At 60.0% G+C, this 49,990-nt stretch carries 46 protein-coding genes and 2 tRNA genes (1 of these 48 running past the window's edge); 24 read left to right on the plus strand and 24 right to left on the minus strand.

The genetic code is table 11. The annotated features are described in order from the left end of the window. From GNF76_RS09625 to GNF76_RS09650, 6 genes are all read right to left on the minus strand, one after another. Positions 1-92, minus strand: the beginning of a protein-coding gene (locus tag GNF76_RS09625; RefSeq protein ID WP_155582935.1) for a lipocalin family protein. The gene continues 478 nt to the left of window position 1, outside the view; the window shows 92 of its 570 coding nt (coding positions 1-92); the start codon lies at positions 90-92; the stop codon falls past the left edge of the window. Between the two features lie 30 nt (positions 93-122). Beyond that, the gene (locus GNF76_RS09630; RefSeq protein ID WP_155582936.1) at positions 123-377 is read right to left on the minus strand and encodes a hypothetical protein; all 255 of its coding nucleotides are present in this window, start codon (positions 375-377) and stop codon (positions 123-125) included. 144 nt (positions 378-521) lie between these two features. Next, positions 522-1,532: a class 1 fructose-bisphosphatase gene (locus tag GNF76_RS09635; protein WP_057437154.1), complete on the minus strand. Its 1,011-nt coding sequence runs from the start codon at positions 1,530-1,532 to the stop codon at positions 522-524. A gap of 109 nt (positions 1,533-1,641) precedes the next feature. Next, the gene (locus tag GNF76_RS09640) at positions 1,642-3,000 is read right to left on the minus strand and encodes a DUF3999 family protein (protein ID WP_178123257.1); all 1,359 of its coding nucleotides are present in this window, start codon (positions 2,998-3,000) and stop codon (positions 1,642-1,644) included. Further along, positions 3,000-6,584, minus strand: coding sequence for a DUF2339 domain-containing protein (locus GNF76_RS09645; protein WP_155582938.1), 3,585 nt, complete (start codon positions 6,582-6,584; stop codon positions 3,000-3,002). The genes GNF76_RS09640 and GNF76_RS09645 overlap by 1 nt, the downstream gene beginning before the upstream one ends. 205 nt (positions 6,585-6,789) lie before the next feature. Then, the gene (locus GNF76_RS09650) at positions 6,790-9,240 is read right to left on the minus strand and encodes a glycogen/starch/alpha-glucan phosphorylase (RefSeq protein WP_155582939.1); all 2,451 of its coding nucleotides are present in this window, start codon (positions 9,238-9,240) and stop codon (positions 6,790-6,792) included. 240 nt (positions 9,241-9,480) lie between these two features. Between GNF76_RS09650 and GNF76_RS09655 the strand changes: the two genes are divergently transcribed. Next, complete coding sequence (locus GNF76_RS09655) at positions 9,481-9,915, plus strand: YkgJ family cysteine cluster protein (RefSeq protein WP_155582940.1); 435 nt, start codon at positions 9,481-9,483, stop codon at positions 9,913-9,915. Between the two features lie 190 nt (positions 9,916-10,105). On the opposite strand, the gene typA is transcribed toward GNF76_RS09655, so the two are convergent. Next, positions 10,106-11,926, minus strand: coding sequence for a translational GTPase TypA (typA, locus tag GNF76_RS09660; protein ID WP_178123254.1), 1,821 nt, complete (start codon positions 11,924-11,926; stop codon positions 10,106-10,108). A gap of 139 nt (positions 11,927-12,065) precedes the next feature. Beyond that, positions 12,066-13,520 (minus strand): tRNA uracil 4-sulfurtransferase ThiI, encoded by a 1,455-nt coding sequence (gene thiI, locus GNF76_RS09665; RefSeq protein WP_155582942.1) that lies wholly within the window; start codon positions 13,518-13,520, stop codon positions 12,066-12,068. Positions 13,521-13,852: 332 nt separating this feature from the next. Between thiI and glnA the strand changes: the two genes are divergently transcribed. The 4 genes from glnA (at position 13,853) to ntrC (ending at position 18,835) form a co-directional block, all read left to right on the plus strand. Next, positions 13,853-15,259: a glutamate--ammonia ligase gene (gene glnA / locus GNF76_RS09670; RefSeq protein ID WP_155582943.1), complete on the plus strand. Its 1,407-nt coding sequence runs from the start codon at positions 13,853-13,855 to the stop codon at positions 15,257-15,259. A gap of 149 nt (positions 15,260-15,408) precedes the next feature. Further along, positions 15,409-15,945, plus strand: coding sequence for a chorismate mutase (locus GNF76_RS09675; protein WP_155582944.1), 537 nt, complete (start codon positions 15,409-15,411; stop codon positions 15,943-15,945). Between the two features lie 371 nt (positions 15,946-16,316). Continuing rightward, entirely contained in the window at positions 16,317-17,402 is a 1,086-nt protein-coding gene (gene glnL, locus GNF76_RS09680; RefSeq protein WP_155582945.1) for a nitrogen regulation protein NR(II), read from the plus strand. Next, entirely contained in the window at positions 17,399-18,835 is a 1,437-nt protein-coding gene (gene ntrC / locus GNF76_RS09685) for a nitrogen regulation protein NR(I) (RefSeq protein WP_155582946.1), read from the plus strand. The genes glnL and ntrC overlap by 4 nt, the downstream gene beginning before the upstream one ends. A gap of 467 nt (positions 18,836-19,302) precedes the next feature. On the opposite strand, the gene GNF76_RS09690 is transcribed toward ntrC, so the two are convergent. Continuing rightward, a complete protein-coding gene (locus GNF76_RS09690; RefSeq protein WP_155582947.1) occupies positions 19,303-19,743 on the minus strand; it encodes a hypothetical protein in 441 nt (146 codons plus the stop codon). On the opposite strand from GNF76_RS09690, the gene GNF76_RS09695 reads away from it, so the two are divergent. Beyond that, positions 19,742-20,197, plus strand: a complete 456-nt coding sequence (locus GNF76_RS09695; RefSeq protein WP_003218007.1) for a tRNA (cytidine(34)-2'-O)-methyltransferase — start codon at positions 19,742-19,744, stop codon at positions 20,195-20,197. The two genes, GNF76_RS09690 and GNF76_RS09695, sit on opposite strands and share 2 nt — an antisense overlap. A 155-nt stretch (positions 20,198-20,352) precedes the next feature. Here GNF76_RS09695 and secB read toward each other — a convergent pair whose 3' ends face one another. The 3 genes from secB to GNF76_RS09710 are packed head-to-tail and all read right to left on the minus strand — an operon-like array spanning position 20,353 to position 21,550. Continuing rightward, positions 20,353-20,838, minus strand: a complete 486-nt coding sequence (gene secB, locus GNF76_RS09700; protein WP_155582948.1) for a protein-export chaperone SecB — start codon at positions 20,836-20,838, stop codon at positions 20,353-20,355. A gap of 42 nt (positions 20,839-20,880) precedes the next feature. After that, a complete protein-coding gene (gene grxC, locus GNF76_RS09705; protein WP_155582949.1) occupies positions 20,881-21,135 on the minus strand; it encodes a glutaredoxin 3 in 255 nt (84 codons plus the stop codon). 1 nt (position 21,136) lies between these two features. Further along, positions 21,137-21,550, minus strand: a complete 414-nt coding sequence (locus GNF76_RS09710; protein WP_155582950.1) for a rhodanese-like domain-containing protein — start codon at positions 21,548-21,550, stop codon at positions 21,137-21,139. 151 nt (positions 21,551-21,701) lie between these two features. Between GNF76_RS09710 and gpmI the strand changes: the two genes are divergently transcribed. From gpmI to GNF76_RS09730, 4 genes are all read left to right on the plus strand, one after another. Continuing rightward, positions 21,702-23,228, plus strand: a complete 1,527-nt coding sequence (gpmI, locus tag GNF76_RS09715) for a 2,3-bisphosphoglycerate-independent phosphoglycerate mutase (protein WP_155582951.1) — start codon at positions 21,702-21,704, stop codon at positions 23,226-23,228. Between the two features lie 219 nt (positions 23,229-23,447). Then, complete coding sequence (locus GNF76_RS09720) at positions 23,448-24,734, plus strand: murein hydrolase activator EnvC family protein (RefSeq protein ID WP_155582952.1); 1,287 nt, start codon at positions 23,448-23,450, stop codon at positions 24,732-24,734. Positions 24,735-24,765: 31 nt separating this feature from the next. Next, positions 24,766-26,073: a S41 family peptidase gene (locus tag GNF76_RS09725; protein WP_155582953.1), complete on the plus strand. Its 1,308-nt coding sequence runs from the start codon at positions 24,766-24,768 to the stop codon at positions 26,071-26,073. A gap of 1 nt (position 26,074) precedes the next feature. After that, complete coding sequence (locus GNF76_RS09730) at positions 26,075-26,857, plus strand: divergent polysaccharide deacetylase family protein (protein ID WP_155582954.1); 783 nt, start codon at positions 26,075-26,077, stop codon at positions 26,855-26,857. 28 nt (positions 26,858-26,885) lie between these two features. Here GNF76_RS09730 and GNF76_RS09735 read toward each other — a convergent pair whose 3' ends face one another. The 7 genes from GNF76_RS09735 to GNF76_RS09765 all read right to left on the minus strand — a co-directional run bounded on the left by GNF76_RS09735 (position 26,886) and on the right by GNF76_RS09765 (position 32,613). Continuing rightward, a complete protein-coding gene (locus GNF76_RS09735; RefSeq protein WP_155582955.1) occupies positions 26,886-27,641 on the minus strand; it encodes a substrate-binding periplasmic protein in 756 nt (251 codons plus the stop codon). Positions 27,642-27,707: 66 nt separating this feature from the next. After that, positions 27,708-28,478, minus strand: a complete 771-nt coding sequence (gene hisF, locus GNF76_RS09740; RefSeq protein ID WP_003171107.1) for an imidazole glycerol phosphate synthase subunit HisF — start codon at positions 28,476-28,478, stop codon at positions 27,708-27,710. Between the two features lie 9 nt (positions 28,479-28,487). Then, positions 28,488-29,225, minus strand: a complete 738-nt coding sequence (gene hisA, locus GNF76_RS09745; RefSeq protein ID WP_010169075.1) for a 1-(5-phosphoribosyl)-5-[(5-phosphoribosylamino)methylideneamino]imidazole-4-carboxamide isomerase — start codon at positions 29,223-29,225, stop codon at positions 28,488-28,490. A gap of 39 nt (positions 29,226-29,264) precedes the next feature. After that, positions 29,265-29,522, minus strand: coding sequence for a DUF2164 domain-containing protein (locus GNF76_RS09750; protein ID WP_155582956.1), 258 nt, complete (start codon positions 29,520-29,522; stop codon positions 29,265-29,267). Then, entirely contained in the window at positions 29,522-30,160 is a 639-nt protein-coding gene (hisH, locus tag GNF76_RS09755) for an imidazole glycerol phosphate synthase subunit HisH (RefSeq protein WP_155582957.1), read from the minus strand. The genes GNF76_RS09750 and hisH overlap by 1 nt, the downstream gene beginning before the upstream one ends. Next, on the minus strand, positions 30,160-30,753 hold the full coding sequence (gene hisB, locus GNF76_RS09760) for an imidazoleglycerol-phosphate dehydratase HisB (RefSeq protein WP_003218037.1): 594 nt from the start codon (positions 30,751-30,753) through the stop codon (positions 30,160-30,162). The genes hisH and hisB overlap by 1 nt, the downstream gene beginning before the upstream one ends. 198 nt (positions 30,754-30,951) lie before the next feature. After that, the gene (locus GNF76_RS09765) at positions 30,952-32,613 is read right to left on the minus strand and encodes an OFA family MFS transporter (RefSeq protein ID WP_155582958.1); all 1,662 of its coding nucleotides are present in this window, start codon (positions 32,611-32,613) and stop codon (positions 30,952-30,954) included. Positions 32,614-32,908: 295 nt separating this feature from the next. On the opposite strand from GNF76_RS09765, the gene GNF76_RS09770 reads away from it, so the two are divergent. From GNF76_RS09770 to GNF76_RS09795, 6 genes are all read left to right on the plus strand, one after another. Next, a complete protein-coding gene (locus GNF76_RS09770) occupies positions 32,909-35,125 on the plus strand; it encodes an AsmA family protein (RefSeq protein WP_155582959.1) in 2,217 nt (738 codons plus the stop codon). Further along, a complete protein-coding gene (gene mutY, locus GNF76_RS09775; protein WP_155582960.1) occupies positions 35,122-36,189 on the plus strand; it encodes an A/G-specific adenine glycosylase in 1,068 nt (355 codons plus the stop codon). Before GNF76_RS09770 ends, mutY begins: the two co-directional genes overlap by 4 nt. Next, complete coding sequence (locus GNF76_RS09780) at positions 36,186-36,458, plus strand: oxidative damage protection protein (protein ID WP_155582961.1); 273 nt, start codon at positions 36,186-36,188, stop codon at positions 36,456-36,458. The genes mutY and GNF76_RS09780 overlap by 4 nt, the downstream gene beginning before the upstream one ends. A 103-nt stretch (positions 36,459-36,561) precedes the next feature. Then, positions 36,562-36,637, plus strand: a tRNA-Phe gene (locus GNF76_RS09785). A gap of 336 nt (positions 36,638-36,973) precedes the next feature. Then, complete coding sequence (locus GNF76_RS09790; protein WP_155582962.1) at positions 36,974-37,645, plus strand: hypothetical protein; 672 nt, start codon at positions 36,974-36,976, stop codon at positions 37,643-37,645. Positions 37,646-37,838: 193 nt separating this feature from the next. Continuing rightward, entirely contained in the window at positions 37,839-38,522 is a 684-nt protein-coding gene (locus GNF76_RS09795) for a DUF899 domain-containing protein (protein WP_155582963.1), read from the plus strand. On the opposite strand, the gene GNF76_RS09800 is transcribed toward GNF76_RS09795, so the two are convergent. Together GNF76_RS09800 and GNF76_RS09805 are read right to left on the minus strand one after the other, a co-directional pair. Then, entirely contained in the window at positions 38,523-40,163 is a 1,641-nt protein-coding gene (locus GNF76_RS09800) for an ArnT family glycosyltransferase (protein ID WP_155582964.1), read from the minus strand. An 86-nt stretch (positions 40,164-40,249) separates the two neighbouring features. Then, positions 40,250-41,215, minus strand: a complete 966-nt coding sequence (locus tag GNF76_RS09805; protein ID WP_155582965.1) for an arsenic resistance protein — start codon at positions 41,213-41,215, stop codon at positions 40,250-40,252. 173 nt (positions 41,216-41,388) lie between these two features. Between GNF76_RS09805 and GNF76_RS09810 the strand changes: the two genes are divergently transcribed. Together GNF76_RS09810 and GNF76_RS09815 are read left to right on the plus strand one after the other, a co-directional pair. Further along, complete coding sequence (locus GNF76_RS09810) at positions 41,389-42,309, plus strand: alpha/beta hydrolase family protein (RefSeq protein WP_155582966.1); 921 nt, start codon at positions 41,389-41,391, stop codon at positions 42,307-42,309. Between the two features lie 70 nt (positions 42,310-42,379). Further along, on the plus strand, positions 42,380-42,793 hold the full coding sequence (locus GNF76_RS09815; RefSeq protein WP_155582967.1) for a hypothetical protein: 414 nt from the start codon (positions 42,380-42,382) through the stop codon (positions 42,791-42,793). Positions 42,794-42,950: 157 nt separating this feature from the next. On the opposite strand, the gene gabP is transcribed toward GNF76_RS09815, so the two are convergent. Both gabP and GNF76_RS09825 read right to left on the minus strand, forming a co-directional pair. Then, on the minus strand, positions 42,951-44,342 hold the full coding sequence (gene gabP / locus GNF76_RS09820; protein WP_155582968.1) for a GABA permease: 1,392 nt from the start codon (positions 44,340-44,342) through the stop codon (positions 42,951-42,953). Positions 44,343-44,517: 175 nt separating this feature from the next. Beyond that, a complete protein-coding gene (locus GNF76_RS09825; protein WP_155582969.1) occupies positions 44,518-44,778 on the minus strand; it encodes a hypothetical protein in 261 nt (86 codons plus the stop codon). Between the two features lie 118 nt (positions 44,779-44,896). Between GNF76_RS09825 and GNF76_RS09830 the strand changes: the two genes are divergently transcribed. The 5 genes from GNF76_RS09830 to GNF76_RS09850 all read left to right on the plus strand — a co-directional run bounded on the left by GNF76_RS09830 (position 44,897) and on the right by GNF76_RS09850 (position 49,136). After that, complete coding sequence (locus GNF76_RS09830) at positions 44,897-45,670, plus strand: ABC transporter ATP-binding protein (RefSeq protein ID WP_017738342.1); 774 nt, start codon at positions 44,897-44,899, stop codon at positions 45,668-45,670. A gap of 13 nt (positions 45,671-45,683) precedes the next feature. After that, positions 45,684-46,436 carry an ABC transporter substrate-binding protein gene (locus tag GNF76_RS09835; RefSeq protein WP_155582970.1) on the plus strand — a complete coding sequence of 251 codons (753 nt, stop codon included), beginning with the start codon at positions 45,684-45,686 and terminating at the stop codon, positions 46,434-46,436. A gap of 72 nt (positions 46,437-46,508) precedes the next feature. Beyond that, complete coding sequence (locus tag GNF76_RS09840; protein WP_155582971.1) at positions 46,509-47,204, plus strand: ABC transporter permease; 696 nt, start codon at positions 46,509-46,511, stop codon at positions 47,202-47,204. A 38-nt stretch (positions 47,205-47,242) separates the two neighbouring features. Beyond that, positions 47,243-47,932 (plus strand): ABC transporter permease, encoded by a 690-nt coding sequence (locus GNF76_RS09845; RefSeq protein ID WP_155582986.1) that lies wholly within the window; start codon positions 47,243-47,245, stop codon positions 47,930-47,932. Next, positions 47,913-49,136: a methyltransferase gene (locus tag GNF76_RS09850; RefSeq protein WP_155582972.1), complete on the plus strand. Its 1,224-nt coding sequence runs from the start codon at positions 47,913-47,915 to the stop codon at positions 49,134-49,136. Before GNF76_RS09845 ends, GNF76_RS09850 begins: the two co-directional genes overlap by 20 nt. Before the next feature lie 162 nt (positions 49,137-49,298). Here the strand turns inward: GNF76_RS09850 and GNF76_RS09855 are convergent, their stop codons facing one another. After that, positions 49,299-49,544 carry a hypothetical protein gene (locus GNF76_RS09855; RefSeq protein ID WP_155582973.1) on the minus strand — a complete coding sequence of 82 codons (246 nt, stop codon included), beginning with the start codon at positions 49,542-49,544 and terminating at the stop codon, positions 49,299-49,301. Between the two features lie 193 nt (positions 49,545-49,737). Between GNF76_RS09855 and GNF76_RS09860 the strand changes: the two genes are divergently transcribed. Then, positions 49,738-49,813, plus strand: a tRNA-Thr gene (locus tag GNF76_RS09860). Positions 49,814-49,990 lie beyond the last annotated feature (177 nt).

Consider the following 49,990-nt stretch of genomic DNA (forward strand, 5'->3'; position numbering starts at 1 on the left):
CCAACAGTCTTGGGTTGCAGATCATCGCCAGAATGGCTGGCGCAGCCCGCCAAAAACAGGCTGGCGCAGAGGTAGAGAACAAAACGCATCATTGTTTTTCTCCCGCAGGCTTTCGCCCCGGTTTACTTCAGGCCTTGCCCGGAAAACATCAGAACTTTGTCACCGGCGTACTGCACGCTGATAAAGCTGTTTTTATCGCCCCAAGTGCAGCTGGACATACCCAGCGCGCCGGAACAATCAGTCGGCTTACCCAGCAACGACTCCACCTCGGCCTTGGGCATGCCTGCCGAAAGCTTCGTGTAATTTTCTTGGGTGACCTTGCTGCAAGCGGCTAACAGCACGCAAAACGACAACAGGGCAAGACGGCGTAACGACATGGAATAGCTCCTGGAGAGACAAAGCAGCCTGGGGGGTCTGCCAGAAGCTTAGAAGGGAAAAGGGGGGTCTGGTTCCCGACAAGCGAAAACAAAAAAGCCCCGAAAACGCTGAAACGTTTCGGGGCTTTGGCTTACCGCAACGACTTACGCCTTGTGATAACCCGTCACACGCGCAACTTCTTCCTTCGAACCCAGGAACACCGCGACACGCTGGTGCAGGCCTTCAGGCTGGATGTCGAGAATACGCTGGTGGCCGTCGGTGGACGCACCGCCCGCCTGCTCTACCAGGAATGACATCGGGTTGGCTTCGTACATCAGGCGCAGTTTGCCCGGCTTGGACGGCTCGCGGCTGTCACGTGGGTACATGAACAAACCACCACGGGTCAGGATGCGGTGTACGTCGGCAACCATCGCGGCGACCCAACGCATGTTGAAGTTTTTCTTCAGCGGGCCTTCTTCGCCTTCCATCAACTCGTTCACGTAGCGCTTGACCGGCTCTTCCCAGTGGCGCTGGTTGGACATGTTGATAGCGAATTCCTGGGTACTCGCAGGAATGGAAATGTCTTCGTGGGTCAGCACGAAGCTGCCCATTTCACGGTCCAGGGTAAAGCCTTTGACGCCATCGCCCAAGGTCAGCACCAGCATGGTCTGCGGGCCGTAGATGGCATAGCCGGCAGCGACCTGCTCGGTGCCTGGCTGCAGAAAGGCCTTTTCGTTCAAGGCTTCGTTCTGGCTCAGGTATTCGTTCGGGCAACGCAGTACCGAGAAGATGGTACCAACCGGCGCGTTGATGTCGATGTTCGAGGAACCGTCCAGCGGGTCGAAGACCAGCAGGTAGGCGCCTTTCGGGTATTTGCCCGGGATCTGGTAGGCATTGTCCATTTCTTCGGACGCCATGCCGGCCAGGTGACCGCCCCATTCGTTGGCTTCGAGAAGGATTTCGTTGGAAATCACGTCGAGCTTCTTCTGCACTTCGCCTTGCACGTTTTCAGTGCCCATGCTGCCCAGGACGCCGCCCAGCGCGCCTTTGGAGACGGCGTGGCTGATTTCCTTGCAAGCACGCGCCACCACTTCGATAAGGAAGCGCAGATCGGCAGGCGTGTTGTTGCTGCGGGTCTGCTCGATCAAATAGCGACTCAGGGTAACGCGGGACATGGAAGGCTCCGGAGAATGGGGGGGCTAAAAACCCGCGCAGTTTAACGCGAGTCGAGGCGTATTTCCTCCTATCAGAGGATTTAACTCCGATAGAGTTCATGAGACGCCGTTAAGGTTTGACCGGTGGCTTGCGCAGCAAACTGTAGGCCATCGCCCCCAGCGCCGCCACACCCAGCAGCAACACGGCCCACAAGCCGAGTTTTTTCCAGTTCGTGCCCGCAGGCGCTGGCGCTGGCACGGCGGGCGCACTGACCACCACCACCGGCCCTGCTACCTTGGCCTGCCCCAAACCGGCCAGGCGCTCGACGCTATAGTCGGGAATCAGCGTCGACAGCGGCAAGTTTGCCCCTTGCACCGACGGGTTGCCCAACGCCAGGGTAAACGGCGGCTCGCCGCGCGCCAGGAACACCAACTGCGTGGTGCGCACGGCAAAGCTCAAGGCCGGCGCCTCAACGCCCAAGCCACCACCGCGCTCATCCACGTCCAGCTTGAGCTGGGTCACCGTCTGACCCGACAACTGCAATTCATTCTGCACCACGTCCTGACCGTTCTGGGTCAGTCGGTAGAGCAAACCGCTGCTCAATGGCTGCCAGGCCTGATTGCTCTCCCGCCGCCCGGATAATGTCACCGGCGCCAGGCTGTTGGGCTGGCTCAAGTCGATACGCAGGCGTTCGACATTCAGCCCGGTGGGCAACTGCCAACTGTATTCCCCTGCCTTCAAGCGGCTACCCGCCAGCGGCTGCGACCACACGAGTGGCAACGGCAAGCTGTGGACGCTGGCACTCTCCAACTGGGCCGACGTCAGCACCGGCGCTGCCTGGCCTTTCCACAACAGGCGCACATAACGCGCCGACTGCCCCGGCAAGCCAACCTCATGCTGCTCGACCCGCTCATCGGCAAAGGACAACCGGGCGACCTGCCCGTCACCCCACGATCGCCAGTTTTGTAAATCGTCACTGGCCTCGATGCTGAAGCGCTGGAAGCCATCGCGCTCACTGGTCCAGTCGAGGATCAGTTGCTGCAACGGCGCCTTGATCGCGCTGGCATCCAGCAGCCAGCCACGCAGTACTTCTTCGCCCACTTCCAACTGACTCGCCGGCTGCACTTGCACCAACGTGCCATTAGCGCTGGATTGCACCCGCACGCTGGGCGCTGCTTCGCTGGCGTCAGCAGCAGCGTACAGCGGGAACCATTTGACGTTGGCTACGCTGCGACTTTCCGAAAGCTGCGCCGACTGCCGAGCCAACGCATAGGCCTGCGGCTCGCCAGCGGCATTGAACACCCGCACATCGCTCAGATCCGCCTGGCGAGCGCTCAATTGCACCGCCAGCGGCAGCTCCAGGCGATACCACGGGCCTTCGCCACTCACCGTCAGCGGCACCTGGGTGGTGAAGTCGGCGGGCGTTTCCTGGGCCCAGGCCGATAACGTTGTACACAGGCCCAACACCGCCACACTCAGCTTGCCAATCAAGAGGACGCTCCTTCAGTTTCAACCACCGGTTCAACGCGCTTGGGTGGCAGTGGCGCAAAATAGCCCACCACCAACAACAGCACGCCGACCCCGATAAACGACACGATCCGCGCCAGGCCACCACGGTTGCTCAGCTCGACAAAGAACAATTTCGCGACCACTACGGCAATCAGTGCCGCACCGATCAGCCACACCTCACGACGATGGCGCAGGTGGCCGCCGATCATCAGGCCCAGGGCAATCAGGGTCCAGACAATCGACAGGCCGGCCTGGACCAGCATCGACTCCAGCAACGCATCCAGCTGGAACGGCACGCCGCCCCAATGGTGCGCGGTACGCATCACCAACGCAGTGAAGAACACGAATAACGAAATACCCGCGACGCCCTGGGCAATCTGCTCACCCCGAACACCCATCTGCGGCGCCGCACTACGCGACCACAAATACACACCCAGCAACGCGAACAACAACCCCAGGTCCAGGGGATTGAGCAGCGGCAGATAAGGCAATGGCTCGGCCGTCCCATCGCTGAAAATGTTCGCCAGCCAGAACCAACCCAGCATCAACACCGCCAAAGGCAGCGCGACAAACACGCGGTACTCGCGCGGGTAGGCGGATACCGGCCATGGCCAACTGCGTGGTGCGGCCGCCAACACCAGGTACAGGCTCGGCAGAATCGCCCAACCCAGCCAGCGCCAGGCGTTGTACTGCTCCGACAGCAGCAACAGGCCGTAACGCAGCTCCAGCGCCAGCACGCCAATCAACAGCCAGCAGCCCAGAACATGGGCGGCGCTCAAGATTTTTTCCGGAATGATCAAGGCCAGGCGGCGCAAGGAGATGAAGTGCACGGCGAACACCGCGATCCAGGCCATCCAGGCGAAGTTCGCCGCCGGGTGATAACGCGAATCCCAAGCCCCCAGCAACACCACGCCTGCCGCCGGTATCAGCAGTGTGCACAGCAGCCCCAGCGACGCCCATTGCAGACGCAAGGCCAGTACCGCCCAGATCGCTACACTCACGGCGGCGACGGCCAACAACAAGGTGCCTTGCACCGCCTGCGGTGCAAAACGCAGCACTTCGCTGGTCAGCGCCAACGTCCACCAGGCCGCACCCCACACCAACAACAGATCGGACAACTGATGCAGTTTCAGCACTTCAAACACCGGCGACTGGCTCCCCCGTTGCAAGCGCCAAGCGCCCACCAACGCGGCCAGCCCCAACACCATCGGGGTCCAGAAACCACTATGCCCCAGCGGGCGCAAACCTTCGCTGGTCAGCGGCCCCAACAGGTCCGGTATTGCCAGCAGGAACGAGCAGCCGCCGATCACCTGCAGCAGCAACCCAAAGACAAAACTGACCCGCTGTTGCAGGTACAGGCTCAGCCAGATGATCAGCAAACCGCTGGCCGCCCACACGCCGCTCGCCATCTCCCAAGGCAGGACAAACAGCACCGCGAGGTTGATCAACACCAACCCGGCCAACAGCACCACCGACAGGCCGCGCAACAAACGCACATCGTTGCGCACCATCTCATCCCGTGCCGCCAGCAGCATGCCGCCAATCAAAGCCAGGCCAATCAATGAAGCCGTGAGCAAGCCGCTCCAGCCCGCACTGAATACTGCCCCCGAATCGCCGCTCGCGCCCTGTAAGCGCAGCAGGAACAACGCGCCGCCCAGCAACTGCACAGCAAACGCGGTGAACAGGAAGGTCCGCGAACCGATGCGCAGGCCGACCACCAAGGTCACCAGCCCCGCCAACGCCCAACTGATGGCCGTGCCGTGCGTCGACAGCAGTAACGGCGCGAGCAAATACAAGAAGCCCAGGCCGACACTGGCCAGTACCGGCAACCCTTGGCGCTCCCAGTCCGCAGCTTGCTCCAGCGGGGCTTTGCGTAATTGGTAGAAGCTGAACAGCAACGCGGCGCCCAACAGCAAGGCGCCCAGTGGCGCGCCGTCCAACAAGTTGCTCTCGCCCACGCGCAGCTCACTGAGAAACGCGATTGCCGAGCCCACCTGCAACAGCAAGCCAAAAGCGCGAGCCAACGGCCGTTGTTGGCGCAAGCCCAGCCAGAAGATCCCGGCACCTTCCACCGCCCAGGCGGCAGCGGTCCAGCGCGCGTCCAATCCCAGGGGAATGGCCAGGCTGGCGAAGATCACCCCCAGGGCCAGGCAGGTTTCCGCCAGCAACAAGGCGCGACCACCCTGGAGCAGGCGAGCCAGGCCCATGTAGATGATGCCCAGGCCCAACGCACTGAACGCAGCAGCAAATTCCAGGTGCTGCACCAGCGCGAACTGCAAGCCAAAACCTACCAGCGGCGGGCCGAACAGCATACTGCCGTCGACATAATCACCCTTGGCTGCCGACCAGCGCAGCAATGCACCACGGCTGTCGTCTTCAGGGGCGTCGGTCATCTCCAGCAGTTTTCGCCGGGCGAACAACAGGCCGATGGCCAGGTACATCAGGAAAAACAGCACCAGGAATGGCTCGGTACTCCAGAGCAGCTCCGGCGTATAGGAACGCATGCCCCAGGCGAAGCCGATGCCGAAGGTGCCGACAAAACCAATCAGGTTGAGCAGGCGCCAGGCCTTGAACCAGGCGATCCCCAGGATGCCGGCGTTCAGCAAGGCAAAGTAGCTGAACAGCGCCACATGACTGCCTGCACCGGTGGAGGTGAGTATCGGCGCAGCGAATCCGCCAAGGGCCGCAGCACACGCCAGGCCCAACGCGTTCTGGGTAATCGCCAGGATCGCCGAGAACACCGTGACCGCCACCAGCAAGCCGAGCGCGGCCCCAGGATCCAGCAACGGGTGCAGACGCATGGCCGCGAACACCGTCAGGTACAGCACGGCGACACCGGTGCCTTGCAGCATCAACCCGTAGTTACTGTTGCGCAGTCGCAACCACCAGCCCAGGCCCAGCAAGCCCACGGCACAGGCAGCCACGCCGGCGTAACGCAGTTCGATCGGAACGACCATGCCCTCAGTGGCATAGCGCAGCAGGAAGGCTAGGCCGAGGAACAACAGCACCACGCCCACCCGCAGCACGGTATTGCCGCCGAACAGCCAGTTGCGGGCGCCGCTGATGGCGCGTTCGATAAAGTTGGGGCCGCGTGGCACAACCGGCTCAGCCGGTCGCTCAGGCGCGCGCTCAACCGGCGCGGCACTCCAGATGTCTGCCGGCAGTGGGCGACTCGGTTCGGCCTCTATCGCGCAGAAGGCAGGTTCCAGATCGACGGGCAAATCCCAGACAAGCTCCGTGGGTGGCGCTGCCGCTGGGGTATCGGGAATGGGATCTTCGGTAAAAAAGGGTTCGAGGGATCCGGGGACTTCAACCGCAGCACTGGACACGACCGGCTCTGCACCGGGCCTTTCCAGCAATGCCAGGCGTTGTTCGACCACCTTCAAGGCATTCTTGGTCGACTCCAACTGGCGGCCCTGCTCATCCGTCTGCGAGACCAGCATCCAGAGACGAATCGCCTGACCAACCCCCAAGCCGAATAGCCCGCCGATGAGCGCATCACTGAACCTCTCATCGAGTGTCCAACCGAACAGCAACCCAATCAGCATGAAGATCCATTGCATGGTCGATATCCCTAAGCAGCCCAAGGCGGGCAAATGCAAAGCCTGTAGCCGCTGGCTGCGATAAGGCCGAAGGCCTTCAGCGATCTTCAGATCGTGCGAGCCCTTCGGGCTCGATCGCAGCCTGCGGCAGCGGCTACAGGTCCGCGCAGGTCAAACTGGTGCTTAGTATATCGACAAGGCCCGCTCCCACAATGGATCTTCAGCGCTAATCCAAGGCTTTCCAGATCTCCGTCGCGTACTCCCTGATCGTCCGGTCCGATGAGAACCAGCCCATGCGTGCCGTGTTGAGCACCGCCGAGCGCCACCACTCCTTGGAGTCATGCCAATGCGCTTCAACCCGTGCCTGGGCATCCCAGTAAGAGTCGAAATCGGCGCACACCAGGAAGCGGTCGTAGTCGATCAACGAATCGATCAGCCCGGCATAACGGCCCGGATCATCCGGCGAGAACACGCCGCCACGAATCGCTTGCAGCACATCGTTCAAACGATGGGAGGCGGCAATGTCCGGCCCGGCATTGAACTCGCCGGCGTGCTTGCGCGCTTCCACCTGCTGGGCGCTGAGGCCGAAGATAAACATGTGCTCAGCCCCCACGCGCTCGCACATCTCGACGTTGGCGCCATCCATCGTGCCAATGGTCAGCCCGCCGTTGAGGCCGAACTTCATGTTACTGGTGCCCGAGGCCTCGAAGCCGGCAGTGGAAATCTGCTCCGACAGGTCAGCCGCCGGAATGATGCTTTCCGCCAGGCTGACGTTGTAGTTGGGCAGAAACACCACTTTGAGCAAACCACGCACCGTCGGGTCGTTGTTTACGGTGCGGGCGATGTCGTTGGTCAGCTTGATGATCAGCTTGGCCTGGTGATAACTGGCCGCCGCCTTGCCGGCGAAGATCTTCACCCGAGGCACCCAATCGGTGCCCGGCTCCGCACGGATCGCCTGGTACAAGGCAACGGTGTGCAGCAGATTCAGCAGTTGGCGCTTGTACTCGTGGATCCGTTTGACCTGCACATCGAACATCGCCGCCGGATTGACCGAAATCCCCAGGCGCTCGTGAATGATGTCCGCCAGCGCCCTTTTACTGTGCAGGCGCTGTTCAGCGAAGGCTTTGCGGAACGCCTGCTTCTCGGCAAACGTTTCCAGCTCCACCAGACGCTGCTCGATGTTGTCGAGAATGTCCGGGCCCAGCGCTTCCACCAGCATCGCCGTGAGCTTGGGGTTAGCCTGGAACAACCAGCGGCGGAAGGTAATGCCGTTGGTCTTGTTGTTGATCCGCTCCGGGTAGAGCTTGTGCAGTTCGGAGAACACCGTACTGCGCATCAACTGGGTGTGCAGGCCGGACACGCCGTTGACACTGTGGGAGCCGAGGAACGCCAGGTTGCCCATGCGCACGCGGCGACCGTTGTCCTCTTCGATCAGTGATACCGCCCGCAGCACGTCAAAATCATGGATGCCCTTGGCCCGCAGGGAGTCGATGTGCTGGGCGTTGATCAGGTAGATGATCTGCATGTGCCGCGGCAGCATGCGTTCCATCAAGCCTACCGGCCAGGTTTCCAGGGCTTCGGGGAGCAAGGTGTGGTTGGTGTAGGACAATGTTTCGACGGTGACTTGCCACGCCGCATCCCAGGCGATGTCGTGCAGGTCCACCAGTTGGCGCATCAATTCGGCCACGGCAATGGACGGGTGGGTGTCGTTGAGCTGGATCGCCGCGTGCTCACCCAGGCTCAGCACCGAGCCGTGCATGTTTTTATGGCGGCGCAGCAAATCCTGTAAGGAAGCTGAGACGAAGAAGTATTCCTGGCGCAGACGCAATTCCTGCCCTGCTTCGGTGCTATCGGCCGGGTAAAGCACCCGAGAGATGCTTTCGGCCCGGGCCACTTCGGCCACGGCGCCCAGGTGATCACCGGCATTGAAACGCTCCAGGTGCAAATCTTCCACCGCCCGCGCACGCCACAGTCGCAAGGTGTTGACGCTGGCGCCGCGCCAGCCGACGACCGGCGTGTCGTAGGCCACCGCCCGTACGGTTTCATTGGGCGTCCAGACCTGGATCGACTTGCCGGCGGCGTCCAGCACCGTCTCCACCGCGCCACCAAAGCCGATCGGGTAAATCACTTCGGCCCGTTCGAACTCCCACGGGTTGCCGAAATCCAGCCAGCGTTCGGTCTGCTCCTGCTGCCAACCATCGACAATCGCCTGGCGGAACAAGCCGTGCTCATAGCGGATGCCATAGCCATGGCCGGCAATCCCCAAGGTCGACATGCTTTCCATGAAGCACGCCGCCAACCGCCCAAGGCCACCGTTGCCCAGGGCCGCATCGGGCTCCAGCAGGCGAATGCGCTCCAGGTCCACGCCCAGCTCGCTCAACGCCTCGCGCGCCACGTCCAGCAGCCCGAGGTTGCTCAAACTGTCAAAGAGCAGGCGGCCGATCAGGAATTCCAGGGAGAGGTAATAGACCCGCTTCTGTCCCTTGCGGTAGATATGCCGGGTATGGTCCATCCAGTGGTCGACCATATGGTCCCGCGCAGCCAGGGCAATAGCCTCGAACCAGTCATGATCGAACGCGTGATCGGGATCCTTGCCCACCGCGTAGGTGAGTTTGGTCAAGACGGCATCGCGAAATGCGGCTACCTCTGCTTCTCGTACAAGCGGTTCCTGAGACATCGGTGCGACCTCGGGCGAGATAGAAGAAGGGAAAGGCTAGAGCCTAGACGGTCTGACAAATGGCAACGCCAGCGGTTCGGCAGTTTTTTCAATCGTCCCCATTGCCTGGAAAAGGATGCAGGGGCCGTGCCCGTTTATTTCTCAAAGCCACCTTTGAGCTGAAACCTGCAAAATATTGTTCAAAAAACCACCAATCCCGGTATGATCCCGCGCCCGGATAACGCCCCTCTTGGAAACCTGATGAAGCCTCAACTGATCGCCGCCGCGGAACTCGACCGTCTCGAAACGTGGCAGAAGTACTCCAGCCACATGTGTGGCGGCTGCGTGTCCAGCTGCTGCACCTTGCCGGTCGAGGTGAAGATCAAGGACCTGATTCGGATCGGCATCGTCGATGAGTTCGAACGTGGCGACCCGCCGAAGAACATCGCCAAGCGGCTGCAGAAGGAAGGGATCGTCGAGCGCTTCAACTCAAAATCCGAGATCTTTACCCTGCAGCGCATGAGCAACAACGATTGCCTGTACCTGGATCGTAAGAGCCGTTTCTGCACTATTTATGACAAGCGCCCGGATACTTGCCGCAATCACCCCAAGATCGGGCCACGGCCGGGGTATTGCGCTTATAAGCCGAAGGAAGTGGTGCGCGAGACTAATTTGCGGACGCTCGATAAGTTTTAAGATTTTTATTGCCAGACAGGCCGCTATCGCAGGCAAGCCAGCTCCCACATTTTGAGCTGTGAACACATTCAAAGGTGGGAGCTGGCTTGCCTGCGAAAGGGCCTGCACAGCCACCGCACAAACCCCAGACAAACAAAAACGCCCCCGACCTTGCGGTCGGGGGCGTTTTTTTGCCAGCTAACTAAATGACTTAGTTACCGGACTTCTTCGCAGCGCGGGTACGCTCGCTTTCGCCCAGGATCTTCTTACGAAGACGGATGGACTTAGGAGTGACTTCACACAGTTCGTCTTCTTGTACGAATTCCAGAGCCTGCTCCAGCGTGAAGCGGATAGGCGGAACCAGAGCGATAGTTTCGTCTTTACCCGAAGCACGCATGTTGTCGAGCTTCTTGCCTTTGGTTGGGTTGACGCCCAGGTCGTTGTCGCGGCTGTTGATGCCGACGATTTGACCTTCGTACACGTCTTCACCGTGACCCAGGAACAGTTTGCCGCGAGCTTGCAGGGTTTCCAGCGAGTAAGTCAGAGCCTTACCGGTAGCCACCGAAACCAGCACGCCGTTCTGACGGCCGGACATGTCGCCGGACTTCATCACGTCGTAACGGTCGAAGATCGAGGTCAGGATGCCTGCACCGGAGGTCAGGGTCAGGAACTCGTTACGGAAACCGATCAAGCCACGAGCCGGGATGTTGTACTCAAGGCGCACACGGCCCTTGCCATCCGGAACCATGTTGGTCAGGTCGCCTTTACGGATACCGATCTGTTCCATGATCGAACCTTGCGATTCTTCTGGCAGGTCGATGGTCACGTTTTCGTACGGTTCGTGCTTCACGCCGTCAACCATACGGATGATCACTTCCGGACGACCAACACCCATTTCGAAGCCTTCGCGACGCATGGTTTCGATCAGTACCGAGAGGTGCAGCTCACCACGGCCGGAGACTTTGAACTTGTCAGCGGTGTCGCCTTCTTCAACGCGCAAGGCAACGTTGTAGAGCAGTTCTTTATCCAGACGCTCTTTGATGTTACGGCTGGTGACGAACTTGCCTTCACGGCCGCAGAACGGCGAGTCGTTAACCTGGAAGGTCATCGAAACGGTTGGTTCATCAACGGTCAGCGGCTTCATCGCTTCAACGTTCTGTGGGTCGCACAGGGTGTCGGAGATGAACAGCGACTCGAAGCCGCTGATGCAGACGATGTCGCCGGCAGCTGCTTCTTCAACGTCTACACGGTGCAGACCGTGGTGACCCATCAGCTTCAGGATACGGCCGTTACGGCGCTTGCCGTCGGCATCGATCGCCACAACCTGGGTGTTCGGCTTGACGCGACCACGAGCGATACGGCCAACGCCGATAATGCCCAGGAAGCTGTTGTAGTCCAGTGCGGAGATTTGCATCTGGAACGGACCATCGCGGTCGACTTTCGGCGCAGGTACGTTGTCGACGATCGACTGGTACAGCGGGGTCATGTCTTCAGCCATGTCGGTGTGGTCCAGACCGGCAATACCGTTCAGGGCCGAGGCGTAGACGACTTTGAAGTCCAGCTGTTCTTCGGTAGCACCCAGGTTGTCGAACAGGTCGAAGATCTGGTCCAGAACCCAGTCCGGACGTGCGCCTGGACGGTCAACCTTGTTGATAACCACGATTGGACGCAGGCCGGCTTCGAAAGCCTTCTTGGTCACGAAACGGGTTTGCGGCATAGGGCCGTCTTGAGCGTCAACCAGCAGCAGAACGGAGTCAACCATCGACATTACACGTTCAACTTCACCGCCGAAGTCGGCGTGGCCCGGGGTATCCACGATGTTGATGTGGTAGCCGTTCCAGTTGATGGCGGTGTTTTTCGCCAGAATGGTAATACCGCGCTCTTTCTCCTGGTCGTTGGAGTCCATCACGCGCTCGTCGTTGAGCTCGTTGCGCTCCAGGGTGCCGGATTGACGCAAGAGTTTGTCTACCAGGGTGGTCTTACCATGGTCAACGTGAGCAATGATGGCGATGTTACGTAGATTTTCGATCACTTGTGTATCTCGATCAGAGGATTCGGTGTGCTGACAGGTCGTGGCAGCGATTAACAGTAGAGTCAGGCCTTGCCGTTACAGCTTGACGGCAGAGTCGGGGGGCCGGTGACGCAGGCCACAGGCAAACAGCCCCGGGCTCTTAGCTCGGTCGATAAACGCGCACATTGGCATGCCCCTCACTGAGCAAATGGTGGGCATGCAGGCGACTCATCACGCCTTTGTCGCAATACAACAGGTACTGACGGCTGTCATCCAGTTCCTTGAAACGTGCGTTCAATGCATAGAACGGCAACGTTTGTACGTCGATGCCAGTGATGTCCAGCGGCTCATCTTCAGCGGCATCCGGGTGACGGATATCGATGACGATCTGGCCGGCCAGCGCTTCACTGACTTCTTCGATCTGCAAATCCTGGCCCAGTTCGTCGATCACGCGATCGATTGGCACCAGCTTGGCGTTCTCGAGCGCACGCTCCAGAATCGCCATGTCGAACTGTTGTTCTTCGTACTCCACGCGGTGACGCTTGGCGTGGGTCTTGGGGTTCACCGAAATGACCCCGCAGTATTCAGGCATGTGCTTGGCGAAGTCGGCGGTACCGATCTCGTTCGCCAGGTCGATGATGTCCTGTTTGTGGCTGGCGATCAGCGGGCGCAAGACCAGCTTCTCGGTCACACAGTCGATCAACGACAGGTTCGGCAACGTCTGGCTGGACACCTGGGAGATCGCCTCGCCGGTCACCAGTGCCTCGATCTGTAGCCGATCGGCAATCCGGGACGCAGCGCGCAACATCATACGCTTCAATACTACGCCCATATGACTGTTATCGACTTTGCCGAGAATTTCTCCCAGGACTTCCTCGAACGGCACGCTGACAAACAGCACGCGCTGGGAGCTGCCGTACTTCTTCCAGATATAGTGCGCGACTTCCATCACGCCCAATTCGTGTGCACGCCCGCCCAGGTTAAAGAAGCAGAAGTGGCTCATCAGCCCGCGGCGCATGATCTGGTAGGCCGCCACGGTAGAATCGAAACCGCCGGACATCAGTACCAGGGTCTGTTCCAGGGCGCCCAGCGGGTAGCCGCCGATGCTGTTGTGCTGGCTGTGGATCACAAACAACCGTTGGTCGCGAATTTCCATCCGCACTTCGATTTGCGGCTCTTTCAGGGAAATTCCGGCGGCGCCGCACTCACGACGCAGCTTGCTGCCGACGTATTTTTCGACGTCCATGGAGCTGAACGGGTGCTTGCCGGCACGCTTGCAGCGCACGGAAAAGATCTTGCCTTCGAGCTCAGTACCGAAGTGCTGTTTGCACTTCTCGGTGATGTCGTCGAAGTCCCCCAGCGGGTACTCGTCAACCTGCAGGAAATGCGCGATGCCCGGCATGCAGCTCAGGCGCTCGGTCATGTCCTTCAAGGCTTTGGCGTCGGTAATGCGGGTTTCCAGTTCGAGATTGTCCCACACGCCATTCACCACCACAGCCGGGTCCAGATCGCGGAGCACGGCACGGATGTTCTTGGCCAACTGACGGATGAAACGCATCCGTACCGGTCGGCTCTTGATGGTGATCTCGGGGAAGACTTTAACGATTAATTTCATGGAAACAGCGCGCACAGGGCCAGCCGAAAAAGGGGGGCGCGGATTATAGCGGAAATAGCTCAAGGTTTAACCAGTTAATATACAAACGGCTTTGAACGCACTAAAACGGGGCATTTGTGGTTTTTAGCGCTACATTGCGGTGCGCGATTTATGCCGTTTTAACGGATTGCACCTTTATAGGGGCCATTTTGAGGCAAAAAGGCCATGTTGGCGCACTGGCATGCAATTTGCTCCCTTGTGAGGCAGGTTGCCTTGGTCGAGTATTCGCGCCGGCATCACCCACATTCTAAGGGCTACTCCACTACCCAGCCCGAAGCCACCCGGAGGACACTATGTCGAAGTCGGTTCAACTCATCAAAGATCATGACGTCAAATGGATTGATCTGCGCTTCACGGACACCAAAGGCACTCAGCACCACGTGACCATGCCGGCTCGCGATGCGCTGGATGATGCTTTCTTCGAAGAAGGCAAAATGTTCGACGGCTCCTCCATCGCTGGCTGGAAAGGCATTGAAGCGTCCGACATGATCCTGATGCCGGACGACAGCACCGCCGTACTCGACCCGTTCACCGAAGACCCAACGCTGATCATCGTCTGCGACGTGATCGAGCCGTCGACCATGCAAGGCTACGACCGTGACCCACGTGCGATCGCCAAGCGTGCCGAGGAATACCTGAAGTCCACCGGTATCGGTGACACCGTATTCGTAGGCCCGGAGCCTGAGTTCTTCATCTTCGACCAAGTGAAGTTCAAGTCCGACATCTCCGGCTCGATGTTCAAAATCTATTCCGAACAAGGTTCGTGGATGTCCGACCAGGACATCGAAGGCGGCAACAAAGGCCACCGTCCAGGTATCAAAGGCGGCTACTTCCCGGTTCCACCATTCGACCACGACCACGAAATCCGTACCTCCATGTGCAACGCCATGGAAGAAATGGGCCTGGTTATCGAAGTTCACCACCACGAAGTGGCGACTGCCGGCCAGAACGAAATCGGCGTGAAGTTCAACACCCTGGTGGCCAAGGCTGACGAAGTTCAGACCCTGAAGTACTGCGTACACAACGTGGCTGATGCCTACGGTCGTACTGCTACCTTCATGCCTAAGCCGCTGTACGGCGATAACGGTTCGGGTATGCACGTTCACCTGTCCATCGCCAAAGATGGCAAGAACACCTTCGCAGGCGAAGGTTATGCCGGCCTGTCCGACACCGCCCTGTACTTCATCGGCGGCATCATCAAGCACGGTAAGGCCCTGAACGGCTTCACCAACCCGTCGACCAACTCCTACAAGCGTCTGGTCCCAGGTTTCGAAGCTCCAGTGATGCTGGCCTACTCGGCTCGCAACCGTTCCGCTTCGATCCGCATTCCTTACGTGTCCAGCCCTCGCGCTCGCCGTATCGAAGCTCGTTTCCCGGATCCGGCAGCCAACCCGTACCTGGCTTTCGCGGCCCTGGTAATGGCCGGCCTGGACGGTATCCAGAACAAGATCCACCCAGGCGACGCCGCCGACAAAAACTTGTACGACCTGCCGCCTGAAGAGGCCAAAGAGATCCCACAAGTGTGCGGCAGCCTGAAAGAAGCCCTGGAAGAGCTGGACAAGGGCCGTGCGTTCCTGACCAAAGGCGGCGTGTTCAGCGACGACTTTATCGATGCCTACATCGCCCTGAAAAGCGAAGAAGAAATCAAGGTCCGCACCTTCGTACACCCACTGGAATACGAGCTGTACTACAGCTGCTGATCCGGTAGCGCTGCTTGACGTAGCGTGATGAGAAAGACCTCCTTCGGGAGGTCTTTTTTTTGCCTCAGGATAGCGCAGAGTCAGCCATCTGCTGTATTGACTGACATACCGTCATCGCGGGCAAGCCCGCTCCCACAAGGAGATCACCGTTGAAACGTCGACTTGCGTTCGCCCTGTTGTTCGTCAGCGCCAGTTCATTCGCTGCGCCACCCACCCTCACCCCACTGCTCGACAGCATTGCCGAACGACTGGCGATCGCAGATCAGGTAGCCCTGAGCAAATGGGACAGCCACAAGCCCGTCGAAGATCGGGCACGGGAACAGGATGTGATTGCCAGCGTGGTGGCTCAGGCGCCGAGCTACACACTGGCACCGGCGGCAGCCGAGCAATTTTTCTCGGCACAGATCGAGGCCAATAAATTGGTGCAGTACGTCCACCTGTCTGACTGGCAGTTGCAAGGCAAGGCGCCCGATGACCCGCGCCCTGATTTGGTCGGGACCATTCGCCCGCAACTGGATCAGTTGCAAAAGCGCCTGCTGCAACAGCTCGCGGATTTCACCCCGGAACGCACCAACCCGCAGTGTCCGCAGTGGCTGGCGCAGGCTAATCACAAGCCCCAGGCAGACCCACTGCGCCAACTGGCAATGATCCGCGCCACCGCCGAACTGTGCATCTACAAGCACTAAAGCTGCGAACCCAATCAAAATGTGGGAGCTGGCTTGCCTGCGATGACGACGGCACATTCAAAACTGCTATCGCAGGCAAGCCAGCTCCCACATCGACCGCAACCATCCAAGTCATACGCCACTGCGACCTACTTCCTGAACAGACTTTGCAAAATCGCACTATATTGGTGCAATGCCTTGCACCCTTCCCACTAACCCAGCCCATTTTGGTTCGAAACTTCCCGCCAAAGCTGGCAGAGCGCCACAGTTTCGCACCTTAAACCCTTATTTCAGGGCTTTAACGCTTCTTTTCGGAGCCTTGGTTTGGTTTTTGCATTTTCCTTGTATCAGCGCGTGCCTCAAGCCTGCGCCTTGCTCCAAAAGAGGTCCTAATGACCATCAGCGACGCACTGCACCGTTTGCTACTCGACAACCTGACCACCGCGACCATCCTGCTCAATGACGAACTGCGCCTTGAGTACATGAACCCCGCGGCGGAGATGCTCCTGGCCATCAGCGGTCAGCGCAGCCATGGGCAATTCATCAGCGAACTGTTCACCGAGTCCGCCGAGGCCTTGAGTTCCTTGCGTCAGGCCGTAGAGCAGGCACACCCATTCACCAAGCGCGAAGCGATGCTCACGGCCCTCACCGGCCAGACCCTCACCGTCGACTACGCCGTGACCCCGATCCTGAGCCACGGTGCCACGCTGCTCTTGCTGGAAGTCCATCCCCGTGACCGCCTGCTGCGGATCACCAAGGAAGAGGCGCAACTGTCCAAGCAGGAAACCAGCAAGATGCTGGTGCGCGGCCTGGCCCATGAGATCAAGAACCCGCTGGGCGGGATTCGCGGCGCAGCGCAGTTGCTGGCACGTGAGCTGCCGGACGAAAACCTCAAGGATTACACCAACGTCATCATCGAAGAAGCCGACCGCCTGCGTAATCTGGTGGACCGCATGCTCGGTTCCAACAAGCTGCCGTCGCTGGCGATGACCAACGTCCATGAAGTGCTGGAACGCGTCTGTCATCTGGTTGAAGCCGAAAGCCAGGGCTGCATCACCCTGGTGCGTGACTACGACCCAAGCATTCCCGACGTATTGATCGACCGCGAACAGATGATTCAAGCGGTACTCAACATCGTGCGCAACGCCATGCAAGCCATCAGCAGCCAGAACGAGCTGCGCCTGGGCCGCATCAGCCTGCGCACCCGTGCCCTGCGCCAGTTCACCATTGGCCATGTGCGCCACCGGCTGGTGACCAAGGTCGAGATCATCGACAACGGCCCGGGCATTCCGGCCGAGCTGCAGGAAACCATCTTCTTCCCCATGGTCAGCGGCCGCCCGGACGGTACCGGGCTGGGCCTGGCCATTACCCAGAACATCATCAGCCAGCACCAGGGTCTGATCGAATGTGAAAGCCATCCTGGCCACACCACCTTCTCGATCTTTCTGCCACTGGAACAAGGAGCCCCATCGACATGAGCCGTAGTGAAACTGTGTGGATCGTCGATGACGACCGTTCTATCCGCTGGGTCCTGGAGAAAGCCTTGCAACAGGAAGGCATGACCACCCAGAGCTTCGACAGCGCCGACGGGGTGATGAGCCGCCTGGCCCGCCAGCAGCCCGACGTGATCATCTCCGATATCCGCATGCCCGGTGCCAGTGGCCTGGACTTGCTGGCGCGGATTCGCGAACAGCACCCGCGCCTGCCAGTGATCATCATGACTGCACACTCGGACCTGGACAGCGCTGTCGCGTCCTATCAGGGCGGGGCCTTTGAGTACTTGCCCAAGCCGTTCGATGTCGACGAGGCCGTGGCCCTGGTCAAGCGTGCCAACCAGCACGCCCAGGAACAACAAAACCAGGAGGTGGTGCCCGCCCTGACCCGAACCCCGGAAATCATCGGCGAAGCACCGGCAATGCAGGAAGTGTTTCGCGCCATCGGGCGCTTGAGCCACTCCAACATCACCGTGCTGATCAACGGCGAATCCGGTACGGGTAAAGAACTGGTGGCCCACGCCCTGCACCGCCACAGCCCACGGGCAGCCTCGCCGTTCATCGCCTTGAACATGGCCGCGATTCCAAAGGACTTGATGGAATCCGAGCTGTTCGGCCATGAAAAGGGCGCGTTCACCGGTGCGGCCAACCTGCGCCGTGGCCGTTTTGAACAGGCCGATGGCGGCACGCTGTTTCTCGACGAAATCGGCGATATGCCGGCAGATACCCAGACGCGCCTGCTGCGGGTATTGGCCGACGGCGAGTTCTACCGGGTCGGTGGGCATACGCCGGTCAAGGTTGACGTGCGGATCATCGCCGCCACCCACCAAAACCTGGAAACCCTGGTGCATGCCGGGAAATTCCGTGAAGACTTGTTCCACCGCCTGAATGTGATCCGCATCCACATCCCCCGGATGTCGGACCGCCGCGAAGATATCCCGACCCTGGCTCGCCACTTCCTCAGCCGTGCGGCTCAGGAGCTGGCCGTCGAGCCCAAGCTGCTGAAAAGCGAAACCGAGGAATACCTCAAGAACCTGCCATGGCCAGGCAACGTGCGCCAACTGGAAAACACCTGCCGCTGGATCACGGTGATGGCGTCCGGGCGCGAGGTGCATATCAGCGACCTGCCGCCGGAATTGCTGAGCCTGCCGCAGGATTCGGCCCCGGTGACCAACTGGGAACAGGCGCTGCGCCAGTGGGCTGATCAGGCGCTGGCCCGTGGCCAATCGAACCTTTTGGACAGTGCCGTGCCGGCCTTCGAGCGGATCATGATCGAAACCGCCCTCAAACACACCGCCGGTCGCCGCCGCGATGCCGCCGTACTGCTGGGCTGGGGCCGCAACACCTTGACCCGCAAGATCAAGGAGCTGGGGATGAAGGTTGATGGTGGCGATGATGACGAGAGCGATGAGGGCTGATCGCAGCCCTCCACTCCACTGAAGATCCAAACTGTGGGAGCGGGCTTGCCCGCGATAGCAATGTGTCAGTCACCGTATCTATGGGCTGATACACCGCCATCGCTGGCAAGCCAGCTCCCACATTTGTTTTGTGCATTTCCAAAGATCGTGCACCGCTTCAATGCACCAGGATCCAGCACCGCGCATAAATCCTCGGCTTGAATGGCGTTCAACTTTACAAAACCACAGCCAAAGACAATGCAAAAGCCCCGTAATCCGGGGCTTTGTGCTTTCTTCAGGTTTTTTTAGGCACAACGTCACAACTCTGGCACGCCACCTGCAATACCCCTATCACTACCCAGTTTCGGGGACCTTGGTACAGGCAGGCCGAGAATCCCCTCTTTACACCCGGGGCGCTTGATGCGAATCGCGTCGTGCCCCACACCGTTTTGGGAGCCCTGGTACAGGCAGGCCGGGAACTCCCTCTTTTATTGCTCCCGGAGATGGACCTCCAACCGCCAGCGACCATCGACCTTCTCTCCCGCCCACGTCCCGCGCAACGGCCTGGCCGCCACCAGGTTCAACAGCAAGCCACCATCGGTCTTGCGCAACCGCCAGTTCACATCCTTATTGTTGACCTTCAACTGCCCGCCTTGAGCCTTGCCAAGGGCGTCGAACAACAACGCCACAGTGCCGTCGATATGCTCGCCGTGCAGCTTGGGCTCACTGTTGAACCACACCACTACACCGTCGGCCATCGGCTCGACCTGCTGCAGCTCAATCGGATCAGGGGTGGTCAGCCGACCGATCATCAAGCCCACCATCAAGCCGACAATCGCCAGCGAGCCTAAAACCCTTGGCAATAGCTTCGGCCTGGGGTCTTCTTCAGGGGTAGAATGCAGCGCATCTTTGCCTTCGGAGCCGTGCATGTTTCACGTCATCCTTTTTCAACCAGAAATACCGCCGAATACCGGCAACGTTATCAGGCTCTGTGCCAACAGTGGCTGCCACCTGCATTTGATCGAGCCGCTGGGTTTCGACATGGACGACAAGCGCCTTCGCCGCGCCGGGCTGGACTACCACGAGTACGCCACCTTGCAACGCCATGCCGACCTCGCCAGTTGCCTGGAAAGCCTGAACCACCCACGGCTGTTCGCCTTCACCACCAAAGGCTCGCGACCGTTTCATGATGCCAGCTTTGCCGAGGGCGACGCCTTCCTGTTCGGCCCGGAAAGCCGTGGCCTACCGGCAGACGTCCTCGACGCACTGCCCGACGGCCATCGCCTGCGCCTGCCCATGCGCGAGGGCTGCCGCAGCCTGAACCTGTCCAACACCGTGGCGGTTGCGGTCTACGAAGGCTGGCGGCAACTCGGTTTCAAGTAACGCACATAACAAATGTGGGAGCGGGCTTGTGTGGGAGCTGGCTTGCCTGCGATAGCATCACTGCGGTGTGACTGACACACCGAGGTGTTTGCATCCAGGCAAGCCAGCTCCCACACGAACCGGCTCCCACATGTGGACTTGCGTCGGGCTCGAAATTACTGAACCGTCGGTGCGCCTTCCTGTTGCATGCGCTGCAGCTCTTGAGCGTACAGGGCATCGAAGTTCACCGGTGCCAGCATCAGCGCAGGGAACGAGCCGCGGGTGACCAGGCTGTCCAGGGTCTCACGGGCATACGGGAACAGGATGTTCGGGCAGAACGCGCCCAGGGTGTGGCTCATGGACGCTTCGTCCAGACCCTGGATCAGGAAGATACCGGCCTGTTGCACTTCAGCAATGAAGGCCACTTCTTCGCCATTCTTGACGGTTACCGACAGGGTCAGCACCACTTCATGGAAGTCACCTTCCAGGGCCTTTTGGCGGGTGTTCAGGTCCAGAGCAACGCTTGGGCTCCACTCCTGACGGAAGATCGCCGGGCTTTTTGGCGCTTCGAACGACAAGTCGCGCACGTAAATACGCTGCAGGGAAAATTGTGGGCCTTGAGCCTCTTCTGCTGCCGTTTCGGTGTTCTGTTGGTCAGTCATCTCAGATCCTTCTTGATCTTGGGGTCTTTTAGGGTTTAGGAATCAGACGTGAAGCAGCGTGTCCAATTTACCGGCACGCTCCAGGGCAAACAGGTCATCGCATCCACCGACATGCTTGTCGCCGATCCAGATCTGCGGCACGGACGTGCGTCCCGCCTTCTGGGCCATTTCGGCGCGCACCTGGGGTTTGCCATCGACTTTGATTTCTTCGAAGGCAACGCCCTTTTTCTCAAGCAAGGCCTTGGCCCGCATGCAGTAAGGGCACCAATCGCTGGAATAAACGACAACCTGGCTCATATCACTTCACCAACGGCAGGTTATCAGCGCGCCAGCTGGAGATACCGCCGGACAGCTTGGCGGCGGTGAAACCGGTTTTCAGCATCTCGCGGGCGTGAGTGCCGGAGTGCTGGCCCTGGGCGTCCACCAGGATGATGGTCTTGGCCTTGTGCTTTTCCAGCTCGGCCAGGCGCGAAATCAGTTTGTCCTGAGGAATGTTCAGGGCACCGACAATGTGACCAGCGGCAAAATCCTTGGCAGGACGGATGTCGACAACGACGGCCTCATCCTTGTTGACCAGTGCGGTCAGCTCAGCCGTGCTGAGGCTGCGGCCACCGCGGCTCATTTCGTGAGCGATCAGCAGAGCCAGCAGTACGACGAACGCACCGGCGAGCAAATAGTGGGTTGTGGCGAATGCAATCAGATGATCAACCATCAAGGAGGTTCCAGGGCGTTAAAATGGCGGTAAGTATACACAGCCGCCATGGTCGGCCAACCCCCGTAAAGCGGTGACGTCACCGGAACTTCGCTTTAAACTGCCACTCCCTTTTCAATCCCCTTCATTAATTACCGCCGCGAGAGGATCTATGACTACCACGCCTAAACCTTTGGTCCTGATAATTCTCGATGGCTTCGGACACAGTGAAAGCCACCACGACAACGCCGTGTACTCGGCCAACAAGCCTGTGCTGGACCGCCTGACCGCGACCGTACCCAACGGCCTGATCTCAGGTTCCGGCATGGACGTGGGCCTGCCGGACGGCCAGATGGGCAACTCGGAAGTCGGCCATATGAATCTGGGCGCCGGACGAGTGGTCTATCAGGACTTCACCCGAGTGACCAAATCCATCCGCGACGGTGAGTTTTTCGAGAACCCGACCCTCTGCGCGGCGGTAGATAAAGCCGTCGCCGCCGGCAAGGCCGTGCACTTCATGGGCCTGCTGTCGGACGGTGGCGTGCATAGCCACCAGGATCACCTGGTCGCCATGGCCGAACTGGCCTACAAGCGCGGTGCCGAAAAGATCTACCTGCACGCCTTCCTCGACGGCCGCGACACCCCGCCGAAAAGCGCGCAATCGTCCATCGAATTGCTGGATGCCACCTTCGCCGCCTTGGGCAAAGGCCGCATCGCCAGCCTGGTGGGTCGCTACTTCGCAATGGACCGTGACAACCGCTGGGACCGCGTGTCCCAGGCCTACAACCTGATCGTCGACGGCAACGCCGAGTTCAACGCCGCCACCGCCCAGGAAGGCCTCGAAGCCGCGTACGCCCGTGGCGAGAGCGATGAATTCGTCAAGGCCACCACCCTCGGCGAGCCGGTCAAGGTTGAAGACGGCGACGCCGTGGTGTTCATGAACTTCCGTGCCGACCGTGCCCGCGAGCTGAGCCATGTGTTTGTCGATGCTGGCTTCAAGGACTTCGAGCGCGCCCGCCAGCCGAAAGTCGAATTTGTGATGCTCACCCAATACGCCGCCAACATCCCGGCCCCGTCGGCCTTTGCCCCGGGCAGCCTGGAAAACGTGCTGGGTGATTACCTGGCGAAAAACGGCAAGACCCAACTGCGCATTGCCGAAACCGAGAAGTACGCCCACGTGACCTTCTTCTTCTCCGGCGGTCGTGAAGAACCGTTCCCGGGCGAAGAACGCATCCTGATTCCGTCGCCAAAAGTCGCCACCTACGACCTGCAGCCGGAAATGAGTGCCCCGGAAGTCACCGACAAGATCGTCGATGCGATTGAACACCAGCGTTATGACGTGATTGTCGTCAACTACGCCAACGGTGACATGGTCGGCCACAGCGGCAACCTGGAAGCGGCGGTCAAAGCCGTGGAATGCCTGGACCTGTGCGTCGGCCGCATCGTCGACGCCCTGGAAAAAGTCGGTGGCGAAGCACTGATCACCGCCGACCACGGCAACTGCGAGCAGATGTCCGACGAATCCACCGGCCAAGCCCACACCGCCCACACCACCGAGCCAGTACCGTTCATCTATGTCGGCAAGCGCGACCTGAAAGTGCGTCAAGGTGGCGTACTGGCAGACGTGGCGCCGACCATGCTGAAACTGATGGGGCTGGAAAAGCCGAAAGAGATGACGGGCACTTCGATCCTGGTCTAAAGCAAGCCCGCGAACTCCCCTGTAGCCGCTGTCGAGGTACGAGGCTGCGGCTACAGGTAAGCCCGCTCCCACATTGGTTTGTGGCAATTTAGGGGATGTCTTTTAGCCATCCCACCACCACTCGGCACCTAACTTGCCTGCCAGCCCGAATTGGGCGTTTTTTTTGCAGCGTGGGCCGGGCATACTAGACCGTCCCTTTCCCTGGTGTCGCCCGCCTCTATGCTTCGCGCCTTGATTACCCTCGCTCTTGTCTGCCTGCTCCAACCGGCTTTTGCCGATGAGCGCGCACAAACCCAACAACAGTTGGACGCTACGCGTCAGGACATTACCGAGCTGAAGAAACTGCTCGGCAAGCTCCAGGAAGAGAAATCCGGAGTGCAGAAAGACCTGCGCGGCACGGAAACCGAGATAGGCAAGCTGGAGAAGCAGGTCCAGGAGCTACAAAAAGAACTAAAGAAGAGCGAGTCGGAACTGGAGCGACTCGACGGTGAGAAAAAAAAACTCCAGAGCGCACGGGTTGAACAGCAACGCCTGATCGCGATCCAGGCCCGCGCCGCCTACCAGAACGGCCGCCAGGAATACCTCAAGCTGTTGCTCAACCAGCAGAACCCGGAAAAATTCGCCCGCACCCTCACGTATTACGACTACCTGAGCAAGGCCCGCCTGGAGCAGTTGAAAAGCTTCAACGAGACTTTGCGCCAGTTGGCCAATGTCGAACAGGAAATTGCCGACCAGCAATCGCAGCTGCTGGACCAGAAAAGCAGCCTCGACGCCCAGCGCAATGAGCTGGACAAGGTCCGCAAGGAGCGCCAACAAGCGCTGGCCAAGCTCAACAACGACGTGAAAGCCCGTGACGCCAAGCTCCAGGCCCGTCAGCAAGACCAGGCCGACCTGGCCAAGGTTCTGAAAACCATCGAAGAAACCCTCGCCCGCCAGGCCCGCGAAGCCGAGCAAGCGCGACAAAAAGCGCTGCTCGCCCAGCAGGAAGCGGAAAAAAAGCGCCAGCGTGAAGCTGAAGCCGTCGCCACCGACGCCCCACGCAAACCTGTGCATGCGGCTCCAGGCCCGTTGGTTTCCAGTGCTGGCGTGTCCTACGGCGGGCCATTTGCGTCATCCCGGGGCAAACTTCCATGGCCCGTTGATGGTCGATTGCTTGCGCGCTTTGGTGAAACCCGTGGCGACGACACCCGTACCAAGTGGGATGGCGTGATGATCAGCGCCGCCGCCGGCAGCCAGGTGCATGCCGTTCACGGTGGTCGCGTGGTGTTTGCCGATTGGTTGCGTGGCGCCGGTTTGCTGGTGATTCTTGACCACGGTAATGGCTATTTGAGCCTTTACGGCCACAATCAGACTTTGCTCAAAGCGGCAGGTGATGTTGTAAAAGCCGGTGAATCCATCTCCACTGTTGGTAGCAGTGGTGGCCAGGACACCCCGGCGCTGTACTTCGCTATTCGTCAGCAGGGCCGCCCGAGCGACCCGGCACAATGGTGTCGCACCCAAGGATAAGGGTCGTACCTAAATTAGGAGTTCGTTCGACATGCTGCATTTGTCCCGCCTCACTTCGCTGGCCCTGACGATCGCCCTGGTGATCGGCGCGCCTTTGGCATTCGCCGACCAGACCGCTCAGTCAGCCGTTGCAGCGACCACCAAGGCGCCGCTACCCCTGGACGAGTTGCGCACCTTTGCCGAGGTCATGGACCGGATCAAGGCAGCCTATGTCGAACCCGTGGACGACAAGACCCTGCTGGAAAATGCCATCAAGGGCATGCTCAGCAACCTCGACCCGCACTCCGCCTACCTGGGCCCGGAAGACTTTGCCGAACTGCAGGAAAGCACCAGCGGTGAATTCGGTGGCCTGGGGATTGAAGTAGGCTCCGAAGACGGCATGATCAAAGTGGTCTCGCCGATCGACGATACGCCAGCCTCCAAGGCCGGAATCCAGGCCGGCGACCTGATCGTCAAGATCAACGGCCAGCCGACCCGCGGCCAGACCATGACCGAAGCCGTGGACAAGATGCGCGGCAAGATCGGCCAGAAAATCACCCTGACCCTGGTACGCGACGGCGGAGCGCCGTTTGACGTGACCCTGGCGCGGGCGACCATCACGGTCAAGAGCGTGAAGAGCCAGTTGCTGGAATCGGGTTACGGCTACATCCGTATCACCCAGTTCCAGGTCAAGACCGGCGACGAAGTGGCCAAGGCCCTGGCCAAACTGCGCAAGGACAATGGCAAGAAGCTCAGCGGTATCGTCCTCGACCTGCGCAATAACCCAGGCGGCGTATTGCAGGCGGCGGTGGAAGTGGTCGACCACTTCATCACCAAAGGCCTGATCGTCTACACCAAGGGCCGTATCGCCAACTCCGAGTTACGCTTCTCGGCCACCGGCAACGACCTCAGCGAAGGCGTGCCAATGGTTGTGCTGATCAACGGCGGCAGTGCCTCGGCATCGGAAATCGTCGCCGGCGCACTGCAGGATCAGAAGCGCGGTGTGCTGATGGGCACCACCAGCTTCGGCAAAGGCTCGGTGCAAACCGTGCTGCCGCTGAACAACGAGCGGGCACTGAAGATCACCACGGCGCTGTACTACACGCCAAATGGTCGCTCGATCCAGGCCCAGGGCATTATCCCGGACATCGAAGTGCGCAAGGCCAAGATCACCAACGAGCAGGACAGCGAATACTTCAAGGAAGCCGACCTGCAAGGTCACTTGGGTAATGGCAACGGCGGCGCCGACAAGCCTACCGGCAGCAGCCCGAAAGCCAAGGCGATGCCTCAGGACGACGATTACCAGTTGGCCCAGGCGCTGAGCCTGCTCAAGGGCTTGAGCATTACGCGCAGCCGTTGATATGCGTTGTGGACTGATCATCACGTTGTTGTGCTGTCTGGCGGGAGTTGCCCAAGGCGCTCCTGCCAGCGTCGATCCCGCACCCCGCAAAGCCTACCTGACCCTGATCATCGACGACCTCGGCCAGAACCTGCCCCGGGATCGTCGCGTGTTGGCCTTGCCCGGCCCGGTCACTACGGCAATCATGCCCGACACGCCCCACGCCGCCGAGTTTGCCCGCGAGGCGCATCGCGCCGGCAAGATCGTCATCCTGCACATGCCCATGGACCCGGCCACCGGCCCGTTCGCCTGGCACCCCGACCTGTCCATCGAAGAGCTCGGCAAACGCCTGGACGCCGCGTTCAAGGCCGTGCCGTACACCGCCGGTATCAACAACCACATGGGCAGCCGCATGACTGCGCAGCCTGAGGCCATGGCCTGGCTGATGGGTGAGCTGCAACGCCGGCACAAGTTCTTCGTCGACAGCCGTACCAGCGCCAAGACCGTGGCCGCCGCCGAGGCGCAGAAGATCGGCCTGGCCAGCGTTTCGCGGGATGTATTTCTCGATGACGAACGCACCGAAGCGGCGATTACCACGCAACTGCAAACCGCCATCAAGCTGGCCCACAAACAGGGCTCGGCGGTGATGATCGGTCATCCTTATCCGCAGACCCTGGCAGTATTGGAGCGCGAACTACCCAAGCTCAAGGCCCAGGGCATCGAGTGGATTGATATCAAGCTGATGATCAGCGTGCGCAGCAATCAGGCCATGGCCGGGCACGGGAAGAATGGGATTTACCGCTGAAGGCTTGAACGCCACAAGGTGACCGAGTTTATAGATACCGCCCCATGATCTCGTCCACCACACCGTCCTTGCGTAGCTGATCAAGCGCGGCCTGCAACTTGGCCACCACGTCGTCCGGCACCTCCTTGTTCAGCGCCAGATACAGCTCGGCGCTATTGAAGCGCAGCACAGTCTTGAGCCCCGTCACGCCGACCTGCCGCGCCAGGTAGCGCCCGGCGGGGTCACCGGTGGCCCACAGGTCGATCTGCCCATCCAGTAGCTTTTGCGCGTTGTCCTGATCGCGCAATACCACCACCGGATTGAGGCCCTGCTTCTCCAGGGTCTGAGCAATGGCATCGCCCTTGTAGGCACCGATCTTGTAGCGCCGCGCCTGCTCAAGGTCTGCCAACTCAATCTTGCTGTCAGACTTGGCCAACAGCACCCAATCATCCGGACCGATAGGCCCCACCCACTTGAACAGCGCTTCACGATCAGGCAGGCGGGCCATCACAAACACACCGTAGCCAGGCTTTTCCAGGGCGAGTTTGTAGATTCGCTCCCAGGGGAAACGCAGGGTGAGGTTGTAGGAAATGCCGGCACGCTTGAAGGTTTCGCGGACGATGTCCACGGCAATGCCTTCGATGTTCTCGTCCTTGGCGAAGTTCTTGCCGTTTTTCGCCATGTTGTAGGGCGGAAAGTTTTCCGTCAGCAACACCAGCGAGGTGTCAGTCGGGTCGGCCGCATCGGCCGCACTCACCAACAGGATGGAAGAACTGGCGAGGGCGAGAAGCAGATCTTTGAACATGAAAGGTTACCGAAATCCATGGCAGGCCCAAGAGTGCCGCGAGCCTGCCATGGTGTCCAGTGACGTTTAGCGTACGACAATTCCGCGCGCAGCCATGTAGGCCTTGGCCTCGGGAACGGTGTATTCGCCGAAGTGGAAAATGCTCGCCGCCAGTACCGCGCTGGCATGACCTTCGATCACGCCATCGGCCAGATGCTGCAGGTTGCCGACACCGCCGGAAGCGATCACCGGGATGCCCAGGGCATCGCTGATCGCCCGAGTCACGCCCAGGTCGAAGCCGTTTTTCATGCCGTCCTGGTCCATGCTGGTCAGCAGAATTTCACCGGCACCCAAGCCTTCCATCTTCATCGCCCACTCCACCGCATCCAGCCCGGTAGGTTTGCGCCCGCCGTGGGTGAAGATCTCCCAGCGCGGGGTTTCGCCCGGACCGGAGACTTTCTTGGCATCGATGGCGACGACGATGCACTGCGAGCCGAAGTGCTGCGCGGCTTCGCCGACAAACTCCGGGTTGAACACGGCGGCGGTGTTGATCGAGACCTTGTCCGCACCCGCGTTAAGCAGGTTGCGAATGTCTTGCACGGTACGCACGCCACCGCCCACGGTCAGCGGGATAAATACCTGGCTGGCCATGCGCTCAACGGTATGCAACGTGGTGTCGCGGCCATCGACGCTGGCGGTGATGTCGAGAAAGGTAATCTCGTCAGCACCTTGTTCATCGTAGCGACGGGCGATTTCCACCGGGTCGCCGGCGTCACGGATGTTCTCGAACTTGACGCCCTTGACCACTCGACCGTTGTCGACGTCCAGGCAAGGGATGATGCGTTTGGCCAGCGCCATGGTCAGTCCTCAGCCTTTGTAGGCATCGCAGTAAGCCTGGGCTTCGGCGACGTCCAAGGTACCTTCGTAGATCGCCCGGCCAGTGATGGCGCCGATGATCCCGGGCGCCTTGGCGTCCAGCAGCGACTTGATGTCGCCCAGGTTGTGGATACCGCCGGAGGCAATCACCGGGATCTTGGTGGCAGCGGCCAGTGCAGCGGTGAACGGTACGTTGCAGCCCTGCATCATGCCGTCTTTGGCGATGTCGGTATAAACGATGGCAGACACGCCGTCGGCTTCGAACTGCTTGGCCAAATCGATCACCTGTACGGTGCTGATTTCAGCCCAGCCGTCGGTGGCGACGAAACCGTCCTTGGCATCCAGGCCAACGATCACTTTGCCTGGGAAGGCGCGGCAGGCCTCAGCGACGAACGCCGGATCTTTCACAGCCTTGGTACCGATGATCACGTAGCTCACACCCGCTTTCACGTAGTGCTCGATGGTTTCCAGGGAACGGATACCGCCGCCGATCTGGATCGGCAGGTTCGGGTAGCGCTTGGCAATGGCCGTGACCACTTCGCCGTTGACCGGCTGGCCTTCGAACGCACCGTTCAAGTCCACCAGATGCAAACGACGGCAACCACCTTCCACCCACTTGGCAGCCATGCTCACCGGGTCATCGGAGAACACCGTGGAATCTTCCATGCGGCCCTGGCGCAGACGTACGCAAGCGCCGTCCTTGAGATCGATAGCGGGAATAATCAGCATCTGGCAAACCTTATTCGATATTCAGCATTGCTCGAAAAATCAGGGTTTCTCGAGCGCCCACAAGTCGCTTTCGATGCTTTCGAACCTTTCTTTAAGGTGCGTCTGCACATCGAAAATCGCCCTGTTGTAATAGTGCGGAGCAATTTCAGTGGTGAACAGCTCGAGGATCTCAGCCACCTCGAACGAGCCCAGCTTGAGCTCGAAGCGGTCCTCCATGAAGCGCTTGATCTTGTCAGTCGCCTCACTCTCCTGCTGGGGAGTGAGGTTGAGGATCGGCGGCTTGATCTTCTTGGCCATTACCGGCGCCCGTCCCAGGCGGCGAAGTTCTGCAACAATTGCAGGCCATGGGTATGGCTCTTCTCCGGATGGAACTGCACGGCAAAGCGCGAGCCGTCAGCCAGGGCAGCGGCGAAGTCGACACCGTAGTGCCCACCACCCACCACCTGGCCCGGATTACCGGCGGCGATGTAGTAGCTGTGGACGAAATAGAAACGCGCCAGGTCCGGGACGTCGTGCCATAGAGGGTGATCCACCGTCTGGCGCACTTCGTTCCAGCCCATGTGCGGGACTTTCAGGTGTTCGCCGTCTTCGTGCAGGTCCTTGCCGAAGAACTTCACTTCACCAGGGAACAGGCCGATGCAGTCGACGCCATCGTTCTCCTCACTGCTGTCGAGCAAGGCTTGCATGCCCACGCAGATGCCGAGGAACGGACGGTCCTGGCTGACTTCGCGTACCAGGGTGTCGAAGCCCAGGCGGCGAATCTCGGCCATGCAATCGCGAATCGCACCAACACCTGGGAAAACCACCCGGTCGGCTTCGCGAATCACATCGGCATCGCTGGTGATCAGCACCTTGCCGGCGCCTACGTGCTCGAGGGCCTTGGCCACCGAGTGCAGGTTACCCATGCCGTAGTCGATAACCGCGACCGTCTGCATTACAGGACGCCCTTGGTCGACGGCATTTGCCCGGCCATGCGGTCATCCAGCTCCACGGCCATGCGCAGGGCGCGGCCGAAAGCCTTGAACACGGTTTCGATCTGGTGGTGGGTGTTGGTGCCGCGCAGGTTGTCGATGTGCAGGCTGACGAGTGCGTGGTTGACGAAGCCCTGGAAGAACTCCTGGAACAAGTCGACATCGAAGCCGCCCACGGTGGCGCGGGTGTACGGCACATGCATCTGCAAGCCTGGACGGCCCGAGAAGTCGATGACCACACGCGACAGCGCTTCATCCAGCGGCACATAGGCGTGGCCGTAGCGACGGATGCCTTTTTTGTCGCCGATGGCTTTGGCGAAGGCCTGACCCAGTGTGATACCGACATCCTCCACGGTGTGGTGGTCGTCGATATGCAGGTCGCCCTTGCTGACGATATCCAGGTCGATCAGCCCGTGACGGGCGATCTGGTCCAGCATGTGCTCAAGAAAAGGAACACCGATATCAAATCGGGCCTTTCCGGTGCCATCCAGGTTGATCGAGGCTTTGATCTGGGTTTCCAGAGTGTCGCGCTCGACGGACGCCTTACGTTCGGCCATCACCAACTCCGCAAAATCATTGGGCGAAAAAGGCAGCCATTATAGGGGCGCGGGCGCTAAACAGAAACATCGGAGGGGATAAGACTGATGGAGTGTCGGGGATAGACATGTGCATACAAGTGGGCACGGGTTCAGATGGGACCGGATTATGTGGGAGCCCGGCTCCCACAGGAACCGGGCCCACCCGACTACAGCAGCTTAGTGGAACAATACCGCCGTCTTCTGCAGGGTTACCCACACACCCCACGCCAACGGAATGCCGACCACCAGCCAGGCGGCAATGGCCAATGGCACGCTGCCGGAAGACGCTTTCCACTCCAGCACAGTGCTGGAATCGGCGCCTTTGTCATGACCCAGCGCTTGTTCGGCCGCCAGCTCCGCGTCGGTCATGAAGTACTTGTCTGCCACCGGCCGTACCAGCAGGTTGCAGATAAAGCCCAGCACCAGCAGGCCGGCGAGGATGTACAAGGTGATGTCGTAGGCTGCAGCGCGTTCAACGCCGATGCTCAGCTGATACTCACGCAAGTAGTTCACCAGCACCGGGCCGAGTACGCCCGCCGCTGCCCACGCCGTCAGCAGACGACCATGGATCGCGCCAACCATTTGCGTGCCGAACAGGTCTGCCAGGTAAGCCGGCACCGTCGCAAAACCACCGCCGTACATCGACAGGATGATGCAGAACGCCGCCACGAACAGGGCCACGTTGCCCAGGTGCCCCAGGTTCGGGATCAGCGCATACAGGGCAAAGCCCAAGGCGAAGAACACGAAGTAGGTGTTTTTACGGCCCAGATAGTCGGAGAACGACGCCCAGAAGAACCGCCCACCAATGTTGAACAGGCTCAACAGACCGGTGAACCCGGCAGCGATCGCGGCAATCGAAGCCAGTTGCCCGGCATCCAACTGACCAAATGCGAGGCCGTTACCCAACAATTTGCCACCAAACACTTCCTGCAGCAGCGGCGAAGCCATGCCGAGGATACCGATACCGGCAGAAACGTTCAGGCACAGCACCAGCCACACCAGACGGAATTGCGGAGTTTTCCAGGCCACATTCACGTGCACGTGACGGTGGGTGATCATCGCATTGCTGGCTTTCTTCGCCGGTGCAGTCCAGCCCTCAGGCTTCCAGCCAGTCGGCGGAACGCGGTAGGACAAGGCGCCGCCGATCATGAACACAAAGTAGATCGCTGCCATAACTACGAAGCTCTGCCACACACCGACACTGGTCGGCGAAGCAAAGTGGCCCATCAACGCAGCTGCCAACGGGGCACCCACCATCGCGCCGCCACCGAAGCCCATGATCGCCATGCCGGTCGCCATGCCGCGCTTGTCCGGGAACCACTTGATCAGCGTCGAGACAGGCGAGATATACCCCAGGCCCAGGCCGATACCGCCAATGACCCCGGAACCGATCCACATCAACCAGATCTGGTGGGTATAGATCCCCAACGCCGAGATCAGCAGGCCACCACACCAGCACAGTGCCGACACGACACCCGCCTTGCGTGGCCCGGCATGTTCCAGCCAGCCGCCCCAGATCGCTGCCGAGCAGCCCAGGAAGATGAAGAACAGGGTGTAGATCCAGCCCAGCATGGAGATGGGCCAGTCGCATTGGGACGAGAAGATTTGAGCGATAAAGCTCATGTCCGGCGCACAAGCCACGGGAGCGGTAACGCCCAGGGCCTTGGACAGTGGCAGCCAGAACACCGAGAAGCCATAGGCCATGCCGATGCACAGGTGGATGGCCAGCGCGGCCGGCGGTACCAGCCAGCGGTTGAAGCCGGGCTTGGCGATGATGCGCTCCTTGGACAGGAACGCAGGCTGTGCGGCAGTATGATCGGCCGCAGTGCTAGTGCTCATTGGTGTTTCCCCCAGTTATTAGTATGTGTCCGTCAAGCACTCTCTCCCTCGGCCTTGCACGCAAAGCGTGGCCGTTTTATTGAGTAAAGCTCCGTTTTGGCGCGACGTTTAGCCGCAGAAGGCGGACGAACGTGCAGAGATTAGCACCTGTGGATGACAGAAAAACCAAACTGACATCACCTTTTTCGGGATATCTGCTTTGTTTGACACCATGTAACGATCCATAAACAGCCGTACGTCCGCGGGCGTTATACTCTTTGGCTAATTTTTGAAATCGACATACAAGGACTCGCCCATGAAAGCGTTCGGCAAAATCCTGGGTCTGGTACTTCTCGGGCTGTTGCTGATCATTGTGGCTCTAGGCTTTGCCCTGACCCATCTCTTCGATCCCAACGACTATAAAGACGAGATCCGCCAGATAGCCCGCGACAAGGCCCACATTGAGCTGACGCTCAATGGCGACATCGGCTGGAGCCTGTTCCCCTGGCTGGGCCTGGAATTGCACGAAGCCAGCGTGGCGACCCTGACCAACCCGACCCAACCGTTCGCCGACCTGCAAATGCTCGGCCTGTCAGTGCGCGTGCTGCCGTTGCTGCGCCGCGAAGTACAGATGAGCGACGTGCGCGTCGAAGGCCTGAACCTGCGCCTGAACAAGGATGTGCATGGCCACGGCAACTGGGAAGACATCGGCAAGAATGCACCGGTCGCGGGTACAACCCCCGAGGTGCCCGCCGTCACTGACCCTGCCACGCCGCCCAAACCTGAAAAACCGCCGCAGCCGATCCGCCTGGACATCGACAGCCTGACCATCAACAACGCCCGCGTTGAATACAACGACGAGCAGACGGGCAAGCAGTTCAGCGCCGAAAGCATCCAGTTGAGCGCCGGCGCTATACACGATGGGGCCAGCATCCCGCTGAAGCTCACGGCATTCTTCGGCACCAACCAGCCGCTCATGCGCGTCAAGACCGAGCTCAACGGCAATTTGCGCATTCAACGTGCCCTCAAGCGCTACCAGCTCGAAGACATGAAAATCACCGGTGAAGCCACCGGCGAACCGCTGCAAGGCAAAACCATGACCTTCGCCACCCAGGGCCAGTTGCTGGTGGACCTGGCAGCCAACATTGCCGAATGGACCGGCCTGAAACTCTCGGCCAACCAACTGCGCGCCCTGGGCGAACTGAAGGTCAATGACCTGGACAAGACCCCGCAGATCAGCGGCGCCCTGTCGATCGCCCAGTTCGACCTGGCCAAGTTCCTCGACAGCGTCGGCCACACCTTGCCGGCCATGGCGCCCGGCAGCCTGAGCAAGGTCGAAATGGTCAGCCGCCTCACGGGCACGCCCACCAGCCTGGCCCTGGAAGACCTCAACCTGAAACTCGACGGCAGCACCTTCACCGGTCGCATCGCCGTGGATGATTTCGCCAAGCAATCCCTGCGCCTGCAGCTCAAGGCGGACACTTTCAACGCCGACAACTACCTGCCGGCCAAGTCTGAAGCCGCCAACAGTGCAGCCGTCGCCCGCCAGGCCGAAGTCCAGAGCAGTGAAGCCGGTGCCATGGCCGCCGGTGGCAACTCGCCGCTGCCGGACGCACCGACCAAGGGTGCCTGGAGCACCGACAAGCTGTTGCCGCTGACACGCCTGCGTACCCTGGACGTGAATGCTGACCTGGCCTTCGATCAACTGATCCTGAGCAAGCTACCCATTCAGAACGCCGCGCTGAAAGCCTCCGGCCTGGACGGCCAGCTCAAGCTCGATACCTTGAGCGGTGGCCTCTACAACGGTACCTTCCAGGCCAACGGCAACCTCGACGTGCGCCAGGATATCCCGGTGCTGGCCCTGCAAACCCACATCAAGCAAGTGCCGGTGGAGCGCATCCTGCAAGCCCAGGGGAAAAACCCGCCGATCAAGGGCCAGGTCACCCTCGACAGCAACCTGAGCGGCCGTGGCAACAGCCAGAAAGCCCTGATCGACAGCCTCAACGGTAGCGCCAGCTTCGTGATCACCAACGGCGTGCTGCTCAATGCCAACATTGAACAGCAGTTGTGCACCGGCATCGCCCTGCTCAACCGCAAGACCCTCAGCAGCGAACCAAAGGGCAAGGACACACCGTTCCAGGAGCTCAAGGGCAACCTGACCTTCCGTAACGGCGTGGCCAGCAACCCGGACCTGAAAGTGCGCATCCCGGGCCTGACCGTCAACGGCAACGGCGATGTCGACCTGCGGGTGCTGGGTATGGATTACCGCGTCGGCATCATCGTCGAAGGCGACAAGCGCGACATGCCGGACCCGGCCTGCCAGGTGGGCTCGAACTTCCAGGGCATCGAAGTGCCCTTGCGCTGCCGTGGCCCGCTGGAACTGGGCGCCAAGGCTTGCCGCCTGGACAAGGATGGCCTGAGCCAGGTCGCCCTCAAGGCGGCCGGCAACAAGATCAGCGAGAAGCTGGAAGAGAAACTCGACAAGGTCAATCCGCAGTTGAAAGACGCACTCAAAGGTCTGTTCAAACGATGAGAGCCGAGCAATTTTCAACGGCGGTGCTGGATTGGTACGACCGTCACGGCCGCCACGATCTGCCCTGGCAACAGGGCATCACGCCTTACCGGGTGTGGGTGTCGGAAATCATGTTGCAGCAGACTCAGGTCAGCACCGTGCTGAATTACTTCGACCGTTTCATGGCCTCGTTGCCAACGGTCGAAGCCCTGGCCGCCGCCCCGGAAGACGAAGTACTGCACCTGTGGACCGGGCTGGGTTACTACACTCGCGCCCGCAACCTGCAAAAGACCGCGAAAATCGTCGTTGCTCAATACGCTGGCGAATTCCCTCGGGATGTCGAGAAGCTCATTGAACTGCCGGGTATTGGCCTGTCCACCGCAGGCGCGATTGCCAGCCTGAGCATGGGCCTGCGGGCACCGATCCTTGATGGCAACGTCAAGCGGGTGCTGGCGCGCTTTACCGCCCAGGAAGGCTATCCGGGCGAACCCAAGGTCGCTAAACAGCTGTGGGCCACCGCCGAGCGCTTCACGCCACAGACCCGCGTCAACGCCTACACCCAGGCGATGATGGACATGGGCGCCACCCTCTGCACCCGTAGCAAGCCCAGCTGCCTGCTTTGCCCGCTGGAAAAGGGCTGCGAAGCCCACATGCTGGGCCTGGAAACGCGCTACCCGATCCCCAAGCCGCGCAAGACCGTCCCGCAGAAACGCACGCTGATGCCGCTGCTGGCCAATGGCGAGGGAGCAATCCTGCTTTACCGTCGCCCTTCCACGGGCTTGTGGGGCGGGCTGTGGAGCTTGCCGGAGCTGGATGACCTGAGCGACCTGGAGCATCTGGCCAACCAGCACTCGCTGGAACTGGGCAAACAGCAGGAACTGCCAAGCCTGATCCACACCTTCAGTCACTTCCAACTGGCTATCGAACCCTGGCTGGTCCAGGTCCAGGAATCCGCCCACCACGTGGCCGAGGCCGACTGGCTCTGGTATAACCTCGCCACCCCGCCGCGCCTGGGCCTTGCCGCCCCGGTGAAAAAACTGCTGAAGCGCGCGGCCGACGTATTGAACGCAGGAGTTTCGTCATGACCCGCACCATTATGTGCCGCAAATACCACGAAGAATTGCCCGCCCTCGAGCGCGCCCCGTTCCCGGGTGCCAAGGGCCAGGATATTTTCGATCACGTCTCTGCCCAGGCCTGGGCCGACTGGCAAAAACACCAGACCCTGCTGATCAACGAAAAGCGCCTGAACATGATGAACGCCGAAGACCGCAAATATCTTCAGGGCGAGATGGACAAGTTCTTTTCCGGCGAGGAATACGCCAAGGCCGACGGCTACGTGCCACCTGCTGAATAATTGATCAAAATCGGGGGTTGGAACGTAAGCGACGGTAATAATTAAATATTTTTTGAAAACTTGCTTGACGACCCCCTGAAAAACCAGTTTAATGCGCCCCGTTGCCCAGATAGCTCAGTCGGTAGAGCAGGGGATTGAAAATCCCCGTGTCGGCGGTTCGATTCCGTCTCTGGGCACCACTAATACCGAAAAACCCCAAGTGAAGATAATTCCTTGGGGTTTTTTATTGCCTCCAATTTAGTGTTCACCAGGCCAAGCCTCGCTCACACCCGTAATGCTCAAGGCCAAAAAGACCAACTGTGGGAGCTGGCTTGCCTGCGATGCAGGCGACTCGGCATGTCAGCTGTACCGAGGCGATGTTATCGCAGGCAAGCCAGCTCCCACACTGAATCTGCTTCGGTTGCTGGATCTCCATTCCTTGACTGAACAGCATTACGCTCCCATCCGAGGGTTATTTATCGTCAGGTTCAATCGTTTAGCTGTTACTAAATTCTCAGTTGCAAGGTAGTTATTTCATGACCCGGTACTTGTTCTGCACGCTGTTACTGCTGACGGCGTTGCTCAGTGGATGCGCCACACAAATGGACGTGGCGATCAACGCCACACCTGACCCGGACTATCGCTTTGACCGACAGGCAACGGTGCTGGTGACATCGACAGGCGGCAGTGATGAAAACGCACTCAATGCCCGCTACTACCTGCGCGACATGGTCAACGCCATGAAGGACCAGGGCTTCCGGGAGGTCTTTACCGACACCACCCTGCCCAAGAACCACGCCCCCATCAAAATGACCATCACCCTCGATATCGACAGCCGGCAGGTGACTTACCGCTATACCGCCACCGAGTATGGTCAGGTAGCAACCAGCACCACCACCGACTGCAAGAAAAACAAGAAAAAAGACGACCGACTGACCTGCACCAGTACGCCGAACACCACCTATGGCCCGGTGGGCACCTCGGAGCGAACCGGCTACACCACCCTCACCACCTTCACAGCCACTGCCCGCGATGAAGCGAGCAAGCGTGCGGTATACCTGCTTCGGGCGTCGTCCTATAACGAAGATTGCCAGGCCGCCAAGGTCGAAGCCTTTCTGGTGCAGCAGGGCCTACAGAACCTGAATTTCCAGGACCGCGTGCAGCGCAACTACACCGTCACGATGCCTGAGGGTTACCGCTGTAAATAGCTCGTGAGCCTGGTTCCGTCTCCGGGCACCACTCATACCGAACCCCCCAAGCGAAGATGACTCCTTGGGGGTTTTTATGGCCAGGAATGTGGTGATGACAGGCATACCCTCCCCCCCAAACATCCTTGATCTATCCTCAAACCAGTAGTGCCCGCCACTCACGCCTCTTCGGCACCAGGAACGAGGATTCCCCATGACAACCTCAAAACCCGCTCTCCCCGACATCGTCTCGACTGAACAATGGGACACCGCACTCAGCCAATTGCTGATCAAGGAAAAAGCCCTGACCCGCGCCCAGGACGCCCTCAACGCCGAGCGCCGGCGGCTGCCCATGGTCAAGATCGAGAACGACTACCGCTTCGACGGCGAAACCGGCCAAGTCAGCCTGCTTGATCTGTTCGACGGTCGCCGGCAACTGATCGTCTACCACTTCATGTTCGCGCCAGATTGGTCCCAAGGTTGCCCAGGCTGCTCCTGGGTCGTGGAAGCGATGCCGCACCTCGCCCACTTGCATGCGCGCAATACGTCGCTGGTGCTGGTGTCCAGGGCGCCTCTGGAAAAGCTTGAAGGTTATAAGAAACGCATGGGCTGGGACCTGCCCTGGTATTCATCGTTTGGCAGCGACTTCAATGCCGACTTCGGCGTCACCACCCCCCAGGGCGAAAAGCACGGGGTCAGCATCCTGCTACGCGATGGCGACAGTATCTACCGCAGCTACTTCACCGGTGCCCGTGGCGTCGAGCATCTGGGCAGCCACTGGACCTACCTGGACCTGACGCCCTGGGGACGCCAGGAAACCTGGGAAGATTCGCCAAAGGGCTGGCCACAGACCGAGCCCTACAGCTGGATGCATCGCCACGACGAATACGGCGACTGATCACTTCACCAGGAAAACCAGCAACGGGTTGTCGTTGAGCCGTCCATTGAACGCCGGCACCAGATGCTCCAGCGGCGTGCCTCGCAGCAACTCGGTTTCCTTGCGCGCCACGATGACCCAGGACGGACGCGGCAGCGTCTGCAACGGTGCGAGGTCGTTGTCCCTGACAAACAACGGCCGCTCGTCATGATCCAGGTTCATGATGTAGCGAATGGCCCAGGTGTCCTTGCCGAGGTTGAGAAATACCAGCGGGCCCGGATTCTCGGCCCGCAAGGCTTCCACCGCGCCGACGAAGTTCTTGGTGTCGAACTGCAGGTCCTTGGCCGGCTCCACGACCTTCACCAGCACCATCCATTGGGTCACCAGCGCGATCAAGCTGAGCACCACCAACCGCTGCGCCACGTTACCCTGCAGACGGCGCCAGGCAACGACCGCCGCCAGTTGCAGGACGACCAGCACAGCAATCAATGCCGGTACTGAAACGTCGGGCCAGTAACCGTGTTTGTGCCAGGATTGGCGCAAAACGACTATCACCACGATACCCAGGACAGGCAGGGCACCCACCAACCACTCATAACCGCAACGGACCCGAAGCAGCCAGCCTTGCGCCTGGAGCAAACCATAAGCAGCCACAGCAGCAAACATCGGGACCATCGGCAGAATGTAATAAGCGCGCTTGAAGTGCGGCACCGACAACCCCAACAGAATCATCAAGCCGCAGCCAGCCAGGCGCAGCATCAACTGCACATCGGCGTCGTCATCACGGGCCGACCATGTGTGACGCAGGGCAATCAACGCCGCCAGCGCCAGCGGTATCACCGGGAAATAGCGGTACAGGCTCAGCTTGAAGTAGAAGTAAAACGGCTCGCCGCTTTCATCAAGGCGACCGGCCACCTGCATCTTCAGCACCTCATCGGCAAAGGCATCACCACCACTGATCCGCGCCAGCTTCAATAGCACCCACCAACAGGCAAAGAGCAGGATCAGGCCGATCACGCCGTGGGCAATCACCTTTTTCAGCAAGCGAATCTTGTCTTCGCGTGAACGGGCGGTACCCAGCGCCCAGTACACACAGGCAACACCACAGACTTCGATCAGCCCCAACGGCCCCCGAATGGCAAACGCCACCACGAACAAGGGAAAGATTGCGTATTGCCGTAGCCGCGAGCCCGAGCGCTCTCCTGTGTGCAACAGGTAGAAACACGCCAGGCACAGCAGGGAGACCATCTGGTCCAGGCAGACCGAACGCGACTTGTCCAGCAACTGAGCGGTCAATCCCGTGAGCAATACCGTCAGCAGCGCCCATGCTCGACCAGACGGCGCCAGCAGGCGGTAGACCAGCGCCATGACGCCCGCCGAAGCCAGGGCGGTAGGCATGACATTGGCCAGGTCGTTAGGCGCACCGAACAACCGGGCAAAGAGCAGGCTGAAATAGGTCGCCGTCCCCGGATAGTCCGGATAAGGCTCGCCGTAGGTGGTAGGAAAGAGGCTCGCGCCGTGGCGAAACATCTCTTGCATGAACACCGCCCAACGGCCATCGAAACCTTGAGGCTGTTGATCCCAGATGCCCAGCGTAAACAGCAGCAAGGCGATCAGAAAAATACCCAGCGATTCCATTCGAAAGCGATTGCGTTGATCCATTGTTTAACCTGTCAGGTGGGAGTAGCACCTCATGTTGCCTAACTCATCCCTGAATAACGCCTGAACAAAATCAAACATTCATCGGGCTACCGACCTGTGGACTTCACCAATGCCGGAATCAAACGAATGTAGATCAACTCGCCGACCAACTCGACCAGCGTCTGGGTAATGACCGCAGCGGCGGCCAGACCACGGATACCTTCAGGCAGCGCCAGCGCCAGGGGCAGCACCACCAAAGAATTGCGGGTCGACGCGCTGAACGTGACCGCCCGGGCAGTCATGGCCGGCAATTTGAATAGACGAGAAGCGAGCATTCCCATCAGGGGCGCCAACAGCAGGAAACCGACATACACCGGGATCACCGGCGTCAACAGGTCGATATCGCGCACCACCGAGGTGATCTGCGAGCCGATCACCACCAATAGCACCAACGCCATGGCCGGGACCGGCAGCCAGGCCCAGGCGTCATTCCAGGCGCTGACGGCTTTTGATCGTCGGGACAAGGACGTTGTCAGCACCGCCAGAATCATGGGCGCCACGATCAAGCACACGAACGCCTCAATAAACGGCCCGACCGAAACAACCACGCCCGAGTGCGCTCCCAACATCAAACCCAGGTACACCGGTAACAACACCAATTGCAGCAACAGCAGAATCGGCGTGGCGGCCAGCATCAACCGCGAATCGCCCTTGCCGATATGGGTAAACACCACCACGTAGTCGATGCACGGCGTGAGCAACACCAGCAAGGCACCCACCAGAATCGCCGGATGCTCCACCAGCCCACGGGTCAGCGCCCACACCAACAACGGGATCAAGATGAAGTTGGCCAGCAGCAACGCCGCCATGAAACGCTTGTTGCTCAAGCCTTGGCGCAGGTCCAGAAACGGGATTTGCAGGAACATCGCATACATCAATACCGCGATGGCGGGCGTGACCAGGGCGCCCAGACCCGGAGCCAATGAAGGCGCCAGCAGGCCCAATGCAACGGCCAGCAGCACCGTGGCGAAGTACACCGGGATTTGGTTTTGCTCAAGGGTGTCGCGAGTCATGGGCTGATTCTGATCGGTCGAAAGACCGTAAGCCTATGCATCTGCGAGGTCCAGGTCGAGCCGAGGAAAAAACTGTGCGCCTTTAGCGGGCGAAATTTGTTAGCTTCGATCCCCTATAAAACTGCGCACGGGCCTCCAAAGCCCCACCGAAAGCGCAAGGAGCGAGCCCGCCCATGAACCTGCCCACCCAGCCTCAACCTGAGGCCTTCAGCGAACCCGCCGCCGACGGCTACCCGATTGGGGGCTTCACCTGGCGGCATATCCGCACCGACATCGAACGCCCGGTGGTGATCATCAACGCCGCCACGTCGGTGCGCTGCCGCCACTACTCGCGCTTTGCCGACTACCTGTTTGCCAATGGCTTCGACGTGATCACCTACGACTATCGCGGCATCGGCGAATCCCGCAGCGGCTCGTTGCGTGGGTTCAAGGCGTCCTGGTCGGACTGGGGCGTACTGGATTTCGAAGCAATGCTGCAGCGGGTGCAACGGGAGTTTGCGGGGCAGCCGATTGATGTGGTCGGCCACAGTTTCGGTGGTTGCGCGGCAGGGCTCGGGGCCTCGGGGGCGGTGATTCGGCGCCTGGTCACAGTGGGCGCGCAGTTTGCCTACTGGCGTGACTATGAGGCGAGCGGGCGCTGGCGGATGCTGGGTAAGTGGCATGTGGTAATGCCGTTGGTGACGGCGGTCTGTGGATACTTTCCTGGCAAACGCATGGGCTGGCTTGAGGACACACCGGCGGGTGTGGTGCGGGACTGGAAGACACCGACGCCAACCTACGAGACGCGACCCAGCGGGCGAGCCTTGGGCGAATTGCCGTTTTCCCGGGTAAAGGCGCAGGTCTTGGCGATCAGCATTACTGATGATCCGTTCGGGACAGTGGCGGCGATAGATCGCTTGCTGAATTACTTCGAGAACAGCGAACGCACCCACCTACGGATCGCGCCCGAGGATATCGGCGAAAGAGAAGTCGGGCATTTCGCGTTTTTTCGCAGCCAATATCAGGATCGGTTGTGGCCGGTAGCCTTGGCATGGTTGCAACAAGGAGAGCTCGCCACGGATACACCGGGCCGCCGGGTGACGGATCGCACGTAGAAACCCTTGGGATTTCCCCACAGCTGCGCTTCAATAGCCCACCCAGATCCTGACCCAAGGACGTGAGCCCATGGCCTCGCCGAACAAGCAGCAAAAACGCGCCCACCGGGCAAAGGCCAAGGCCAAGCAGAATCGTAGCCAACGGGCGGTTGCGCCGAAGAAAGATGCCTTTGAGGGCGATGACAGCCGTATCGATCTTGAATCGGTGGATTTGACCGAGCTGTTTGTAGAAATGCGCACCGCGGGCGAAACCAGCCAACAGGCGCTGTGTGCGGTGTTCCTGGCGCATCCGCTGCTGGCACTGGTGCTGGAGCAGGAAGGCGAAGAAGAAGCGACCGACTTTATCCTGGCGGCGCTGATCGAGTATCGGCAGTGGGCCACGGACAGCGATGATGAAGCGGCAGCGCTGGCGTGGATTGAATCGCCCGAGTTTCAGGCTGATTACGTCGCGGCGTCCCAGGCGCTGGTCAGCTCGCAAGACTGACACAACACAAATGTGCGGGCTTGTGTGGGAGCTGGCTTGCCTGCGATAGCATCACCTCGGTGTAACTGATACATCGAGGCGTCTGCATCGCAGGCAAGCCAGCTCCCACACAAGCCCGCCCACATGAGTTTGGCTGTGCTCTAGAGGGCATGCCCCATCAATTAAGCACCGCAGCTCCCACCTTCCGGCCCTTGCGCCGGCTGGCCACAACCAACCCCGCCACAATCACCAGTACGCTCAAAATCCCGGTAGCGATAATCTCCACCCGGTGTGCTTCCTGGAACAGCATGATAGTCAGCGTGCCCACGATAAACACGATCACCGCGTAGGTCAGGCCCGGGAACAGCCACATCTTGAAGGCAATTTTCTCCCCCGCCGCCGTACGCTTCTGACGCATGCGCAGTTGCGACACAGCAATCACCAGGTACACCAGCAACGCGATGGCGCCGGAGCTGGCCAGCAGGAATTCAAAGACCGCCGCCGGCGCCACGTAGTTGGCAAACACCGCCAGGAACGCTGCGCCCGTCGACATCCACACCGCCCAGTAAGGCGTGCCGCTCTTGTTGGTGCGCTTGGCCACAGCCGGTGCATCACCGCGACGGCCCAGGGAGAACAGCATGCGTGAAGCGGTGTACAGCGCCGAGTTCAAGCAACTGGTCACAGCCACCAATACCACCAGGTCGACAATCAGCTTGGCATTCGGGATGCCCATGCGGTCGAGTACGGTCTGGTAGGAACCGACGGCAGCCAGACTCGGATCATTCCACGGCACCAGTGCGACCACGATGAAGATCGACACCAGGTAGAACAAGCCAATTCGCCAGATCACCGAGTTGGTGGCCTTGGAGATTTGCTGGCCCGGGTTCTTCGATTCAGCCGCTGCGATGGTGACGATCTCGGTGCCCATGAACGAGAACATGGTGGTCAGGATCGCCGCCAACACCGCGCCCATGCCGTTAGGCAGGAAGCCTTGGGTGTCGAACAGATGCGACACGCCGCTGACCTGGCTACCCGGCAGGAAACCGAAAATCGCCAGGAGCCCGAGGATCACAAACCCGATGATCGCGACAACCTTGATCAGCGCAAACCAGAACTCGAACTCGCCGTAGTTCTTCACGCTGAACAGGTTGGTCGCCGTCAGCAGCAAGGTGATGAACAGGGTAAACGCCCAGATCGCCACATCAGGGAACCAGGCATGGAGGATGGTCGCAGCCGCGTTGGCTTCCAGGGGAATGACCAGCACCCAGAACCACCAGTACAGCCAGCCGATGGTGAAACCGGCCCAGTGACCGATCGCCCGGTCGGCATAAGTAGAAAACGAACCGGTGTCCGGCGAAGCGACGGCCATCTCGGCCAGCATGCGCATTACCAACACCACCAACGTACCGGCCGCTGCGTAGGCCAGCAGTACCGCAGGCCCCGCCGCCGCAATCGCGTGGCCGGAACCGACAAACAAACCGGCACCGATGACGCCGGCAATCGACAGCATGGTGACGTGACGCGGTTTGAGCCCCTGTTCGAGGTCATTGGAGCTTTGCGTACTACTCATTGACACACCTTTGCGAGGAATTGCGAATACGGTCCACCCGGCTTGCATACTTTCTCGTGAAAAGAATCCAACAGGGCGTTCTTTATTTTTTACGCAAGATTTGCGCCAAAATGTTACAGCGTCACGGTTGGCGGCGCCTACAGCGCAGCTGATTACATTTCGCAAGTCATTGAGATTAATGGTAATCCGCCAGATCGTTACCCTGCGACTCACTTTTCAAACGAAGGAGTGCACCAAAAACACACACAAAAAGTGCGTGACGCTCCATATAAGGGCTGATATGGACCGTTTGCCCGGTTAACCCTTCCAACACCCGGCCAAAGCTGGCAACATCGCGCCCTTTTTTACGCGAAGCACACAGGTTTTCTGGTTCAAACGGCTGTTCGGTTGTTGATGGCGCGACACACTGCTGTGCCGATGCGACAACCTGCCACACGCTACCCAGTTACCTCCTGTACCGCTGTTGGCTGTCATCCAAACGCTATGCTAGCTTGGCGCCTCGCCAGGAAGGCGGCCCAACAGCAGGAGCGCAATGAACACAATGAGGACCGCACATGGCTGAGGCCACGCCCGCGCTTGAAATCCGCAACTTGCATAAACGCTACGGTGAGCTGGAGGTGCTTAAAGGTATCTCGCTGACCGCCCGCGACGGCGATGTGATCTCGATCCTGGGTTCCTCCGGTTCCGGCAAGTCCACGTTCCTGCGTTGTATCAACCTGCTGGAAAACCCGCACCAGGGGCAAATCCTGGTGGCCGGTGAAGAGCTCAAGCTCAAGGCCGCAAAAAACGGCGAGCTGATGGCCGCCGATGGCAAACAGATCAACCGCCTGCGCAGCGAAATCGGTTTTGTGTTTCAAAACTTTAACCTGTGGCCGCACATGAGCATCCTCGACAACATCATCGAGGCCCCACGCCGGGTGCTCGGCCAAAGTAAGGCCGAAGCCATTGAAGTCGCCGAAGCCCTGCTGGCCAAGGTCGGCATCAGCGACAAGCGCCACGCCTACCCCGCGCAACTGTCCGGCGGCCAGCAACAACGCGCCGCGATTGCCCGCACCCTGGCCATGCAGCCCAAAGTCATTCTGTTCGATGAGCCAACCTCGGCCCTTGACCCGGAAATGGTTCAGGAAGTACTTAATGTGATCCGCGCACTGGCCGAAGAAGGCCGCACCATGCTGCTGGTCACCCATGAAATGGGCTTTGCCCGCCAGGTGTCCAGTGAAGTGGTGTTCCTCCACCAGGGCCTGGTCGAAGAGCAAGGATCGCCACAGCAGGTGTTCGAGAACCCGCTTTCGGCGCGCTGCAAACAATTCATGTCCAGCAACCGCTAACGGAGCAACATGCATGCAGAACTATAAAAAATTCCTCCTGGCCGCGGCCGTATCGATGGCGTTCAGCGCCTCGGCCATGGCCGAGACCCTGAAAATGGGGATCGAAGCGGCTTACCCGCCGTTCAACAATAAAGATGCCAGCGGCAACGTCGTGGGCTTCGACAAAGACATCGGCGACGCCCTGTGCACCAAGATGAAAGTCGAGAAGTGCGAAGTGTATGTCTCGGATTGGGACGGCATTATCCCGGCCCTGAACGCCAAGAAGTTCGACTTCCTGGTCTCCTCGCTGTCCATCACCGATGAACGCAAGCAGGCCGTCGACTTCACCGACCCGTACTACTCCAACAAGCTGCAGTTCATCGCACCTAAAGCCACCAAAGACTTCAAGACCGACGCGGGTTACCTGAAGGGCAAGATCATCGGTGCACAGCGTGCGACGCTGGCCGGTACCTACCTGGAAGACAAACTGCCCGACACCACCTCCAAGCTCTATGACACCCAGGAAAACGCCTACCTCGACCTGACTTCCGGCCGACTGGACGGGATCCTTGCCGACAAGTACGTGCAGTACGAATGGCTCAAGAGCAAAGACGGCTCCGCCTACGAGTTCAAGGGCGACCCGGTGGTGGAAAGCGACAAGATCGGTATTGCCGTGCGTAAAGGCGACCCGCTGCGCGAGCGTCTGAACAAAGCACTGGCCGAAATCAAGGCCGACGGCACCTATAAGAAGATCAACGACAAGTACTTCCCTTTCAGCATCGAATGATCTGAATCGCCTGTCTGGCGCGCTCGCTTGAGCGCGCCGGTCCTGAGCTTTGCCTTGCGAAACGACTAAATCATGAATTTCGATCTCTACGGATTCGGCCCGGCGCTCGCAGCCGGCGCGCTGATGACCGTCAAACTGGCGCTCACGGCCTTGTGCCTGGGGCTGGTGCTGGGCCTGGCCGGTGCCTTGGCCAAGACTTCTCCATACAAGCCGCTGCAATGGCTTGGCGGTGCTTACTCGACCGTGGTTCGCGGCATCCCGGAACTGCTATGGGTGCTGTTGATTTACTTCGGCACGGTCAACCTGATGCGTGCCCTCGGCGAGTTTTTCGGCAATCCCGACCTGTCCCTCAGCGCCTTCGCCGCCGGCGTGATCGCCCTGGGCCTGTGCTTTGGCGCCTATGCCACGGAAGTGTTCCGCGGTGCGATCCTGGCCATTCCCAAGGGCCACCGTGAAGCCGGTGTCGCACTGGGCCTGTCGAAGTTTCGCATCTTCACCCGGTTGATCATGCCGCAGATGTGGCGCATCGCCCTGCCGGGCCTGGGCAACCTGTTCATGATTTTGATGAAGGACACCGCGCTGGTTTCGGTGATTGGCCTGGAAGAAATCATGCGCCACGCGCAGATCGGCGTGACGGTTACCAAGCAGCCGTTCACCTTCTTCATGGTCGCGGCCTTCATGTACCTGGGCCTCACCGTCCTGGCCATGACCGGCATGTACTTCCTGGAAAAACGCGCCGCTCGCGGCTTTGCGAGGAGCACGCAATGAGTGGCGACTACAGCTGGCTGTCGCATTTCGACCTCGGCCTGAACTGGGCGGTGATCATCAAGTGGCTGCCGAAACTGGCCCAGGGCGCGACCCTGACCCTGGAACTGGTGGCCATCGCGGTCATCGCAGGCCTACTGCTGGCGATTCCGCTGGGCATCGCGCGCTCGTCGCGCCGGTGGTACGTGCGCACCCTGCCCTACTGCTACATTTTCTTCTTCCGTGGCACGCCACTGTTGGTGCAACTGTTCCTGGTCTATTACGGCCTGGCGCAGTTCGACGCCGTGCGCGAAAGCGCGATGTGGCCGTACCTGCGGGACCCGTTCTGGTGTGCCACCGCCACCATGACCCTGCACACCGCCGCCTATATAGCCGAGATCCTGCGGGGCGCAATCCAGGCCATTCCGCCGGGTGAAATCGAAGCGGCGCGGGCCTTGGGCATGTCCAAACCCAAGGCGCTGTTCTACATCATCCTGCCGCGTGCGGCGCGCATCGGCCTGCCGGCCTACAGCAACGAAGTGATCCTGATGCTCAAGGCCAGCGCCCTGGCCAGTACCGTGACCTTGCTGGAACTGACCGGCATGGCCCGTACCATCATTGCCCGGACCTACCTGCCGGTGGAGATCTTCTTCGCCGCCGGGTTGTTCTACCTGCTGATGGCCTATGTGCTGGTGCGCGGCTTCAAACTGCTGGAACGCTGGTTGCGGGTCGATGCCTGCCAGGGACGCTGAAACCTCGTTGACGGGTGAGCATTTGCTCGCCCGCTTCCAGGCGCTGGACGCCTTCCTGATCGAACACCAAGGGCTGTGGCGACCACGGCCCTTTACCCACCTGCACTTGCCGTGGGAAACGCAGCATCCCGAAATGGCCCGGTGGTTGCGCCAGCGTTCGCTGGCACAGGCCGAAAGCAGCCATAACCAACCCTATGACCTACTCGCGCCAGCGCCTTTTCCTCAGTTGGCCGAGCAAGCTGCTCGCCTCAGTGCTGTGGATAAGTTACCGGCCCATCCCCTTGATGCTGCCCCGCACCGCTTGAACGTCGACGTACCCGGCCGCAAGTGGCAGCAGATCGAAGCCTTCGGCGCCGCCCTGCACTTTGCCGAAACGCCTCGCCACTGGCTGGACTGGTGCTCCGGCAAGGGCCATCTCGGCCGCCGCCTGCTACAACCGGACCAACAGCTGACCTGCCTGGAATACGACACGGCCCTTATCACCTCGGGCCAAGCCCTGAGCGATCACCATCGACTGCCGGTCACTCACCGTCAGCAGGATGTAATGGCGGCCGATGCGGCCTTGCAACTCGGTCACCAACACACACCCGTCGCCCTGCATGCCTGCGGCGACCTGCATGTGCGCCTGATGCAACTGGCCAGCGCCGCTGGCTGCAAACAACTTGCGGTAGCGCCTTGCTGTTATAACCGCACCAGCGCCGACCACTATCAGGCGCTGTCCAGCGCCGCCCGTGCGTCTGCCCTGCGCCTATCGATAGAAGACCTCGGCCTGCCCCTGAGTGAAACCGTCACCGCCGGCGCTCGCGTGCGCCATCAGCGGGATATCTCCATGGCCAGGCGCCTGGGGTTTGATGGGCTGCAACGGCAACTGCGCGAGTGCGACGAGTACTTGCCGACGCCCTCCCTGCCCAGCCATTGGCTGGACAAACCCTTCGCGGATTACTGCCATGAACTGGCGGCACTCAAAGGTTTATCCACAGGTGAACAGGATTGGCAGGCGCTGGAGGCCCAAGGCTGGAAGCGCCTGGCCCAAGTGCGAAACCTGGAATTGCTGCGTGGTCTGTTTCGGCGCCCGCTGGAGATATGGCTGGTGCTGGATCGGGCACTTTTCCTGGTGGAAAAAGGCTACAACGTACGGCTAGGCACCTTCTGCGAAACACCCCTGACCCCACGCAACTTGATGGTGCTTGCCGAGCGCGATTAGAGGGCAAAACTCTACACCCGTGCCCTGTGGATAACTCTGTTGATGGATTTTCGACGGAGGCCGTAACGGCAAGCGCTACAGGCCAAAAGGCAGGCTGGTCATTTTTTGTTCACAAAATAAAACGCACGGAAAACAGGCAGTTGCAGCGTGATGAGAGCAGCTTCACAAAATTGCCGTTTCATGACATGTCGAACCAACGGATTGTGCATAAGCATCCGTAGCTAGGGGCATAAGCAGGCCTGTGATGGCCCCATCGGCGGTAGCAATCACCGATACCTTGCCGGTGTAGGGCTTCGGAAAATTCGCACCGGCAGAATCGGTTTTTGACGCAGTGAATTGGATGAGGGAATACGCAGAAGGGAAAAATGCATCCTGTTCGACAGCGTGATTGATGATTTCCGAACGCACCGTGGAAAACCAGCGCTGCTCAGCCAGAAAGCGCTTGGGATCGGCGCCTACAGCACACGTAGTGGCGCGGGCGATGAGGCTGGGAGATATCGAAATCTGAGGGCTGGCGGGGAAAAAGCCGGGGCTACGAAAAATAGTCTGAATTCAGGGGTTTACAGAAGCTTGCCAATCGCTATAATCGTCGCCCTAACACGCCGGTATAGCTCAGTTGGTAGAGCAACTGACTTGTAATCAGTAGGTCCCGGGTTCGACTCCTGGTGCCGGCACCATACAAAACGAAGCCCTCGCAGAAATGCGGGGGCTTTGTTGTTTCTGGGGTGTGCGTCGCTGCCCCCCCTCCACACAGCGCCGCCCCTGCGTGGCAATTCGATTGCGCGCTCTATGAGTTTCTTTTTCAGATGCTCTTTTCAGAGTGGAAAATAAATCTGTCCCCTTTTTCTGAAGGT

It is taken from the genome of Pseudomonas spelaei, assembly GCF_009724245.1.
Classification (GTDB): Bacteria; Pseudomonadota; Gammaproteobacteria; order Pseudomonadales; family Pseudomonadaceae; genus Aquipseudomonas; species Aquipseudomonas spelaei.

Excerpts from the sequence above, each read along its gene's own strand:
- grxC (WP_155582949.1), bottom strand. The coding sequence starts at position 21,135 with ATGAGCCAGGTTGTCGTTTATTCCAGCGATTGGTGCCCTTACTGCATG.
- GNF76_RS09790 (WP_155582962.1), top strand. The coding sequence starts at position 36,974 with ATGACCCGGTACTTGTTCTGCACGCTGTTACTGCTGACGGCGTTGCTC.
- GNF76_RS09735 (WP_155582955.1), bottom strand. The coding sequence starts at position 27,641 with ATGTTCAAAGATCTGCTTCTCGCCCTCGCCAGTTCTTCCATCCTGTTG.
- thiI (WP_155582942.1), bottom strand. The coding sequence starts at position 13,520 with ATGAAATTAATCGTTAAAGTCTTCCCCGAGATCACCATCAAGAGCCGA.
- GNF76_RS09650 (WP_155582939.1), bottom strand. The coding sequence starts at position 9,240 with ATGTCTCAGGAACCGCTTGTACGAGAAGCAGAGGTAGCCGCATTTCGC.
- mutY (WP_155582960.1), top strand. The coding sequence starts at position 35,122 with ATGAGAGCCGAGCAATTTTCAACGGCGGTGCTGGATTGGTACGACCGT.
- GNF76_RS09830 (WP_017738342.1), top strand. The coding sequence starts at position 44,897 with ATGGCTGAGGCCACGCCCGCGCTTGAAATCCGCAACTTGCATAAACGC.
- GNF76_RS09635 (WP_057437154.1), bottom strand. The coding sequence starts at position 1,532 with ATGTCCCGCGTTACCCTGAGTCGCTATTTGATCGAGCAGACCCGCAGC.
- GNF76_RS09850 (WP_155582972.1), top strand. The coding sequence starts at position 47,913 with ATGCCTGCCAGGGACGCTGAAACCTCGTTGACGGGTGAGCATTTGCTC.
- GNF76_RS09795 (WP_155582963.1), top strand. The coding sequence starts at position 37,839 with ATGACAACCTCAAAACCCGCTCTCCCCGACATCGTCTCGACTGAACAA.
- GNF76_RS09645 (WP_155582938.1), bottom strand. The coding sequence starts at position 6,584 with ATGCAATGGATCTTCATGCTGATTGGGTTGCTGTTCGGTTGGACACTC.
- gabP (WP_155582968.1), bottom strand. The coding sequence starts at position 44,342 with ATGAGTAGTACGCAAAGCTCCAATGACCTCGAACAGGGGCTCAAACCG.
- GNF76_RS09810 (WP_155582966.1), top strand. The coding sequence starts at position 41,389 with ATGAACCTGCCCACCCAGCCTCAACCTGAGGCCTTCAGCGAACCCGCC.
- GNF76_RS09630 (WP_155582936.1), bottom strand. The coding sequence starts at position 377 with ATGTCGTTACGCCGTCTTGCCCTGTTGTCGTTTTGCGTGCTGTTAGCC.
- GNF76_RS09800 (WP_155582964.1), bottom strand. The coding sequence starts at position 40,163 with ATGGATCAACGCAATCGCTTTCGAATGGAATCGCTGGGTATTTTTCTG.
- GNF76_RS09710 (WP_155582950.1), bottom strand. The coding sequence starts at position 21,550 with ATGGTTGATCATCTGATTGCATTCGCCACAACCCACTATTTGCTCGCC.
- hisF (WP_003171107.1), bottom strand. The coding sequence starts at position 28,478 with ATGGCGCTGGCCAAACGCATCATCCCTTGCCTGGACGTCGACAACGGT.
- GNF76_RS09765 (WP_155582958.1), bottom strand. The coding sequence starts at position 32,613 with ATGAGCACTAGCACTGCGGCCGATCATACTGCCGCACAGCCTGCGTTC.
- ntrC (WP_155582946.1), top strand. The coding sequence starts at position 17,399 with ATGAGCCGTAGTGAAACTGTGTGGATCGTCGATGACGACCGTTCTATC.
- hisB (WP_003218037.1), bottom strand. The coding sequence starts at position 30,753 with ATGGCCGAACGTAAGGCGTCCGTCGAGCGCGACACTCTGGAAACCCAG.
- gpmI (WP_155582951.1), top strand. The coding sequence starts at position 21,702 with ATGACTACCACGCCTAAACCTTTGGTCCTGATAATTCTCGATGGCTTC.
- GNF76_RS09770 (WP_155582959.1), top strand. The coding sequence starts at position 32,909 with ATGAAAGCGTTCGGCAAAATCCTGGGTCTGGTACTTCTCGGGCTGTTG.
- hisH (WP_155582957.1), bottom strand. The coding sequence starts at position 30,160 with ATGCAGACGGTCGCGGTTATCGACTACGGCATGGGTAACCTGCACTCG.
- GNF76_RS09805 (WP_155582965.1), bottom strand. The coding sequence starts at position 41,215 with ATGACTCGCGACACCCTTGAGCAAAACCAAATCCCGGTGTACTTCGCC.
- GNF76_RS09835 (WP_155582970.1), top strand. The coding sequence starts at position 45,684 with ATGCAGAACTATAAAAAATTCCTCCTGGCCGCGGCCGTATCGATGGCG.
- GNF76_RS09720 (WP_155582952.1), top strand. The coding sequence starts at position 23,448 with ATGCTTCGCGCCTTGATTACCCTCGCTCTTGTCTGCCTGCTCCAACCG.
- glnA (WP_155582943.1), top strand. The coding sequence starts at position 13,853 with ATGTCGAAGTCGGTTCAACTCATCAAAGATCATGACGTCAAATGGATT.
- GNF76_RS09780 (WP_155582961.1), top strand. The coding sequence starts at position 36,186 with ATGACCCGCACCATTATGTGCCGCAAATACCACGAAGAATTGCCCGCC.
- secB (WP_155582948.1), bottom strand. The coding sequence starts at position 20,838 with ATGACTGACCAACAGAACACCGAAACGGCAGCAGAAGAGGCTCAAGGC.
- GNF76_RS09695 (WP_003218007.1), top strand. The coding sequence starts at position 19,742 with ATGTTTCACGTCATCCTTTTTCAACCAGAAATACCGCCGAATACCGGC.
- glnL (WP_155582945.1), top strand. The coding sequence starts at position 16,317 with ATGACCATCAGCGACGCACTGCACCGTTTGCTACTCGACAACCTGACC.
- GNF76_RS09815 (WP_155582967.1), top strand. The coding sequence starts at position 42,380 with ATGGCCTCGCCGAACAAGCAGCAAAAACGCGCCCACCGGGCAAAGGCC.
- hisA (WP_010169075.1), bottom strand. The coding sequence starts at position 29,225 with ATGCTGATTATTCCCGCTATCGATCTCAAGGACGGCGCTTGCGTACGT.
- GNF76_RS09655 (WP_155582940.1), top strand. The coding sequence starts at position 9,481 with ATGAAGCCTCAACTGATCGCCGCCGCGGAACTCGACCGTCTCGAAACG.
- GNF76_RS09730 (WP_155582954.1), top strand. The coding sequence starts at position 26,075 with ATGCGTTGTGGACTGATCATCACGTTGTTGTGCTGTCTGGCGGGAGTT.
- GNF76_RS09840 (WP_155582971.1), top strand. The coding sequence starts at position 46,509 with ATGAATTTCGATCTCTACGGATTCGGCCCGGCGCTCGCAGCCGGCGCG.
- GNF76_RS09750 (WP_155582956.1), bottom strand. The coding sequence starts at position 29,522 with ATGGCCAAGAAGATCAAGCCGCCGATCCTCAACCTCACTCCCCAGCAG.
- GNF76_RS09725 (WP_155582953.1), top strand. The coding sequence starts at position 24,766 with ATGCTGCATTTGTCCCGCCTCACTTCGCTGGCCCTGACGATCGCCCTG.
- GNF76_RS09690 (WP_155582947.1), bottom strand. The coding sequence starts at position 19,743 with ATGCACGGCTCCGAAGGCAAAGATGCGCTGCATTCTACCCCTGAAGAA.